This is a genomic window from Sellimonas catena (assembly GCF_027924685.1).
Classification (GTDB): domain Bacteria; phylum Bacillota; class Clostridia; order Lachnospirales; family Lachnospiraceae; genus Sellimonas; species Sellimonas catena.
In genome coordinates this window covers 1-57,671 of sequence record NZ_BSBO01000026.1, presented here as the reverse complement: position 1 = coordinate 57,671, position 57,671 = coordinate 1, and the positions used below count along the sequence as shown (strand labels likewise).

Annotated in this window: 54 protein-coding genes, 8 tRNA genes and 1 pseudogene (1 of these 63 running past the window's edge); 56 read left to right on the top strand and 7 right to left on the bottom strand. The window is 46.8% G+C overall.

Translation table 11 applies throughout. The features are described 5' to 3' along the window. The 19 genes from Selli1_RS12545 to Selli1_RS12455 all read left to right on the top strand — a co-directional run. Nucleotides 1-2,041, top strand: partial view of a glutamine synthetase III family protein gene (locus tag Selli1_RS12545; RefSeq protein WP_281873149.1) — the 3' portion only. The gene continues 80 nt to the left of window position 1, outside the view; 2,041 of the gene's 2,121 nt are visible here — the last part of the coding sequence; its start codon lies beyond the left edge, outside the window; the stop codon is at nt 2,039-2,041. A gap of 3 nt (nt 2,042-2,044) precedes the next feature. Further along, entirely contained in the window at nt 2,045-2,515 is a 471-nt protein-coding gene (locus tag Selli1_RS12540; RefSeq protein WP_087255316.1) for a DUF1700 domain-containing protein, read from the top strand. Between the two features lie 314 nt (nt 2,516-2,829). Further along, entirely contained in the window at nt 2,830-3,033 is a 204-nt protein-coding gene (locus Selli1_RS12535) for a hypothetical protein (protein ID WP_087255319.1), read from the top strand. Between the two features lie 171 nt (nt 3,034-3,204). Further along, a complete protein-coding gene (locus Selli1_RS12530) occupies nt 3,205-4,365 on the top strand; it encodes a THUMP domain-containing class I SAM-dependent RNA methyltransferase (RefSeq protein ID WP_281873147.1) in 1,161 nt (386 codons plus the stop codon). A 26-nt stretch (nt 4,366-4,391) separates the two neighbouring features. Beyond that, entirely contained in the window at nt 4,392-4,985 is a 594-nt protein-coding gene (gene rdgB, locus Selli1_RS12525) for an RdgB/HAM1 family non-canonical purine NTP pyrophosphatase (protein WP_087255322.1), read from the top strand. Between the two features lie 3 nt (nt 4,986-4,988). Continuing rightward, nucleotides 4,989-5,498 (top strand): metallophosphoesterase family protein, encoded by a 510-nt coding sequence (locus tag Selli1_RS12520; RefSeq protein WP_087167139.1) that lies wholly within the window; start codon nt 4,989-4,991, stop codon nt 5,496-5,498. A 64-nt stretch (nt 5,499-5,562) separates the two neighbouring features. Continuing rightward, nucleotides 5,563-5,637 (top strand) — tRNA-Pro (locus Selli1_RS12515). 34 nt (nt 5,638-5,671) lie between these two features. After that, nucleotides 5,672-5,742, top strand: a tRNA-Gly gene (locus Selli1_RS12510). Between the two features lie 36 nt (nt 5,743-5,778). Beyond that, nucleotides 5,779-5,852 (top strand) — tRNA-Arg (locus tag Selli1_RS12505). Between the two features lie 7 nt (nt 5,853-5,859). Next, nucleotides 5,860-5,933: transfer RNA gene (locus Selli1_RS12500), tRNA-His, on the top strand. 20 nt (nt 5,934-5,953) lie between these two features. Further along, nucleotides 5,954-6,025, top strand: a tRNA-Gln gene (locus Selli1_RS12495). 18 nt (nt 6,026-6,043) lie between these two features. Continuing rightward, a tRNA-Lys gene (locus tag Selli1_RS12490) sits at nt 6,044-6,116 on the top strand. A gap of 71 nt (nt 6,117-6,187) precedes the next feature. Further along, nucleotides 6,188-6,268, top strand: a tRNA-Leu gene (locus Selli1_RS12485). A 370-nt stretch (nt 6,269-6,638) separates the two neighbouring features. Then, the gene (locus tag Selli1_RS12480) at nt 6,639-7,667 is read left to right on the top strand and encodes a hypothetical protein (protein ID WP_138372579.1); all 1,029 of its coding nucleotides are present in this window, start codon (nt 6,639-6,641) and stop codon (nt 7,665-7,667) included. Further along, on the top strand, nt 7,657-7,938 hold the full coding sequence (locus Selli1_RS12475) for a CD3324 family protein (RefSeq protein WP_087167141.1): 282 nt from the start codon (nt 7,657-7,659) through the stop codon (nt 7,936-7,938). Before Selli1_RS12480 ends, Selli1_RS12475 begins: the two co-directional genes overlap by 11 nt. Nucleotides 7,939-8,357: 419 nt before the next feature. Continuing rightward, the gene (ppk1, locus tag Selli1_RS12470) at nt 8,358-10,391 is read left to right on the top strand and encodes a polyphosphate kinase 1 (protein WP_138372578.1); all 2,034 of its coding nucleotides are present in this window, start codon (nt 8,358-8,360) and stop codon (nt 10,389-10,391) included. Then, entirely contained in the window at nt 10,375-10,500 is a 126-nt protein-coding gene (locus Selli1_RS12465; RefSeq protein ID WP_281844446.1) for a hypothetical protein, read from the top strand. The genes ppk1 and Selli1_RS12465 overlap by 17 nt, the downstream gene beginning before the upstream one ends. Before the next feature lie 20 nt (nt 10,501-10,520). Next, nucleotides 10,521-11,441: a glutaminase A gene (gene glsA, locus Selli1_RS12460; protein WP_087167144.1), complete on the top strand. Its 921-nt coding sequence runs from the start codon at nt 10,521-10,523 to the stop codon at nt 11,439-11,441. Nucleotides 11,442-11,615: 174 nt separating this feature from the next. Next, nucleotides 11,616-12,704, top strand: a complete 1,089-nt coding sequence (locus Selli1_RS12455) for a hypothetical protein (protein ID WP_281873144.1) — start codon at nt 11,616-11,618, stop codon at nt 12,702-12,704. Between the two features lie 51 nt (nt 12,705-12,755). On the opposite strand, the gene glgD is transcribed toward Selli1_RS12455, so the two are convergent. Together glgD and Selli1_RS12445 are read right to left on the bottom strand one after the other, a co-directional pair. Further along, nucleotides 12,756-13,871: a glucose-1-phosphate adenylyltransferase subunit GlgD gene (gene glgD, locus Selli1_RS12450; RefSeq protein ID WP_281873142.1), complete on the bottom strand. Its 1,116-nt coding sequence runs from the start codon at nt 13,869-13,871 to the stop codon at nt 12,756-12,758. 1 nt (nt 13,872) lies between these two features. Further along, the gene (locus Selli1_RS12445; RefSeq protein ID WP_087255339.1) at nt 13,873-15,012 is read right to left on the bottom strand and encodes a glucose-1-phosphate adenylyltransferase; all 1,140 of its coding nucleotides are present in this window, start codon (nt 15,010-15,012) and stop codon (nt 13,873-13,875) included. A 244-nt stretch (nt 15,013-15,256) separates the two neighbouring features. On the opposite strand from Selli1_RS12445, the gene Selli1_RS12440 reads away from it, so the two are divergent. The 7 genes from Selli1_RS12440 (at nt 15,257) to Selli1_RS12410 (ending at nt 26,468) form a co-directional block, all read left to right on the top strand. Beyond that, nucleotides 15,257-18,919: a hypothetical protein gene (locus tag Selli1_RS12440; RefSeq protein ID WP_281844448.1), complete on the top strand. Its 3,663-nt coding sequence runs from the start codon at nt 15,257-15,259 to the stop codon at nt 18,917-18,919. A gap of 158 nt (nt 18,920-19,077) precedes the next feature. Continuing rightward, complete coding sequence (locus tag Selli1_RS12435; RefSeq protein ID WP_118635507.1) at nt 19,078-19,692, top strand: DedA family protein; 615 nt, start codon at nt 19,078-19,080, stop codon at nt 19,690-19,692. 128 nt (nt 19,693-19,820) lie between these two features. Beyond that, nucleotides 19,821-21,545 (top strand): ABC transporter ATP-binding protein, encoded by a 1,725-nt coding sequence (locus Selli1_RS12430; RefSeq protein WP_347563036.1) that lies wholly within the window; start codon nt 19,821-19,823, stop codon nt 21,543-21,545. Beyond that, entirely contained in the window at nt 21,545-23,398 is a 1,854-nt protein-coding gene (locus tag Selli1_RS12425) for an ABC transporter ATP-binding protein (protein WP_138372573.1), read from the top strand. The genes Selli1_RS12430 and Selli1_RS12425 overlap by 1 nt, the downstream gene beginning before the upstream one ends. Nucleotides 23,399-23,405: 7 nt before the next feature. Further along, entirely contained in the window at nt 23,406-23,843 is a 438-nt protein-coding gene (locus Selli1_RS12420) for a MarR family winged helix-turn-helix transcriptional regulator (protein WP_242960073.1), read from the top strand. Next, nucleotides 23,840-25,531 carry a glycoside hydrolase family 2 protein gene (locus Selli1_RS12415; RefSeq protein WP_087167153.1) on the top strand — a complete coding sequence of 564 codons (1,692 nt, stop codon included), beginning with the start codon at nt 23,840-23,842 and terminating at the stop codon, nt 25,529-25,531. The genes Selli1_RS12420 and Selli1_RS12415 overlap by 4 nt, the downstream gene beginning before the upstream one ends. 16 nt (nt 25,532-25,547) lie before the next feature. Further along, nucleotides 25,548-26,468 carry a ribokinase gene (locus Selli1_RS12410; protein WP_138372571.1) on the top strand — a complete coding sequence of 307 codons (921 nt, stop codon included), beginning with the start codon at nt 25,548-25,550 and terminating at the stop codon, nt 26,466-26,468. A gap of 76 nt (nt 26,469-26,544) precedes the next feature. On the opposite strand, the gene Selli1_RS12405 is transcribed toward Selli1_RS12410, so the two are convergent. Beyond that, nucleotides 26,545-27,216: a sugar O-acetyltransferase gene (locus tag Selli1_RS12405; RefSeq protein ID WP_207670219.1), complete on the bottom strand. Its 672-nt coding sequence runs from the start codon at nt 27,214-27,216 to the stop codon at nt 26,545-26,547. Nucleotides 27,217-27,379: 163 nt separating this feature from the next. On the opposite strand from Selli1_RS12405, the gene Selli1_RS12400 reads away from it, so the two are divergent. The 12 genes and pseudogenes from Selli1_RS12400 to Selli1_RS12345 all read left to right on the top strand — a co-directional run bounded on the left by Selli1_RS12400 (nt 27,380) and on the right by Selli1_RS12345 (nt 37,577). Then, the gene (locus tag Selli1_RS12400) at nt 27,380-28,336 is read left to right on the top strand and encodes an ABC transporter ATP-binding protein (RefSeq protein WP_138372570.1); all 957 of its coding nucleotides are present in this window, start codon (nt 27,380-27,382) and stop codon (nt 28,334-28,336) included. After that, on the top strand, nt 28,320-29,186 hold the full coding sequence (locus Selli1_RS12395) for an ABC transporter permease (RefSeq protein ID WP_138372569.1): 867 nt from the start codon (nt 28,320-28,322) through the stop codon (nt 29,184-29,186). Before Selli1_RS12400 ends, Selli1_RS12395 begins: the two co-directional genes overlap by 17 nt. Before the next feature lie 11 nt (nt 29,187-29,197). After that, entirely contained in the window at nt 29,198-30,580 is a 1,383-nt protein-coding gene (locus Selli1_RS12390; protein ID WP_281873138.1) for a GldG family protein, read from the top strand. An 11-nt stretch (nt 30,581-30,591) separates the two neighbouring features. Next, on the top strand, nt 30,592-31,230 hold the full coding sequence (locus Selli1_RS12385; protein WP_138372567.1) for a DUF4340 domain-containing protein: 639 nt from the start codon (nt 30,592-30,594) through the stop codon (nt 31,228-31,230). 120 nt (nt 31,231-31,350) lie between these two features. After that, nucleotides 31,351-31,671, top strand: coding sequence for a PadR family transcriptional regulator (locus Selli1_RS12380; RefSeq protein WP_087167159.1), 321 nt, complete (start codon nt 31,351-31,353; stop codon nt 31,669-31,671). Then, nucleotides 31,664-32,419: a DUF1700 domain-containing protein gene (locus Selli1_RS12375; RefSeq protein WP_087167160.1), complete on the top strand. Its 756-nt coding sequence runs from the start codon at nt 31,664-31,666 to the stop codon at nt 32,417-32,419. Before Selli1_RS12380 ends, Selli1_RS12375 begins: the two co-directional genes overlap by 8 nt. Then, nucleotides 32,420-32,926 carry a hypothetical protein gene (locus Selli1_RS12370; RefSeq protein WP_087167161.1) on the top strand — a complete coding sequence of 169 codons (507 nt, stop codon included), beginning with the start codon at nt 32,420-32,422 and terminating at the stop codon, nt 32,924-32,926. Between the two features lie 238 nt (nt 32,927-33,164). Further along, nucleotides 33,165-34,805: a Na/Pi cotransporter family protein gene (locus tag Selli1_RS12365; protein ID WP_087167162.1), complete on the top strand. Its 1,641-nt coding sequence runs from the start codon at nt 33,165-33,167 to the stop codon at nt 34,803-34,805. A 180-nt stretch (nt 34,806-34,985) separates the two neighbouring features. After that, entirely contained in the window at nt 34,986-35,609 is a 624-nt protein-coding gene (locus Selli1_RS12360) for a PRD domain-containing protein (protein WP_138372565.1), read from the top strand. Then, nucleotides 35,510-36,790 (top strand): annotated as a pseudogene (locus Selli1_RS12355) (6-phospho-beta-glucosidase); the annotation flags it as partial. The gene Selli1_RS12360 and the pseudogene Selli1_RS12355, both read left to right, overlap by 100 nt. A gap of 228 nt (nt 36,791-37,018) precedes the next feature. Then, nucleotides 37,019-37,282, top strand: a complete 264-nt coding sequence (locus tag Selli1_RS12350) for a type II toxin-antitoxin system prevent-host-death family antitoxin (protein WP_087167165.1) — start codon at nt 37,019-37,021, stop codon at nt 37,280-37,282. Continuing rightward, nucleotides 37,275-37,577: a type II toxin-antitoxin system RelE/ParE family toxin gene (locus Selli1_RS12345; RefSeq protein WP_087167166.1), complete on the top strand. Its 303-nt coding sequence runs from the start codon at nt 37,275-37,277 to the stop codon at nt 37,575-37,577. Before Selli1_RS12350 ends, Selli1_RS12345 begins: the two co-directional genes overlap by 8 nt. 110 nt (nt 37,578-37,687) lie before the next feature. On the opposite strand, the gene Selli1_RS12340 is transcribed toward Selli1_RS12345, so the two are convergent. Both Selli1_RS12340 and Selli1_RS12335 read right to left on the bottom strand, forming a co-directional pair. Beyond that, a tRNA-Leu gene (locus tag Selli1_RS12340) sits at nt 37,688-37,771 on the bottom strand. Between the two features lie 121 nt (nt 37,772-37,892). Further along, nucleotides 37,893-38,549 (bottom strand): TMEM164 family acyltransferase, encoded by a 657-nt coding sequence (locus Selli1_RS12335; protein ID WP_087167167.1) that lies wholly within the window; start codon nt 38,547-38,549, stop codon nt 37,893-37,895. A 415-nt stretch (nt 38,550-38,964) separates the two neighbouring features. Between Selli1_RS12335 and Selli1_RS12330 the strand changes: the two genes are divergently transcribed. From Selli1_RS12330 to Selli1_RS12265, 14 genes are all read left to right on the top strand, one after another. Continuing rightward, complete coding sequence (locus tag Selli1_RS12330; protein ID WP_171027862.1) at nt 38,965-39,108, top strand: hypothetical protein; 144 nt, start codon at nt 38,965-38,967, stop codon at nt 39,106-39,108. A 173-nt stretch (nt 39,109-39,281) separates the two neighbouring features. Further along, a complete protein-coding gene (locus Selli1_RS12325) occupies nt 39,282-40,259 on the top strand; it encodes a beta-ketoacyl-ACP synthase III (RefSeq protein ID WP_281873133.1) in 978 nt (325 codons plus the stop codon). 80 nt (nt 40,260-40,339) lie between these two features. Continuing rightward, on the top strand, nt 40,340-40,558 hold the full coding sequence (acpP, locus tag Selli1_RS12320) for an acyl carrier protein (RefSeq protein ID WP_087167169.1): 219 nt from the start codon (nt 40,340-40,342) through the stop codon (nt 40,556-40,558). Between the two features lie 97 nt (nt 40,559-40,655). Then, the gene (gene fabK / locus Selli1_RS12315) at nt 40,656-41,594 is read left to right on the top strand and encodes an enoyl-[acyl-carrier-protein] reductase FabK (protein ID WP_087167170.1); all 939 of its coding nucleotides are present in this window, start codon (nt 40,656-40,658) and stop codon (nt 41,592-41,594) included. Then, nucleotides 41,587-42,507: an ACP S-malonyltransferase gene (fabD, locus tag Selli1_RS12310; RefSeq protein ID WP_281873131.1), complete on the top strand. Its 921-nt coding sequence runs from the start codon at nt 41,587-41,589 to the stop codon at nt 42,505-42,507. The genes fabK and fabD overlap by 8 nt, the downstream gene beginning before the upstream one ends. Before the next feature lie 50 nt (nt 42,508-42,557). Further along, entirely contained in the window at nt 42,558-43,292 is a 735-nt protein-coding gene (gene fabG / locus Selli1_RS12305) for a 3-oxoacyl-[acyl-carrier-protein] reductase (protein ID WP_087255023.1), read from the top strand. A gap of 22 nt (nt 43,293-43,314) precedes the next feature. Further along, nucleotides 43,315-44,553, top strand: coding sequence for a beta-ketoacyl-ACP synthase II (gene fabF, locus Selli1_RS12300; RefSeq protein WP_281873129.1), 1,239 nt, complete (start codon nt 43,315-43,317; stop codon nt 44,551-44,553). A gap of 12 nt (nt 44,554-44,565) precedes the next feature. Beyond that, nucleotides 44,566-45,030: an acetyl-CoA carboxylase biotin carboxyl carrier protein gene (accB, locus tag Selli1_RS12295; protein ID WP_087255017.1), complete on the top strand. Its 465-nt coding sequence runs from the start codon at nt 44,566-44,568 to the stop codon at nt 45,028-45,030. Between the two features lie 15 nt (nt 45,031-45,045). Continuing rightward, complete coding sequence (gene fabZ / locus Selli1_RS12290; RefSeq protein ID WP_087167175.1) at nt 45,046-45,474, top strand: 3-hydroxyacyl-ACP dehydratase FabZ; 429 nt, start codon at nt 45,046-45,048, stop codon at nt 45,472-45,474. 35 nt (nt 45,475-45,509) lie between these two features. Beyond that, nucleotides 45,510-46,844: an acetyl-CoA carboxylase biotin carboxylase subunit gene (locus Selli1_RS12285; protein WP_087167176.1), complete on the top strand. Its 1,335-nt coding sequence runs from the start codon at nt 45,510-45,512 to the stop codon at nt 46,842-46,844. 12 nt (nt 46,845-46,856) lie between these two features. Continuing rightward, the gene (locus Selli1_RS12280; protein WP_281873126.1) at nt 46,857-48,569 is read left to right on the top strand and encodes an acetyl-CoA carboxylase carboxyltransferase subunit alpha; all 1,713 of its coding nucleotides are present in this window, start codon (nt 46,857-46,859) and stop codon (nt 48,567-48,569) included. Between the two features lie 14 nt (nt 48,570-48,583). After that, complete coding sequence (locus Selli1_RS12275) at nt 48,584-49,654, top strand: NAD(P)H-dependent flavin oxidoreductase (RefSeq protein WP_281873124.1); 1,071 nt, start codon at nt 48,584-48,586, stop codon at nt 49,652-49,654. Nucleotides 49,655-49,693: 39 nt separating this feature from the next. Next, entirely contained in the window at nt 49,694-50,140 is a 447-nt protein-coding gene (locus Selli1_RS12270) for a MarR family winged helix-turn-helix transcriptional regulator (RefSeq protein WP_087167178.1), read from the top strand. A 148-nt stretch (nt 50,141-50,288) separates the two neighbouring features. Beyond that, the gene (locus Selli1_RS12265) at nt 50,289-51,089 is read left to right on the top strand and encodes a DUF6612 family protein (protein WP_281873123.1); all 801 of its coding nucleotides are present in this window, start codon (nt 50,289-50,291) and stop codon (nt 51,087-51,089) included. Nucleotides 51,090-51,251: 162 nt separating this feature from the next. On the opposite strand, the gene Selli1_RS12260 is transcribed toward Selli1_RS12265, so the two are convergent. Beyond that, nucleotides 51,252-52,145, bottom strand: a complete 894-nt coding sequence (locus Selli1_RS12260; RefSeq protein WP_087167180.1) for a YitT family protein — start codon at nt 52,143-52,145, stop codon at nt 51,252-51,254. A gap of 166 nt (nt 52,146-52,311) precedes the next feature. On the opposite strand from Selli1_RS12260, the gene Selli1_RS12255 reads away from it, so the two are divergent. Together Selli1_RS12255 and asnB are read left to right on the top strand one after the other, a co-directional pair. Further along, nucleotides 52,312-53,040: an NAD-dependent protein deacylase gene (locus Selli1_RS12255; protein WP_087167181.1), complete on the top strand. Its 729-nt coding sequence runs from the start codon at nt 52,312-52,314 to the stop codon at nt 53,038-53,040. A gap of 65 nt (nt 53,041-53,105) precedes the next feature. After that, on the top strand, nt 53,106-54,980 hold the full coding sequence (gene asnB, locus Selli1_RS12250) for an asparagine synthase (glutamine-hydrolyzing) (RefSeq protein ID WP_191426372.1): 1,875 nt from the start codon (nt 53,106-53,108) through the stop codon (nt 54,978-54,980). A gap of 104 nt (nt 54,981-55,084) precedes the next feature. Here the strand turns inward: asnB and Selli1_RS12245 are convergent, their stop codons facing one another. Next, nucleotides 55,085-55,693 carry a putative ABC transporter permease gene (locus Selli1_RS12245; protein ID WP_191437294.1) on the bottom strand — a complete coding sequence of 203 codons (609 nt, stop codon included), beginning with the start codon at nt 55,691-55,693 and terminating at the stop codon, nt 55,085-55,087. A gap of 238 nt (nt 55,694-55,931) precedes the next feature. Between Selli1_RS12245 and sdaAB the strand changes: the two genes are divergently transcribed. Together sdaAB and sdaAA are read left to right on the top strand one after the other, a co-directional pair. Next, nucleotides 55,932-56,600, top strand: a complete 669-nt coding sequence (sdaAB, locus tag Selli1_RS12240) for an L-serine ammonia-lyase, iron-sulfur-dependent subunit beta (RefSeq protein WP_087254996.1) — start codon at nt 55,932-55,934, stop codon at nt 56,598-56,600. An 11-nt stretch (nt 56,601-56,611) separates the two neighbouring features. Further along, nucleotides 56,612-57,487, top strand: coding sequence for an L-serine ammonia-lyase, iron-sulfur-dependent, subunit alpha (sdaAA, locus tag Selli1_RS12235; protein ID WP_118635497.1), 876 nt, complete (start codon nt 56,612-56,614; stop codon nt 57,485-57,487). Nucleotides 57,488-57,671: the final 184 nt, after the last annotated feature.

Sequence of the window (57,671 nt, the reverse complement as noted above, 5' to 3'; positions counted from 1 at the left end):
TCTGCCGAAGAAGATTTACAAAGAGCTGAGACGGACGATCGAAGAGGGAAAAGAACTGGATATTGCTACAGCGGATGTGATTGCCCATGAGATGAAAGAATGGGCAATAGAAAAAGGAGCCACACATTATACGCACTGGTTTCAGCCTCTTACCGGGGTCACGGCGGAAAAGCACGATTCCTTTATTTCTGCACCGATGGCGAATGGAAAGGTGCTGATGAGCTTTTCGGGAAAAGAACTGATCAAAGGGGAACCGGATGCATCTTCTTTCCCGTCAGGAGGACTTCGGGCTACATTTGAAGCCCGCGGATATACTGCATGGGATCCTACGTCTCCTGCGTTTGTGAAGAAAGACGAAAATGGATGTATTCTCTATGTTCCGACTGCTTTCTGCTCTTATACCGGAGAAGCGCTGGATCAGAAGACACCGCTTCTCAGATCGATGGAAGCAATTAATAAACAGGCACTGCGCTTTCTGCGCCTGTTCGGAAATACGACGTCAAAGCGCGTAAAGCCGTCGGTCGGCATTGAGCAGGAATATTTCCTTGTAGACCGGCAAAAATATCTGAAAAGAAAAGATCTTGTATTTACAGGCCGTACACTTTTTGGAGCAATGCCTCCGAAAGGACAGGAGCTGGATGACCATTATTTCGGAAGCATCCGCGCCAGGATCGCGGCATTTATGAAAGAAGTCAATGAGGAGCTCTGGAGACTGGGCGTGACTGCAAAGACACAGCACAATGAAGTTGCTCCGGCCCAGCACGAGCTGGCTCCGATTTATGTAGAGTGCAACGTGGCGGTTGACCACAACCAGCTGATTATGGAGACGTTGAAAAAGGTAGCGGAACGGCAGGGACTTCACTGCCTGCTTCACGAGAAGCCGTTCGCAGGAGTGAATGGATCAGGAAAGCATGACAACTGGTCTCTGATAACCGATGACGGGAAAAATCTTCTGGATCCGGGAAAAACACCTCATGAGAATATTCAGTTCCTTCTGATGCTTCTCTGTGTGCTCAGAGCGGTAGACAGACATGCGGACCTTTTAAGAGAGTCTGCGGCAGATCCGGGAAATGACCACAGACTTGGATCCAGCGAGGCGCCGCCGGCAATCATCTCCGTCTTCCTTGGAGAACAGCTGGAGGATGTGCTGGAACAGCTTGTTATTTCTGGAAATGCGACACACAGTATTAAAGGCGGAAAGCTCCAGACAGGCGTTAAAGCGCTTCCGGGTCTGAATAAGGACGCGACAGACAGGAACAGAACTTCACCGTTTGCCTTTACAGGTAACAAGTTTGAATTTCGTATGCTCGGCTCCAGAGATTCTGCGGCTGCGCCGAATATCGTATTAAATACGATTGTGGCAGAGGCTCTCTGCGATGCCTGCGACATTCTGGAACAGTCGGAGGACTTTGAACAGGCTGTACATGATCTGATCAAGGAATATGCGACGGAGCATCAGAAGATTGTGTTCAACGGCAACGGTTATTCAGAAGAATGGGTAAAAGAGGCGGAAAGAAGAGGGCTTCCGAATCTTCCGTCCATGGTGGACGCGATTCCGGCGCTTGTAGCAGATAAAAACGTGGAAATGTTTGAAAAATTCCATGTATTTACAAGAGCGGAACTGGATTCCCGTGCGGAAATCAAATATGAAGCCTATGCAAAAGCGGTGAATATTGAAGCCCGTACGATGATTGATATTGCAAGCAAACACATTATTCCAGCGGTAATCCGCGGAACAAAGACGTTGGCTGAGACTGTCAACGCAGTGGTACAGGCAGGTGTAGACGCTGAGGTGCAAAGAGATCTTCTGGTTGAAACAAGCAGCCTCTTAAAAGAGGCAAAAGCAGCACTCACCACACTGGAGCAGGTGACACAGGAGGCATCCACCAAAGAAGAAGGGAAGGTACAGGCAGAATACTTCCACGAACAGGTAGTTCCGGCCATGGAAGCACTCAGAATTCCGGTTGACAGACTGGAAATGATTGTGGATAAGGAAATCTGGCCGATGCCGTCTTACGGGGATTTGATTTTTGAGGTATAAGAGATGAATCGAAGCGAATTTTTGAATAAACTGCGCGAAGCTCTCGAAAACGATCTGAATGCGCAGGCGGTTCAGGAGAATATCGAATACTATGATTCTTATATAAGAAGCGAGATAAAAAACGGCAGAACGGAGCAGGAGATACTGGATATGCTCGGCGATCCTTGGGTGATTGCCCGCACGATCATTAATTCCGCTGAAAATGAACGGGACTACTACGGCGGCACCTCCGGTGCCTACGGTTCCGGGCAGAGTATGTATACAGAAGAAGAGGAAGAAAAGGAGATCCGTCATCCGATTCTTCACCTGATGGGGATTGACACATGGTGGAAGCGACTCTTGTTTTTTGCCGGCGTCATCATTGTCTTTCTGATTATCGTATCGATTGTGACCGGCTTGATTGCTGCTGTGCTGCCATTTGCACTGCCGCTTTTGATTCTTATTCTCGTTCTCCGCATCATGGGAGGGCGATAACAAAAGAAAAGGAGGTACTGTCTGTGCGGCAGTACCTCCTTATTTCAGAAACTTAAAATAAAAGACCGATGGGGGAGCCACCGGTCTTTTGAGGGGAGTATAAATAATTAATAAGGGGTGTAGAAAGCCTGCTTTCTACAAAAGTTAGTATAATATAAGATAAAGAAAAAAGCAAGCAAAATGTTAAAAAATACTAAAGAATCGGAAGAAAATCTTATTTTTCCTGTCCACTTTTTGGAAAAACGCAAGTGTATAAACTAGTTTAAACCGAGCATACTAAAAGCGTACCATAATTCAATAAGGAGGACATGGAAATGGCAAAAAACTACAAAAACACAAATAATATGAACAAAAACAACAGCGAGAACAATTCTTACAGCTCTTCTTACGGAAATATGCACACTCAGAACAGCAAACAGACAGACCGTACGAAAAACGCTGCAAAAAACAAAAACACAAATAAGACAACAGACTGTCATACCAAGGACTACAGCGATTACAACAACAGCAACTATTAGGAATATGGTCTCAGGAAACAGAATTTCCCCGCTTTCATCACTAAGAAAGCGGGGAGGTTTTTTTGTGGGGAGTCCGGAACGGCAGCATCTGGTAAAAAAAAGACTTTATTGACAAGCGGGCGGACAGCACGTAAGATATAGTAAGAAGAAAATCGGAAATGGAGAAGCAATATGCAGATAGAATACGTTGTACCGTGCCACTTCGGCCTGGAGGCGGTACTCAAAAGAGAGATCCGGGATCTCGGTTATGAGATTTCACAGGTGGAGGACGGAAGGGTGTCCTTTTACGGGGATGAGCTGGCATTGTGCCGGGCAAATCTGTTCCTGCGTTCCGCAGAGCGGGTCCTTCTGAAGGCGGGCGAATTTTCGGCGGGTACATTTGAAGAGCTCTTTCAGGGGACGAAGCAGATCCCGTGGGAGCAGTACATACCGGAGAACGGAAAATTCTGGGTCGCAAAGGCAGCATCGGTCAAAAGCCGGCTGTTCAGTCCGTCTGATATCCAATCTATCATGAAGAAAGCTATGGTGGAGCGGATGAAGGAACATTATCATAAGAACTGGTTCCCGGAAGATGGAAGTGAATATCCGGTGCGTGTCTTTATCAAGAAAGATGTTGTGACAGTGGGGATTGATACGACGGGAGAATCTCTGCACAAGAGGGGATATCGTCCGCAGAGCGGAAAGGCTCCGATTTCAGAGACACTGGCGGCGGCATTGATTCTGCTTACTCCCTGGAAGAGGGACCGGATTCTGGTAGATCCGTTCTGCGGAAGCGGGACTTTCGTGATTGAGGCAGCCATGATGGCGGCAGACATTGCGCCGGGAATGAACCGGGAGTTTACTGCGGAGAACTGGGGCAATCTGATCCCGAAAAAGCATTGGTATGAGGCGTCTACGGAGGCGCAGGACAGGATCAGACAGGATGTGACCGCAGACATCCAGGGATATGACATTGATGCGGAAGTCATCCGTACCGCCCGGAAAAACGCGGTAAACGCAGGGGTAGACCATCTGATCCACTTCCAGCAGAGGGCGGTCAGGGATTTGAGACATCCAAAGCCGTACGGATTCATTATTACCAATCCGCCTTATGGAGAACGTCTGGAGGAAAAGGAGACACTCCCGCAGATCTATCAGGATTTTGGAAAGAGCTTCCGCGGGCTGAAAGACTGGTCGGCCTATATGATCACAAGCTATGAGGACACAGAGCGGTGGTTTGGAAGAAAGGCGGATAAGAACCGCAAGATTTACAATGGAATGATCAAGACCTATTTTTACCAGTTTATGGGGCCGAAGCCGCCAAGAAGGAAAAAAGAGGAGCAGGGTGTATAAAAACAGGAGAAAGAAGGAAGAGTAAGATGAGCAGAATTGTATTTGCCACAGGCAATGCCGATAAGATGGTGGAGATCAGGGAGATTTTAAAAGACCTTGGCATGGAGATACTTTCCATGAAAGAGGCAGGGGTGAACCCGGAAATCGTTGAGGATGGATCTACATTTGAGGAGAACGCGCTGATTAAGGCGAGAGCAGTTCATGCGCTTCTGCCGGACGATATTGTGATGGCGGACGATTCAGGGCTTGAAATCGACTATCTGAACAAGGAGCCGGGCATCTATTCTGCCAGATACATGGGGGAAGATACTTCCTATGATATCAAGAATGGTGAACTCCTAAGACGTATGGAGGGTGTGCCGGATGAAAAGAGGAGCGCACGGTTTGTATGTGCGATTGCAGCAGTCTTTCCGGATGGAGAGGAGAAGACAACACTTGGTATAATCGAGGGCAGAGTCGGCTATGAAATCAAAGGTGAACACGGATTCGGCTATGATCCGATCTTTTACCTGCCTGAGTACGGATGCACTACGGCAGAGCTTCCGCCGGAAAAGAAAAATGAAATCAGCCACAGGGGAAGAGGGCTCCGGCAGATGAAGAAGATGATAGAGGAGAGATAGTGGATGAAAAAAAAGAAAATCCTGGTAGTAAGTGATACTCATAAAATACATACGAATTTCGAGAAGGTTCTGGAACAGGAGAAACCGGTAGACTTTCTCTTTCATGCAGGTGATGTTGAAGGAAGAGAGTGGGAAATTCAGTATGGAAGCGGATGCCCGGCCTACGTGGTAGCCGGAAACAATGACTTCTTTGGTGAGCTTCCGCCGGAAGTGGAAATACAGATGGAGACGCACAAAATTTTTATGACACATGGACATCATTATTTTGTATCCATGACTCTGGATCATCTCAGAAGAGAGGCAAGAGCAAGAGGAGCGGACATTGTTATTTTCGGCCATACACACAAGCCTTGTCTGAAGTTTGAAAAAGACATGATTATCATGAATCCGGGCAGCCTTACCTACCCTCGGCAGGAGAACCGGCTGCCGAGTTATATTGTTCTGGAGATGGCAGAAGACGGCACTGTGACGGGTGAAATCAGATATGTAGAAAAAAATGAAAAAAGTTGTTGACAAATATCAGGAGTTCATATATAATAACTTTTGTCGTCAGGAAAAAACAGATGAGACGAAAAAACGGGGTGTGGCTCAGCTTGGCTAGAGCGCCTGGTTTGGGACCAGGAGGCCGCAGGTTCGAATCCTGTCACCCCGATTCCTGGTAGAGACAGGAATCAATATTGCGATCTGCGGGTGTAGTTCAATGGTAGAACACCAGCCTTCCAAGCTGGATACGTGGGTTCGATTCCCATCACCCGCTTTCTTAAAGCAGGATATGCTTTAAGAACTATACAATGTGTCTGTAGCTCAGCTGGATAGAGCAACGGCCTTCTAAGCCGTAGGTCCTGGGTTCGAATCCCCGCAGGCACGTTTCATGGTGGATATAGCGCAGTTGGTTAGCGCGCCAGATTGTGGCTCTGGAGGCCCAGGGTTCGAATCCCTGTATCCACCCTAGTCCCAATATGGGCTGTTGGGCTATCGCCAAGCGGTAAGGCACAGGACTTTGACTCCTGCACTCGTTGGTTCGAATCCAACTAGCCCAGGTTTGAATTATATTATACGGGCGTGTAGCTCAGTCGGTAGAGCACTTGACTTTTAATCAAGTTGTCCGGGGTTCGAATCCCCGCACGCTCACTTTAGACAAGCAGTACTGCTTGTCTATTCTTTTATCTGAGGCCTTGCAAAATAAGGCCGGATTAATGTACGCGGATGTGGCGGAACTGGCAGACGCGCCAGACTTAGGATCTGGTGTCCATGACGTGCAGGTTCGATTCCTGTCATCCGCAGTCGCAAAAGCCCGAAATAGCGGGCTTTTTTATTTTGTGTTCTATAGTATTTCATATATTTTTTCCCTTTGTTTAATTTAGTCATTTTCCAATTATTAGTGTGGTTCTTTTCTGCCAGATTAGAATTCGTATGAGATGTGTCATAGAAGTTTTTTACTGTGTTTTCTGTTTTTCAGCTATTTCATTGCAGCTTTATGACAGGGTGATTAAAAACTAGTAAAGTATAGTAAAGATATAATCAAGTTTCAGCATCAATTGCTATTCAGAGGAAAGAATTTCTACATTTATTTCTTATGTATCATTTGAATAATAGCATCTTGTATAATTACATTAACGGTTAACCGGAAAATAAGCAGGAGGTAAGAGGAATATGGAAAACAGAGAATTTGTGACACAATGGGTAATTGATGCGGTAAAGAATGAATATCCGGAAGATATAGCACTGGTTGTTTCTCATACGACACTAAGAATAGATGATCAGGTAAAGGCAGTCAGCTATTTTGTCCCGATTACAGAAAGAGGATATCGTTTTGGGCGTACCTTTATTCTGGAAGGGGTAGGGTTTGATATCTGGGGAATTGACTGGGCGAGATTGGAAAAATTTGCTGAGTTGGAAGAATATAATATAACTTGTCTTGCAGATGGAGAAATTCTGTATGCCAGAACAGAAGAAGATGCTGAACGTTTTAGACAATTAAAAAGACGTCAGGCAGAAAATCTTTCAAATCCGGAGAAAATGAGGCAGTGTGCTTTGAGTTCTTATGAAAAAGCAAAGAATATTTTTGCGGAAATGATGTTTGCTGCGATAAGCGATGCGAAAATGTGCGCAGGTTATGTATTGGATTATCTGGCTCAGGCGATAGCTTTTTCTAATCATCAATATTTTAGAAAATCTCAGACCGATCAGATCGAAGAACTTACCGATATGAAAAAAGTCCCAAAGAGATTTCTTGAGTTATATCGTAATGTAATTGATGAGTCTGATGTGGAAGTTCAAAGAAAGTTGTGCCATGAGGCAGTGTGCGTTGTACGGGAGTTTCTGGAAAAGGAAAGTACTGTCGATAAAGATAGTTTAAATTACAATACGGACTTTCAGATGCTGGCTGACTGGTATGCGGAATTATCCTATACATGGCTGCGTATTCGATATTATTCCAGAAGGAATGATCCGGTTAAGACCTATATGTGGGGAATTTTGCTTCAGCAAGAGTTGAACATTGTATGTGATGATTTTGGAATAAAGAGAATGGGGCTTATGGAACATTATAATGTGAATCGATTAAATGAATTTGCTGACTATGCAGATCATCTGGAAGAGAAAATGCGAACTATTATTACAGAAGGGGGAGGAAAAATACACGAGTATAAGAGCATGGAGGAATTTCTTCATGAGATATAGAAATGCTCGGGATATTATTCCGGATCATTTACTTGAAGAACTGCAAAAATATGTGTCGGGAGAAACAGTGTATATTCCCCGTTCGCAGGAAAAGAAAAGATGGGGAGCGGTATCAGGGGCCCGTACCTATTATCAGGAACGGAATGAAAGAATCCGGGATAAATTTCATAATGGAGATAGTATAGATTCGCTTGCGGATGAATTTAAATTATCTACCGATTCCATCAGAAAAATCGTATACAAAAGATGTGATGATCATTCCGGGGTATAAAGGGGAAAAGAGACATTAAATCAGTGGATTATAAAACAGACGTAGGAGATACAGTAGTATGGCCACGTCTGTTTTTTTACATTGATTTTACGTTGGATTTACGCAAGAGAAGCACAGTTTTACATGAATTTAATGTAGATTTGACACGGATTACAGGGGCAATATGTTATTCTTTTTTTGTTGTAAAGTTTATATACTCAAACAGAAACTATAAATTGATTTTTCAGGAAAAGGGGTATATGATGAAAAGAGAAAAGCGCAGTAGAAAACAGATAAAAAACGATATGGTGGTTCGTTATTATTGCATGGAGACAAAAGTGGATGGGAATGCGAAGAAGGTATTTCACAGCGTTCCATACAGGAACTGCCGATAAGGAAAAGTGTACTGCAGAAAAGGAATGAAGGAGCGTATAGAATATATGGGAAGCGAATATATGAATCGAGAGCTTTCGTGGCTGAAATTTAATGAAAGGGTACTGGAAGAGGCGGAGGATAAGTCCGTACCGCTCTGTGAGCGTTTCACTTTCGTATCGATTTATCAGACGAATCTGGACGAGTTTTTTATGGTCCGGGTTGGTTCCCTGTACGACCAGACGCTGCTGCCTCAGGATATCAGGGACAATAAGACACAGATGTCTTCACAGGAGCAGATTGACGCGATACTTGAAGAGGTCAGAAAGCTGAATAAAAGGAAAGAAAAGGTATATCAGAAGCTGATTGAAAAAGTTGCAAAGGAAGGCGTTCGTCTGTACCGCATGGATCAGATTGAAGATGAGAAGAAGATGGAAAGATTCTTCCAGTCGGAGATTCTTCCGCTGATTTCCCCGACCGTGGTCGGCAGGAGACAGCCGTTCCCGTTTTTGAAAAATAATGAAATTTATGCGGTTGTTTCTCTGACGACAAAGAGCAGCAAGAAGGTCCGTCTTGGAATTGTACCGTGTGCAAGCAATATTTTCCAGAGGATGATTGAGATTCCGGGAGAAAAGGGATCTTATGTTCTTGGTGAAGATCTGATTCTTCACTTTGTATCCAAGGTATTTCCGGGATACAAGATTCAGGGTAAAGCGCTGATCCGTGTGACGAGAAATGCCGATATTGATGCGGATGCACTTTATGATGAGGATCTGGACTACCGGGAATTTATGGCGGATCTGATGAAGCAGAGAAGAAAGCTTGCTCCGATCCGGCTTGAGATGTCCGGAGATCTGGATATCGGAAGCATGCTGATGCTGGATAATTATCTGGGACTGGAGGAGAAGTATGTGTTCCATTCCGAAGTCCCGCTGGATTTCTCTTTTGTATTCCAGATTCAGGATATGCTGAGAAAAAATGAAAGTCTGTTTTACGAAAAACGTACTCCGCAGAAGTCGCTGATGTTTCAGGATGGAAGAAGCATTATTGAGCAGATTAAAGAGGGAGATAAGCTCCTTTCTTATCCATATGAGTCAATCAGGCCGTTTTTGCGTCTCCTGACCGAGGCTGCGGAGGATGAGAACGTGGTTTCCATCAAGATGACACTGTACCGTCTTGCAAAGCAGAGTAAGGTGATTGAGGCGCTCATTGAGGCTGCGGAGAATGGAAAGGAAGTCGTCGTGCTTGTGGAACTCCGCGCCCGCTTTGATGAGGAAAATAATATCGAGTGGTCCCGCCGTCTGGAGAATGCCGGATGCCAGGTTATTTACGGCCTGGACGGCTATAAGGTACATTCCAAGCTTTGCCTGATCACAAGAAAGACAGATAAGCAGTTTGAGTGCATTACACAGATCGGAACCGGAAACTATAATGAAAAGACGTCCAGACTGTATACAGACCTTTCCCTGATGACGGCAAATACCGATATCGGTATTGAGGCGGCAAAGGTATTCCGCGCCCTTGCAAAAGGGGAAGTGGTGGAAGACATGCAGCATCTGCTTGTGGCGCCGCACTGTCTGCAGAACCGGGTACTGGATATGATGGACGAGGAGATCGAACACGCAAAGAAGGGGGAACCGGCATACATCGGCATCAAGATGAACTCCCTGACAGACAAGAAGATCATCGACAAGCTGATTGAGGCTTCCTGCGCGGGCGTGAAGATCGAGATGATTATCCGTGGAATCTGCTGTCTGGTGGCAGGTGTGAAAGGAAAGACCGAGAACATTCGTATTATCAGCATTGTAGGACGTTTCCTGGAACATTCCCGGATTTATATGTTCGGTACGAAGGAACGGAGAAAATATTACATAGCATCTGCGGACTTTATGACAAGAAATACAGTCAAACGTGTGGAAGTCGCATCTCCGGTTTATGATCCGGCCATTCAGGAAAAGCTGGAATACATTTTTGACACGATGAATCGTGACAATCAGAAAGCGCGTGAGATGCATGAGGACGGTATGTACTATAGAGTGCATAATGACGAAGAGCCTTTGAATTCTCAGGAACGTCTGTACGAAGATGCATACAATAGATAGCGGTTTATGGAAGCTGTACGGACAGAGTCCGGAAAAGCCGGTGAAGCGTTTCTTTCTTCTTGACATGGACGGAAAAATTATGGATAATTTTATCGAAATGACAGGATGAGAAAGGAAGGGAGAGGCGTGATGCTGACAGAAGAGCTTCTGAAGGATGCCCTGCAATATGGGAAAGCATTTACCAAACTGGGCATGACAGCGCAGTATATTCCGCAGCTGCGGGATGTGAATAAATATTATCTTGGGGTCTGCACAATGGATCTGGACGGCAATGTGCTGGAAGCGGGAGATACGAGAATTCCGTTTACGATCCAGAGTATTTCCAAGCTGGTATCGCTGATTCTTGCGATCCGGGACTGTGGAGCGGATCATCTTTTCCATGAGAAGGTTGGTGTGGAGCCGACCGGAGACCCGTTCAATTCCATTGTAAAGCTGGAGACAAAGACCCGCCCGTTTAATCCGTTTATTAATGCGGGAGCCATTACTGTGGCAAGCTGTATCAAGGGAAAGGATGCAGATGAGAAATTTGAGCGTTTTCTGGAGTTTACGAGGAAACTCTGCAACAACGAGGAAATCAGCCTGAATCAGGCCGTTTACGAGTCTGAGAGAGAGACTGGAGACCGGAACCGGGCTCTGGCTTATTATCTGAAAGCATCCGGGATTCTGGAAGGTGATGTGGAAGAGTGTCTGGACTTTTATTTCCGGATGTGCTCGGTCAATGTGACCGCTCACGATATTGCGTACATGAGTCTGGTGCTTGCCAATCATGGTGTGGATCCGCTGGATCAGGAAGAGCTGATCGAGCCGCAGTATGCGAAGGCGATCCGCGCGCTGATGCTGACATGCGGGATGTATGACGGCTCCGGCGAGTTTGCCATGACAGTCGGATTTCCGGCAAAGAGTGGTGTCGGTGGAGGAATTGCAGTTCCTCTTGTAGACCGGATGGGAATCGGCGTATTCGGCCCTGCCCTGGATGAAAAGGGAAACAGTGCCGGGGGCATTAAGATCCTGGAATACTTGTCCAACAAGATGGGGATCTCGCTGTTTTAGACAATCGAAGAAGTGAAAGAAAGAATGAGAGCGTGATGTGTGAAAAGCATGACGCTCTTTTTGTGTAAAACGCACAAAGATTCGCAAAACATGTAATAAGTAATAGAAAAAAATGAAAATATGATATAATTAAAACAATAGAAAGACTATTTTCTCTTGAAGGGAGGGAAAAGTATGAGGAGCAAAAGGAAATGGAGACTGATCTGGGCTCTCACGTTAATGATGGCAGTTCTTCTGGCTGGATGTCAGTCTGAGGAGAAGACGACGAAAGAGAAAGAGCCGGATCCAAAGAAGACCGAAGTAAAGGAAGAGGAAGTCAGCGCGGAAGCGAAAGCAGTGATTGAGGCCATGATGACAGGCCCAAATGCAGATCTTCTGTTCACGCCGTCCGCAGTGGGAGAAGGAGTAGACACTACACAGGCGCAGGAGAATACGGGAGAAACAGCAGGAGAGAATGCCTCTGTCATGGAAAACTGGGAAGACAAGATCGGGGACTATTTTACGGAAAACGGCATGCAGGATTTTCTCACTTCAGGCCCGGCTATGAAATTCCTTCTGATGGCAGAGGAAGAGGGAACCAAGCTCCAGGTAAAGGAGATAACGCTGGAAGACAGAAGTGAATATACAGAGACTGTCCATGTCCAGTATATGCAGGGCGGCAGAGAGGAAGAAGCGGGATTTACATTTACCCGCGATTCAGACGGGAAAATCACTCAGGTGACGGAAGATGAAAAGTTGGCGGCAACGCAGATGCGGATTTATGAACCAAGAGAAATCAGCCGGGAAGACTTTCTTTCTGCCTATGCAAAGCAGGAGAGTATTCCTGTGGAAGAAGCACCGGCCGAGGTAGAAAACCAGCGTAAGTTTTTACTGGCATACTACGGAATAAAGGCAGAAGACTGTAATATTGTATATGAAGAACGGACGAAAGATAAGAATGTCGGAGATGACCTGATTCTGACAGCTACGATTTACACAGAAATGCTGGTGGATAAAGAGAGCGGCGAGTATGTATCGTATGGTATGCCGGCATCCACAGAAACACAGCTTCGAGGTGATGTTGAAATATTAGGAGGAGAAGATAATTTGACATCATCGGCATGGATGATACAAAATGGGGCAGTTGAAGTTAATGTCAATGATACTGTATATTTCCAGACAGATGGAACAAGAGAATTTACGAAGAAGGATATAGAAAAGACAGCAGAGAACAGTTATCGGTACACCATTAACGATACAATTGTATTCACCTATCCTTTATAATTAAGAAATAAAAAAACGGGGATGCATGAAGCATCCCCGAAATTTTTGTAATTAGATGGTATCACCACGTTTGATATAACCAGGGTTCTCAGGTGTTCCAATCAGATTGGAAACGTGGCGGATACTGGAATTTTTGTCTACGACATAATTTTCTACCGTAATATCCTTACCGATGGATGCGCCAGGAAGGATCACGCTGTTTCTTACAACGGCGCCTTTCTTCACTACGCAGCCACGTCCGATTACGGAATTCTCAACGGTTCCTTCGATCAGACAGCCGTTGGAGACAACGGAATTCTTTACAGAAGCTGTCTCGAAGTACTGTGTCGGGCAGGAATCGTTTGTTCTTGTATAAATCGGCCAGTTCTTTTCAAAGAGATTCTGTGCCGCTTTGAAATCGATCAGATTGATATTTGCATTGTAGTAACTCTTGAAGTCTGTAATAGAAGCAAAAAATCCATGATGGGAAACTCCGCGTACATCCAGTTCGCCGCACTCAAAATTAACGATCTGAGACAAGGTGTAAATGGAGGAGAGCTTTTTCGCTTTTGCAATCAGTTCAAGGAAAAGCTCTTTCTTCATAACATAGGTATCCATGAAGATGTTGCGGTTTTTTGCGTTTCCGTTGTTCGGCTCGATAGAGAGCACACCTTTTTGTTTGTTCAGAGTCAGAATATCGCATTTTAAAAACTCGTCTTTTGCGGTATCTACTGTGTGATAGAGCAATGTAATATCGGCTCCGGAATCAATGTGATTCTGAAGCAGAGTGTCGAAATTCTGGGAATAAACCATGTAGCTTGGCGCAAGGATCACATATGGATACGGAGTGTTTTCGATACATTCCAGATTTTCACGATATGCTGCGATATCTGTGTTGTAAACATCATTTTCACCGTTGTATTCAGAGAACAGTGTGAGAAGTTTTCCTCTCTTGGAGTTCAGGTTGTAGTGACGGCCTGTTCCAAGATGTTCTACCAGTGAACGAGGTTTTCTTCTGATATATACATGAATGTGGTCAATTCCGCTGTTTGTCATGTTTGAAATCGGAAAATCAATGACGCGGTATCTTCCAAGGAAGGAGAATGCTCCGATCGGACGGTATACAGTCATTCCGTCAACCCCGATATGATTTCCGGCAAAATTTACAATTCCAAATGCTCTGCTCATATTATTCAGCCCCCTTTACGTTTTTCGCCACTAATTCGATGTGTTCGCTGTCAGCACTTCCGACAACAGCATCTTTTCCGATTTTAACACCGTCTGCTACAAGAGAGCGGACAACAGTCGCACCTTCTGCGACTTCTGCATCCGGCATGAGAACACTGTCGATCACTTTGGCACCGGCACCGATACGTGCACCTGTAAACAGAACAGAGTTTTTAACTGTTCCGTCGATTATACAACCCTGTGTAATGAATGCACGCTGAATATCTGCATCAGGACCTACATAATGAGGGAGAGTGGTTGCGTCTTCGGTATAGATCTTCCAGGAAGAATCGTTCAGATCAAGTTCATTGTGAGCGTCAAGAAGATCCATATTTGCTTCCCAAAGAGAATCGATAGTTCCGACATCTTTCCAGTAGCCCTTGAATTTATAAGCGTACAGACGCTTCTCGTCAGCAAGAAGCTGAGGAATAATATCCTTTCCGAAATCGTGGTTGGAATCCGGATCTTTCGCATCGGCGATCAGCATTTTGCGTAGAAGCTTCCAGTTAAAGATATAGATTCCCATGGAAGCAAGCGTGCTCTTCGGATGCTCCGGTTTCTCTTCAAATTCGTAGATACGTCCGGTCTCGTCTGTATTCATGATACCGAAACGGCTGGCTTCTTTTAATGGAACTTCGATTACGGCGATGGTCGCGTCGGCATTGCATTCTTTGTGGTAAGCCAGCATCTTTGCATAGTTCATCTTGTAGATGTGGTCTCCGGAAAGGATCAGGAGATACTCCGGAGAAAAAGAGTCGATAAAATCGATGTTCTGTGAAATCGCATCAGCGGTTCCCCTGTAAACATCCAGGTTCGCATCAGCTTTTTCACGAGGCGGCAGTACATAAACACCGCTGTTTTTTGCATCAAGTCCCCAGCGACGACCTGCTGCAACGTAGCTGTTCAGAAGAATGGATTCGTACTGAGTTAAAACTCCTACAGTATCAATGCCGCTGTTTGCACAGTTGCTTAAAGGGAAATCGATGATACGGTATTTTCCACCGTATGAAACGGCAGGTTTTGCTACTTTTGTGGTAAGCTCATGCAGACGGGTACCTCTCCCACCAGCTAAAATCATTGCTAACATACTGTTTTGCTTCATTGTGAGTCCTCCCTTTTCTTTTGCTCTGCAACTATTATACAATTTTATTGGAATTCTTTCCATAATTTTGTGCAAATAAATGGAAAAAATATAAAAGAGTTATGAAAAAATACTGTCCAAAAGGCTGTCCACTCCGATTATTTGTGCAGGTTTCCTTGTGGAAGGAAAATAGAGGAGATATAATGACTATGAATGGGACTTCGAGAGTTTTACTGGAAAGCAGAAAATGAGGAGGCAGAAAACCGTGAGAAAAAGAAAATTATGGGCAAGGAGAGCGGGGGCTCTTCTGACGGCGGCAGCAATTACCGCATCGTTGTGCGTTCCAAATGTTCTGGCAGAAGAACCGCAGCAGACTGCACAGGAACAGACCACACAGAGCACAGAGACGCAGACGGCGGAAGTGCAGAGCACGGAGACACAGCCGGAAGCTGAGACAGGCACAGAGACAAAACCGGAAGCAGACCCGGGTGCGGAGATAAAACCGGAGGCCGAGCCAGGCACTAAGGCACAGCCGGAAGAAATGCAGAACACGGAGACGCAGACGGACAGTGAAAAAGCACAGCAGACAAAGGAAAGTGCGGAAGTACAGAAAGAAGAAGCTGAGGCAGAGCCGGAGACTGCGGAAAAAGAAACAGAAGCGGATGCGGCAAAAGCGGCAGCAGATGCTGATGAGACAACAGAGACGACAGAGGAAGCAAAAGACGGACAGTACGACACGACAAAACCGGTGATTGAGAAAGTTGAGTTTCCGCAGCAGGGACAGACACTGACGACGAAAGATACGTTGAAGTTTTATGTATATGCGTATGATGCGGACAGCGGAATCCGACAGGTGGAAGCAGATGTGGTTCTGAAGACTGAGTCGGGAAGCGACTGGTATAGCATGGAGTTTACATACGATGAGACAAATAAACGGTATGTAGGAGAATATTCTCTGGAAAATGTTAATACAGACAGCGGATATATTACAGATATTCGTGTAATTGACAATTCCGACAATTATGTGACATGGGCATCGACAGAAGAGGGAACTGCCAATGAGAAGTATACATTTTCTTTCCAAAAAGATGATGTGAACTATACAGTGAAAAATTTTGTTCTGGATCAGCAGGGCAAGACTTTAAAAAGTGAGGATACGGTATCTGTATCCTTTGAGACAGATCCGGCTATTACAGAAGATCCGGGTAACGTAAATGTGATTTTTAAAAACGAAAATGGATATTCTACGATCAATATTTGGATGCAGTTGAATCCGGAGACTGGAAAGTATGAAGGAAACACGCAGATTTATAATCCGAGTGGCGGAAAATGGGTCCTGGATCAGGTTGGATTTTCCCGTTCAGGAGATATGGCGGAATTCAAGGTAGATCATCCTGAAAACTACTGGTTCAATACAGAAGAATCCGAAGAAGTTGTCAACGATAAAGAACAGCCGGTTATTACTTCGATCGAAGTAGATAAGAATGGCGAAGTTGTAAGAGCTGGCGATAAGGTAACAATCAAGATCAAGGCAACGGATAATGTAGGTCTGGATGAATATAACTGCTATGCTTATATGAGTGCAGATCAGGATATTGTGAATGACAGTACTTATGTTGACCTTCAGTATAATGAGGAAGCTGATGCATGGATTGGTGAATTTGTAATAGATGAGAACACATATCCTTGCGAGTGGTATCTCAGTACTGTAACGATGAGAGATCAGGCTGGAAATTCAGCTGATGTTACAAAGTACAGACCAGATTTCTATTCTGCGGATCCATATTATGTTCAGGTAATGAATCAGAATACGTTTGTAAATCAAACGTATGACGGGCGCATCTCTTTTATGGCTATAGGTGAGGATGGATATTGGAAAAACGTAAGTGAGGTCGAAAAGGATAATCTGGAAAAACGTGCTACTTTTAAGGAAGCAGGAATTGAAATTCCAGAAGCAAATAATACTTTCAATGGGGCTAAGCAGGTAACATGGGTAGATCGCTATGGGAATCCAGTAGATGAAAATACATTGGTAACAGAAGAAATTTCTTATATGACTGTCTATGCAAAGTATAATAAGACACCGGTTTACTTTTGGAAAGAATATATTGGACAGGATGGAACAGAGAAATCTTCCGAGCGTGAACTTGTGATGTTCCAGCAGGATTTGACATATGGTGAATTAAACGAATATATAGCAGGAATGCCAGGACCGCAGGATATTTATCAGGGGCTCACGTTCCAGAAATGGAATTCTTCTTTAAACAGTGAGGATGACAATGAAATAATTGAGCAGACAACCTCTGTAACTTTGAAAGCTGTTTACGACAAAAATGTATGTATGGTATCCTATGGTTATCTGAATGACAAGGAAAAGTGGGAAACAGCGACCCAGATTTTAACTTGTGAGCAGGGAGATACCTATGGTGATCTGTATAAAGCCGCTCAAAATTACAGTCCGTCCAATCTATCGGATCAGTTAAAGATGGAAAAATTTAGTCTCTCAGAGTGGTATTTAGAAAATTATCCTGAGGATCAGCAAATTTCAGTATCACCGGGTGAAATTCTGCATATCACAATGTACGCAGATTATGGAGAAAAAGCAGTTGTTCCAATCTTGGTTCAATATGTAGATGAAAAGGGGTTATACGTAAGAATAGAGGAGGACGCTGTTGTCGATAAGGGAACCAGTTATCAAGATGTTTTTAAGGAATATATACCGGAAAAACCAGAGTCTTATGAAGGTTTAAAATTTAAGGAATGGAATGTATATATTCCGGAAGGAACAGTACAGGGAAGTGATAAGGAAATAACCGGTTACGCTGATTACAGCAATTATCTGGTTCGGTTCCTCATTGACGATATTTTTGAAGGAGAAGAATATATTGACTGGAATTATGATGATGAAAGTCAAGATTATGATTATGTATACTGTATCGTAGCAGAGCCGGGAGAGACAATTACACTTCCGACAAAGTTTGAAGGATATGACAGCGTGACATGGATTGATCAGTATGCATGGCCGGAAGATAATAAGTTGACGGTAAACTTTGATATTACATATCGCGGATATGGAGAAAAGACAGCAACAGATCCATCCGACCCGGAAAAACCGGTAGATCCGGAAGAGCCGACTGATCCGGAAAAACCAGTAGATCCGGAAGAGCCATCTAATCCGGAAGAGCCTTCCAAACCGGAGGAACCGTCGAATCCGGGTACAGAAATTCCGGCAGATACCGTGGACTCTGTTGTGCAGGAAATTGAAGGAACTTCCGCTAGTTCAACAGTACAGGTAGATATGAAAGACGCAACTGTTCTTTCCAAGGAAATTCTGGAAGCCGCAAAGGGTAAAGATGTGAATATTCAGCTCAACATGGGATCCTATACATGGACAATCAACGGAAAAGACATTAAAGCTTCTGATCTGAAAGACATTGACATGAAGGTAACCATGAATACTGATGCAATTCCAAGCAGTGTCGTAAAGAAACTTGCAGGGGACAATCCGACCATGCAGCTTTCACTGGCGCATGAGGGAGACTTCGGATTCCAGGCAAAACTGACACTCAATGTAGGAAGCCAGTATGCAGGAAAATTCGGAAATCTTTACTATTATGACAGTGATGGAAAACTGGTATACATCAACAGTGGAAAAGTAGCAGAAAGCGGAAATGTATCTCTGACATTCAGTCATGCATCCGACTATGTGGTTGTGCTTGCTGATCAGCAGTACATCAGCAATGGTGACGGACAGACCGGAGCATCCAATACCTCCGGAAATGAAGGAACCACTCAGAGACAGTCAGGAGCAGACGTTGTCAAAACAGGAGACAGCGCTCCGACTGTAACACTTCTGATTGTGATGGGAGCAGCTGTTGTAGTCATTGCAGGCGCGGTGATCGTGAAAAAAAGAGGATCTGCAAAATAATATAAGGTAAATTGAAAAAACCGCCGCAAGGAGAAGGAAGCCCCCAATCCTGCGGCGGTCTTTTACGGTCTGAAATAACAAATCGAGCAGGACAACGCATAAAATAAAAGAAAAACCGATAAAGTGTCATATAGCCATGTGAACCGGGAGGAAGAAAAATGGAATTACACTTGCTTGAGCTTTTGTCGGAATACGGATATTTCGGAATGTTCCTGCTGATTATGATCGAAAACCTTTTTCCACCGATTCCGTCCGAAGCAGTGCTGTCGTTTGGCGGATTTCTGACGGAACATACAGAACTGAATCTACAGGGGATGCTCATCGCAGCGACGGCAGGATCACTGGCAGGGGCGGTGATTCTGTACTGGGCAGGGAGGATCATATCACTGGACCGGCTGGATCATGTTCTGTCAAACAGATTGATCAGGAAAGCAGGCTTCAAAGAAGGAGACATCAAAAAGACACTGAAATGGTTTGACAGGCACGAAAACAAAGCGGTCCTCCTTGGAAGATGCGTACCTGTCATACGAAGCCTCATCTCCATACCGGCAGGCATGACCAGAATGCCCTTTGCTCAATTTCTGTGCTACACAGCCATCGGAAGCGGAATCTGGAATCTGCTTCTTCTCGGTCTCGGGAAAAAGGCCGGAAGCTCCTGGTACAAAATCACACAGATCTTTGATCAATATCAGGCAGCTATCATCACACTGATTGCGGCTGCAGCCATCTACTTTATTGCATCCAAATTAAGCACAACAAAGAAAAAAGACTGATTTTTTTCATTGGGGACAGGTTCCGGTGCATCGGAACACGTCCCCAATGTTACGTTCCCGATATTGACATTGGTGAATGATGAGCATACAATAGTTGTATATACAAGTATTTGGAGGTGTGGGATGTGCTGAGGAGAATTTTTTCTTATATGGGGAAGTATAAGAAGTATGCTCTGTTGGCGATTTTGTGCGTGACGGCGGAATCGTTGTTTGAACTCATTGTGCCGCTGATTATGGCGGACCTGATTGATGTCGGTGTGGTGAACGGGGACAGGCATTATATTTATATGAAGGGGGGTCAGATGGTTATCTGCGCGTTGCTTGCATTGTTTCTGGGGATCGGAAGTTCGCGGTTTTCGGCTCTTGCCGGCCAGGGGCTTGGAGCGGAGCTGAGGAAAGCGGAATATGAGAGTCTTCAGGGATTTTCGTTTGCGAATATTGATCATTTCAGGGTGTCGTCGATCGTGACGAGGCTGACAAGTGATGTGACCAATATCCAGAATTCGGTATCTACGGGACTTCGGCCTTTCTGCCGTGGGCCTGTAATGCTTGTAGCTGCAACGGCGGTCGCATTTTCCATCAATGGGAAGCTTGCACTTGTGTTTCTTGTAGCGCTTCCGATTCTGGCGGTGCTTCTGTTTTCTATTGTGAGTCATGTTCAGCCGTTGTATACGAAGATGCAGACGGCTATTGATCTGGTAAACCGGATTATTCAGGAAAACCTGACGGCGATTCGGGTGGTGAAAGCGTACGTCAAAGGGGAATACGAGACGGAGAAGTTTGATGAGGTAAACAGGAATCTGAAAACCCAGTCGGAAAAAGCGTTCCGTCTGGCGGCGCTGAATATGCCGGCCATGCAGATTGTGATGTACGGCACGATTCTGAGCCTCATCTGGTTTGGTGGCAGGATGATTCAGGTCGGCGGAATGCAGGTCGGGGAGCTGACAGGTTTTCTAAGCTATGTTATGCAGATTTTGAATTCTCTGATGATGATTTCCAATGTGTTTCTGATGATGACCCGTTCCATGGCATCGGGAAGCCGTATTCTGGAGATCATTGATGAAAAAGTGGATATTACCGACCGGGAAGCGGAAGACCACGAGGTAGAGCGCGGCGAGGTTGAGTTTGACCATGTTTACTTTCAATATAGAAAGGACGCACCGGAATATATTCTGTCGGATGTGTCTTTGAAAATCCCGGCAGGCAGTACGTTTGGAATTATCGGTCAGACCGGTTCAGCGAAATCAACGCTGATTCAGCTGATTCCTCGTCTTTATGATGCGACAAAAGGGGAGGTCCGGATCGATGGAATTCCGGTGAAAAAATACAAGGTGGAGCATCTGCGGGACGCAATTGCCGTGGTGCTTCAGAAGAATACGCTTTTTTCCGGCACCTTGATAGAAAATCTGCGGTGGGGCAAGGAAGATGCCACGATGGAAGAGATTGAACAGGCCTGCCGTATTGCCTGTGCGGATGAGTTTATCGACCGGCTTGCAGACGGTTATGAGACGGAAATGGGGCAGGGCGGTGTCAATGTGTCAGGCGGACAGAAGCAGCGGCTTTGTATCGCACGGGCGATTCTGAAGCGGCCGAAAGTACTGATACTGGATGATTCAACGAGTGCTGTGGACACGGCAACCGAGGCGAAAATCCGGACGATGTTAAAAGAGGAACTTCCGGAGATGACGAAGATCATCATCGCCCAGAGGATTTCCTCTGTGCGTCATGCAGACCAGATCCTGATTCTGGATGACGGGAAGGTGTCGGATATCGGTACCCACGAAGAACTTCTGGAAAGAAATGAAATCTATCAGGAAATTTATGAATCTCAAAAGGAAGGAGCGGAGCTTTAATGGCAAGATATCTGGGATATAAAAGACCAAAAGATCTGAAGCGGACAATGGGGCATCTGATGCACTATCTTGGCGGACACAAGTGGATGTTCCTTCTGGTGGCGGTGCTTGTGCTGATCAGTACCGGAGCCAATATTCTGGGGACGTATCTGCTGAAACCGGTTATCAATGAATTTATTCTTCCGGGGGATGTGAAAGGACTTCTGGCGGCGGTAGCGGGTATGGCCGTCCTTTACCTGTGCGGTGTGACGGCAACATTTGGCTACAACCAGCTGATGGTCATCACGGCACAGAAGGTCATCAAGGAAATCCGGCAGGATCTTTTTGCCCACGTGCAGAAGCTTCCACTGAAATATTATGATGCCCATACTCACGGAGAGCTGATGAGCCGGTTCACCAATGACGTAGACACAGTGCAGGAGGCGATGAACAGCAGCTTCGCCATGCTGATTCAGAGTTTCCTTATGCTGGCGGGAACGATTACCATGATGCTGGTATTAAGTGTACGGCTGACGCTGATTGTCGTGGTTTTTCTGCTTTTGATGGCTGCCTTTATCAAGTTTAACGGCAGCAGAAGCCGGAAATACTTTACAAGGCAGCAGGAGGAGATCGGAAAGATCAATGGATTTGTAGAAGAGATGGCGGCGGGCCAGAAAGTGGAGAAAGTGTTCAACCACGAGAAGGCTGATTTCAAGAAGTTCTGTGAGATGAATGAAAATCTCCGGAGGGAATCGACGAATGCCCTGACTTTTGCCGGAATGATGGTGCCGACAATTGTAAGCCTTTCCTTCGTGAATTATGCGGTTTCGGCCTGTGTGGGCGGGCTCTTTGCCCTGTCCGGACTATTGGATATCGGCAGCCTTTCTTCCTATCTCGTCTATGTGCGCCAGAGCGCCATGCCGATGAACCAGTTTACACAGCAGGTGAATTTCCTGCTGGCGGCCCTTTCCGGTGCGGAGCGGATTTTCCAGATGATGGAGGAAGAACCGGAGATTGATGAAGGAACCATCACCCTCTGCAATGTAAGAAGAGAAGGGGATGTTCTGGTGGAATGTGAAGAGAAGACGGGAGAATACGCATGGCGGGAAGAGAAGGAAGATCAGGTGGTGCTCACACCGCTGAAAGGCGATGTGCGTTTTGACAATGTCGTATTTTCCTATGTGCCGAATAAACGGATTCTGAATGGAATTTCGCTCTATGCAAAACCGGGACAGAAGATTGCCTTTGTGGGATCGACCGGAGCGGGAAAGACGACGATTGTCAATCTGATCAACCGGTTTTATGAGATCGAGAGCGGAATGATCACGTATGACGGGATTGACATCCGCAAGATCCGGAAAGATGACCTGCGAAGATCTCTTGCAATGGTCATTCAGGATACCCACCTGTTTACTGGAACGATCGCAGACAATATCAGGTATGGAGATCAGGAAATCACGGATGAGGAAGTCCGGGACGCGGCAAGGATCGCCAATGCGGATTCTTTTATCCGGAAGCTCCCGAAAGGATATGACACGATGCTTTACGGGGACGGCAGCAACCTTTCCCAGGGCCAGAGGCAGCTCCTTTCCATTGCGCGTGCAGCGGCCGTCAAGCCGCCGGTTCTTGTACTGGATGAGGCAACCAGTTCCATCGATACGAGAACCGAGCGTCTGATTGAAAAGGGAATGGATGCCATCATGGAAGGGCGGACCGTGTTCGTCATCGCCCACCGCCTTTCTACGGTACGCAATTCCAAGGCGATTATGGTACTGGAAAAAGGAGAGATCATTGAGCGGGGAAATCACGAGGAACTTCTGGAACAGAAAGGCCGTTATTATCAGCTTTATACAGGACAGTTTGAACTGGAGTAGATGGAAAATGGAAAAAAGTAAGATCAGAGAACTATGGTTTCAGATAAATGCTGCCAGGAGGGCAGCGCTTCGGCCGTATTTTCAGGAAATCGGCCTGAAAGTAGGGCAGGGACAGCCAAGAATTTTGAATTCTCTCAGAAAATATGGTACTATGACACAAAGAGAACTTGCAGACCGGTGTTTTGTGGATGTCACGACGATTTCCAGAACGGTGGACCGGCTTGTAAAAGCGGGGCTTCTGAGAAAGGAGATCGATCCGTCCTGCCGCAGATCCTGTCTGATCAGTCTGACCGAAGAGGGCAGGGAAAAGGCGGAGCAGGTGAAGGAGATTTTTGAAAAAGGGGATGAGATCTGGTGGGAAGCGTTTGACGAGGAAGAGCTGGAAACTTTTTACCGTCAGCTTCAGAAGATGGAAGAAAGTCTGAAAGGAGAACAGACAAAATGAAAACGCTTTATACAAGATGGGGAAAAGACCTGGATACGGAGCATGTCCTTTCAGAGTATCCAAGACCTCTGATGCGCCGAAAAAGCTATATTAACCTGAACGGATACTGGGATTACCGGATCTGCCGGGAATCCGGGAAGCGTCCGCCTGCCTCCTTCGAAGGAAAGATTCTTGTCCCGTTTTCGCCGGAGAGTGTTCTGTCCGGTGTGAAGCGGAGACTCCGCCCGGAGGAAACACTCTGGTATCACCGGACGTTTGAAAATCCGGCGCAGTCGGGAGAACGGATTCTGCTGCATTTTGGCGCAGTCGATCAGATGTGTGTCGTGTATATAAATGGAAGGCGCGCCGGCTGTCATAAAGGAGGATATCTTCCCTTTACCGTTGATGTTACGCGGTATCTGAAAGAAGGGGAGAATGACCTCTGCGTCCGGGTACGCGATATATCGGACCAGAGCTGGCATGCGAAGGGCAAGCAGAAAATTCAAAAAGGCGGTATGTTCTATACGGCTCAGAGCGGAATCTGGCAGACAGTATGGATGGAGGCAGTGCCGCATAATTATATTGAAGAGATCAAGTGCCGGCCGTTTTATGACACCGGGGAAGTGGAGATTACCGTATTTGCCAATGTGGCAAAGAAGGCAAGGATTATTCTGGAGGGAAGAGTCTGTGAGGCCGGAACGAATGAACCTGTCCGGATCCGGTTAAGGGAAAAGCGGAGCTGGACACCGTGGGATCCATATCTGTATGAGTTTGAAGTACGGATGGGAAAAGACAAGGTGAAAAGCTACTTTGCGATGCGTTGCATCACGGTGGAAAAGGATCCGAAAGGCATTCCAAGGATCTGCCTGAACCACGAGATTCTGTTCCAGAGAGGACTTCTGGATCAGGGGTACTGGCCGGACGGGCTTTATACAGCGCCGTCCGATGAGGCGATGATTTTTGATATCAGTCAGGCGAAAAATCTCGGCTATAACATGCTCAGGAAGCACTGCAAAATCGAGCCACAGCGCTGGTACTATCACTGCGACCGTCTGGGAATGCTGGTGTGGCAGGATATGGTTAACGGAGGAGAAGCGTACCATCACTGGTATGTGACTTACGGGGCGACTGCCATGAGTATCTGGCACATTACGGTCACGGACAAGGTAAGACGGCTTCTGTCCAGAAAGAGTGAAAAAGGCCGGGCAGAGTTTGAACATGAGATGAGACAGACAGTACGCACACTCTATGGGCATCCGTCCATCGTCCTTTGGACGCTGTTTAACGAAGGATGGGGACAGTTTGATACAAAAAGGCTTACAAAGGAATTGAAACGTCTGGATCCGACCCGTCTGGTAGATGCGGCCAGCGGCTGGTTCGACCAGAGATGCGGGGATGTGCGGAGTACCCACAACTATTTCTTCCGGCTGAAAGTGAAGACGGAGAAAGAGCGGGCTTCCATTCTGTCGGAATTTGGAGGATTTTCCATGAGAGAAAAAGGGCACAGTGCGTGCCCGGCAATATACGGATACCGGATTTTCCCGGGGAAGAAGAGCCTGTGCCATGCCTATGAAAAAATCTGGAAAGAAGTCAGAAATCTGGAGCGAAAAGGGCTGTGCGCGGCTGTCTACACGCAGCTGTCGGATATTGAAGAAGAAGTAAACGGGCTGTGGACCTATGACAGGGAAGTATTAAAAATCAAGGATTAGAAGGAGGAACGGACCGATGAGAATCATCAACTTTGGATCGCTGAATCTGGATTATACCTACACGGTGGACCATATTGTGGAGCCGGGGGAGACACTGGATACAGCGGAGCGAAAGATTTTCTGCGGCGGTAAAGGGCTGAATCAGTCGATTGCCCTTGCAAGGGCAGGACTGGAAGTCCACCATGCCGGAATGATCGGAGAAGACGGAGAGATGCTGGTGGATCTTTGCAGGAAGGAAAATATTCATACGCATTATATATGGAAAGTTCCGGGACCATCGGGACATACGATCATTCAGGTGGATGAGAGCGGACAGAACTGCATTCTTCTGTATGGAGGAGCAAACCGGAAATTTACCAAAAATTATATCGATGAAGTGCTGGCGGATTTCAGCGAGGAGGATATCGTACTTGTGCAGAACGAGATCAATCTCGTAGATTATGTCATCGAAGCGGCCAGCAGAAAGAAGATGCGGATCATCCTGAATCCGTCCCCGTATAATGAGCAGCTTAAATTCTGTGATCTTGGCAAAGTAAACCTCTTCCTTGTCAATGAGATTGAAGGCGCGCAGATGACAGGAAAAGAAGAGCTGGGGGAAATTCTGGATACTTTGTCCGAACTGTATCCGAAGGCCGGGATTGTGATGACGCTTGGCGGAGACGGATGTGTGTATCAGGATGCATCGAGACGGTTTTTCCAGGACAGCTTCCATGTACCGGTGACCGATACGACCGGAGCAGGAGATACGTTTACCGGATATTTTATCGCCGGACTGGTATCCGGGATGGATGTAAGAGAATGCCTGATCGTGGCCTCCAGAGCGGCGGCCATTGCGGTCACAAGACCTGGAGCGGCTGCGTCGATCCCGACAAAACAGGAGGTCAGGGAAATTGATCTGGATTTTGAAAGACCACAGAAACATGAGACAGAAGAGTAGAAGAAAAGAGCTTTGCAACGCCCGGAGAAAGGGCCGCGCAAAGCTCTTTTTGTGCAATAGAAACAGTTTCTGAAGATCAGTCCTTGTCAGGTTTGGAAAGCACATCCGGGATCGGTACATCGATTTTCCGGTCACGGTAATAGTATTCCCGGTCGTGTTCTCCTACTTCACGCAGTACCCGGCATGGATTTCCTACAGCTACTACTCCGGCCGGGATGTCCTTTGTGACAATGCTGCCGGCTCCGATAACTGTATTGTCCCCGATGGTCACACCCGGAAGGATGACACATCCTGCGCCGATCCATACATTCTTTCCGATATGTACGTCCATGTTGTACTGCATCTCCAGATACCGGAGATTCGGTTCCACCGGATGACCTGCGGTCGCGATGGTGACATTCGGTCCGATCATGGTCTTGCTGCCGATATAAATATGTCCGTCGTCAACAAGAGTCAGATTGAAGTTGGCGTAGACATGATCTCCAAAATGGGTATGATATCCACCCCAGTTGGAACGAAGCGGAGGTTCGATATAGCATCCCTCGCCCAATTCGGCAAACATATCTTTGAGCATTCTGGCTCTCAGTTCCTGGTCGTGCGGTCTTGTCTGATTATAATCATACAGCTTTTCCAGACAGTCAAACTGTTTTTTCATAATTTCAGGGTCGGACGGAAGGTAAAGACGTCCTTCCTCCATTCTTTTTGCGGACTCCTGAGAGTCCATCTGTAAATCCTCTGCATATTCCATGCTGTGTTTCCTCCTCCTTTTTTCCGCTGCTATCCTCTACTATAGTATATTCCGGTGCCGGTGGCAAGGACGGTGTTTCTTTTTTTCATCACAGTTTTGGCACAGAATAGACACAATTTCCTGATAAGGTATTGCATAGACTAAAACAGAGGAGGGAAGCACATTGATCGAAGTCAACGGATTAGTGAAAAAATACGGCAGCCATACTGCTGTGGATCATCTGAACTTTCGAATAGAGAAGGGACATATCTATGGGCTGCTTGGGCCAAACGGAGCCGGAAAGTCCACAACCATGAATATCATGACCGGATATCTCGGAGCAACCGAAGGGGAAGTTCTGATCAACGGCCATGATATTTTAAAAGAGCCGGAACTGGCGAAAAAATCTGTCGGATATCTCCCGGAGATGCCGCCGCTTTATATGGACATGAAAGTGCAGGAGTATCTGATGTTCGCGGCGGAGCTGAAAAAGGTAAAAAAGGCGGACAGAAAGGCTGAAGTCAAAAAAATAATGAAGATGGTCAGGATTTATGATGTGAGAGAAAGGCTGATTAAGAATTTGTCCAAAGGATACCGCCAGAGAGTGGGTCTGGCGCAGGCAGTGCTTGGATTCCCTGAGACAATTATTCTGGATGAGCCGACAGTCGGTCTGGATCCGAAACAGATCATCGAAATCAGAGAGTTAATCAGGGAGCTTGCAAAAGATCATACGGTCATTTTAAGCTCCCATATTCTTGCGGAGATCCGGGAAGTGTGCGATTACATCATCATTATTTCCCAGGGGAAACTGGTGGCAAGTGATACGCCGGAAAACCTGGAAAAGAAATTTTCAGGGAATGCGCCGACCGAGATCGAGACAAGACTGCTTCCGGAAAAAACCGAAGAGATTCTCTCACGGATTCCGGGAATTCAGAAAGTCAGCTATCTGACGTCCGATCCTGGAATCACCAGGGCGGTCATTGAGACAAAAGAGGATGTTGACATCCGGGAGGAGATTTTCCGTGCCTTTGCAAGAGAAGACAGCGCGTTGATCTCCATGTACAGAAAACAGAACACACTGGAGGACATCTTCCTTCAGCTGACCCAGGAAGGAGGGCGTCCACATGCTGGCAATCTATAAGCGTGAGTTTAAATCGTATTTTTACTCCATGACGGGGAGTATTTTCATCGCCTTTCTGACCTTTATGACAGGCATCTACTTCATGGCATACAATTTAAACAGCGGATATCCGTATTTTTCCTATTCGCTGGAAGGGGTCATGTTTATTTTTCTTGTGGCGGTTCCGATTCTTACGATGCGAAGCTTTTCCGGGGAAAGGAGAAGCCGGACCGACCAGCTGCTGTTGACCTCCCCGGTAAGCGTGGGCAAGATGGTAATGGGAAAATATTTTGCCATGGTGACGGTATTTCTGATTCCTTGCGTACTGTTCTGTGCGTATCCGCTGATTATCAGTACACAGGGGACGGCATATTTTAAGAATGATTATACATCGATTCTTGTATTCTTCCTTCTTGGATGTGTATATATTGCCATCGGAAGTTTTATCTCAGCCATGACGGAGAGCCAGATTATTGCGGCCATCGGAACATTTGGTGTCCTGATGGTGATTTATCTGTGGGATGGACTGTTAAGCTTCCTTCCGTCTTCCGCATTTGGAGGGATGGCAGGAATCTGGATGATGCTGACCCTCTGCGTTTTGTTTGTTTACAATATGACCAAAAACGGTCTGCTGAGTGTCGGAATTGAAGGAATCGGTACGATTGTTCTTATTGTGATCTATGTTGTAGACTCTTCTTTATATGAAGGAATTCTTTCCACAATCTTTGAAAAGTTTGCGCTTGTTTCAACGTTTACGAGTGTCGCGGAAAATAATCTTCTGGACATCGGCGGGGTTGTGATGTATCTGACTCTGATCGGGGTGTTTTTATTCCTGACCGTTCAGTCAATACAGAAAAGAAGATTCAGTTAGGAGGGTAAGACATGAAGAAATTGCTGAAAAAATTCCGAAGTCTTCAGACCCGCTATGGATTTTACAGTGTGGGTATGATTGCGGTTGTCATCGTGATCGCAGTTGTCACCAATCTGATTGTCGGGCAGCTCCCTGAGAAATTCAGACAGGTTGATGTCAGCAATAAAAACATTTACGGAATTTCCAAGACATCCAGAAATCTTTTGAAAGATCTGGAATACGATATCAAGTTTACGGTATATGCAGACAAATCATCTACAGACGAGAGAATCAAAACATTCCTGGAACGATATACCGCACTGACTGACAAGATCAGTGTAGAATGGATCAATCCGGTGGATAATCCGCAGGCTCTTCAGGAGAATGAAGATGCACAGTCCAATTCCATTGTCGTTTCCTGCGAGGAGACCGGAAAATCCGCTACAGTTCTGTTTACGGATATTATTGTGCAGGACTACAGCTCCTACTATACGACAGGGTCTGCGTCTGATTCGGAGTTTGATGCGGACGGTCAGCTGACAAGTGCGATCAATCAGATTACAACGGATGTGTCGAAGAAAATCTACTATACAACCGGACACGGCGAGACGACATTATCCACTTCTCTGAGCGATGAACTGGAGAAATCCAGTGTGACAACGGAAGAACTGAATCTTCTGATGGTAGAAGAGATCCCTTCAGACTGCGACCTGATCCTGATCGATGCGCCGACGAGCGATATTTCCGAGCAGGAGGAAACGATGCTTCTGAATTATATGTCAGAAGGAGGAAAGGTCATCTATGTGATGGGTGATGCTTCCACGGAGACGCCGAATCTGAACGCGTTTATGGAACAGTACGGAATGACAAAAACGGACGGCTACATTGCGGATATGCAGCGGTGCTACCAGGGTAATTACTATTATATCTTCCCGGAAATCTCAGCATCGGGAGATCTGGGAGACGGTCTGGAAAGCGATATGGTACTGCTTGTAAATTCAGCCGGATTTACCGTACAGGAAGATTTAAGAGATACGCTTTCTGTGACACAGGTGATGACGACATCCTCAGAAGGATACGCAGTGACGGAAGAGGCACAGACACAGGGAGAATATACTCTCGCAGCTGTCGCGGAGGAAGATGACGCGAAGCTGACCGTGATTGCTTCGGAAAGCATGATCAATTCCCAGATTACGGAGTATTTTTCCAATCTGGATAATTCGAGACTCTTCCTCAATCTCGTTATGAACAATTTTGACGATGTTGAAAATCTTTCCATCAAGGCGAAGAGCCTGTCTGTAGAGTTGAACACCGTGCAGCATGCAGGTTCTATCAGTACAGCGCTGATCTTTGGTGTGCCGGCGGTTGTTCTGATCGGAGGATTTGTGATCTGGATGAAACGTAGAAAAGCATAGGGAGTGGACAGATGAAACAGAAAAAAGGACTTATCATACTTCTGGCAGTACTTCTTGTACTTTGTATTGTTTACTTTGCACTTAGAAGCTACAATCAGAGTCAGAAGGAAGCAGAACAGGCCAAAGCCGAAGCGGAGAAGATCCATGTGGTGGACATTGAAAATCCGGTGGAGATCACTTACTCTTCCGAAGACGGAAGCAGCGTATCTCTTGTAAAAGAAGACGATACCTGGCATCTGAAAGATGATACGGAGACGGCTCTTGTGCAGGATACCATTGAGAATATCGCGGATACAGTATCCGATGTACAGGCTGAGCGGCAGATTGAGGATCCGGATTCTCTGGAAAGCTATGGACTGGATTCCCCTGCTTATACCATTACCGTGACAGGAGAAGATGGCACAACAGAAACCATTTATATCGGAGACGGAGCAGACTCCGATTATTACATGACAACAGGGGACAAGGAAAATGTGTATACGGTATCCTCTTCCCTTCCGAATGTACTGGAGATGAACACGGATAATCTGAAAGAAGAAGAGGAGACAGAATCTACAGAGGATGATGCTTCTGCAGACGACAGTTCTTCGGATGACAGTACATCCGGAGAGGAAAGCACAGATACAGAGAGCGGTTCGGCCGCCGAATAGAAGACCGACCTTTGTCTAAGGTGAACAGCGGGCAGCAGCAGACTGCCCGCTATTAATTTTCATCCAGTACTTGACATAATCAAGTAGTGGGTATAGTATAATAACAGGAGGAGTGATGGAATGAATCCACAGTTTAAAAAAGGAGTTCTGGAGCTGATTGTTTTGGAATCAGTCCGGAACCGTGACATGTACGGATACGAACTGGTGACAGAAGTATCCAAGGTCATTGACGTAAATGAAGGGACCATTTACCCGCTCCTGAAACGATTGACAAACGAACATTATTTTGAAACCTATCTGCGTGAGTCCACAGAAGGACCGCCCAGAAAGTATTATCATTTGACTGCGGCAGGGATTCTCCACCGTGATCAGCTTGAGGCAGAATGGAATGAGTTTCAGGAACGGGTGTGCCGTTTCCTAAAGGAGGGAAAGCATGAATAAAGAAGGGTTTTTAAAAGAATTAAGAGATCATTTAAGAGTGCTGGATGAAAGGGAACAGGAAGATATTATTGATGAGTATGCGCAGCACATTGATCTGAAGATGAAAAGCGGGCTCAGCGAAGAAGAGGCGATCAGCGATTTTGGTAATATCGCAGAGCTGGCAGCCGAAATTCTGGAGGCATATCACGTGGATCCGAAATTTGAAGAAAAGACAAAGGGGATCGTGATCCGTACTCCGGACATGGAAAAAGTTTCTGAGGGGAGCAGAAAACTGGCGGGAAAGGCGGCTGCGTTTTTCGGGAAAATTCTGGAAAAGATCCGGAAAATGAAAGATACAATAGCTGGAAAATGGAGAGCTTTTTCCGGAAAATCCAAACAGAGGACGGAAGGCAGTGAAGAGAAAGAAGGCAGACAGGAGAAAAAGAGCCTGTGGAGGAAAAGTACGGAGATTCCGGTCTGGAGTACGTCCAGGCGTCTGCTTCACAATTGCTGCGTTCTGATCTGGAATCTGAGCTGGATACTTGTTACCTGCTTTCTGATGGGAATGGCGGCTGTCAGTCTGTTTGCTTTTGGAGCCCTGCTGACTCTGGTGTTTTCCGGATATCCGCTTCTTGGGGCGGAGATTTTCTGCTTTGGAGCAGCAGCTTCAGGGGCATCCCTCGGACTTCTGACATTCGGACTTCGAAAAAAGTACAGAAAAAAACCGGAGGGTGAGAGGAAGGCAGAACAGACAGGGGAGGTGTTATAGATGAAGCAGTATCGGAAATTACTTGCCGGAATATTTGCGGGCGGGGTACTGATCAGCGGAATCGGTGCAGGAATCGGATGCGTGGAATTCTTTTCTCTGGACTATGCAGGGGAGAGAACTGTCGGGGAGACGGAGATGACAGTGATGGAAGGAGAGATGAGCTTTACGCCGCCATCTGACGGAGGTACAGTGGATGTATATATGGATTACGGACAGCCGTATCTGAATCTTGTCTGGGATGACTCCGTACCGGAAAACACACTGCACTACAGTATTGAGTACAACAAAAAGCGGGTTGCGCCGGAAGCGTGGCAGGAGGATGCCGAAACACTCGGATTTTATTTCCCGTATATCAATTATGATGAAGTGCGGGATGTGATGGAGTTCAGGGACATCATTCTGGATGATCTGAAAGAACATAAGATTGGAAGCTACAGGCAGAAGGATATTGAGTCCATCGATCTGTACCTGAACCCGAAAGACCGGGAGGAAATTGAAATATGGTAAAACAAGGCCGGAAAGAGTTTTTCCGGTCTTTACTTTTTGAATTTTTTTCTCTGGAAGCAGGTTCATGGGAAAGAAAATGTAAAATTCAGGTAAAATCTACGTAAAATCATGTTAATTTTTCGTATAACCTATTGCGTATTTTCGCGGTTTCTAGTAAATATATAAATGGAATGTTAAAAATAAGTTAGCATTTTGTAAAATCGAGAGGAAAATTCAACTTTTATGGAGGAAAAGAGAAATGAAGTTGACAGACTTTTTTGGCCTGCTTGGAGGACTCGCTTTGTTCCTTTACGGAATGCAGATGATGAGTTCCGGGCTTGAAGCAGCCGCCGGAAACAAGATGAAACGAATCCTGGAAAGGCTGACAGCCAACCGCTTTCTGGGCGTCCTGGTAGGAGCGGGAGTGACAGCCGTGATCCAGTCGTCATCGGCAACCACGGTTATGGTAGTAGGATTTGTAAATTCGGGCATGATGACACTGAGACAGGCTGTATGGATCATCATGGGTGCAAATATCGGTACGACAATTACAGGACAGCTGATTGCGCTTGACATTGGGGCGATTGCTCCGCTGATCGCTTTTCTTGGAGTGGCTTTGATTCTTTTCATTAAAAGTCCGAAGGTACATAATTACGGTCTGATTGTAGCAGGACTTGGTGTACTCTTCCTTGGTATGGAGATGATGAGCTCATCCATGATGCCGCTTCGTGATTCGGAGGCTTTTGTAAGCCTTATGACAAAATTCTCAAATCCGGTGCTTGGTATTCTTGCCGGAGCGGTGTTTACGGCGATTATTCAGTCTTCTTCCGCGTCTGTTGGTATTCTGCAGGCATTGGCATCAAACGGTCTGATCGGACTTCCGAGCGCGGTGTTTGTTCTTTTTGGACAGAATATCGGTACCTGTATTACGGCGGTGCTTGCATCCATCGGGACAAGCCGGAACGCAAAGCGTACGACGATCATCCATCTGACATTCAACATCATCGGAACGATCATTTTTACAACTGTCTGTATTCTGACGCCGCTTACGTCTCTGGTGGAAAGCTGGACGCCGACCAATGTGGCGGGGCAGATTGCCAACATGCATACGTTGTTTAATATTGTCACCACCATTCTTCTGATTCCGTTTGGAAACTATCTGGCATCCTTTGCCGAGAAGGTTCTTCCGGATAAGAAAGAAGAGAAAGTGGAAGGGATGCATCTGGAATACATCCGCCCGGTTGATACGAAGAGGGAAAACCATATCGGTACTTCCGCAATCGCTTTGACAGGAGTTCAGAAAGAAGTAGAACGGATGCTTCAGATGACAAAGGAAAACGTGCACTTGAGTTTTGATGCGGTGCTGGATGGTTCCACCGCCCTCCTTGCGCAGGTAGATGAAAAAGAAGAGTACATCGACTTCCTCAATAAAGAGATCTGCAAATATATTTCCAAGACGATTGTCAATGAGACAAACCAGAAAGATGCCAGATACATGAGTGCTCTGTTCAAAGTATGCGGTAATCTGGAGAGAATTGGAGACCATGCGACAAATCTGTGTGAGTACACACAGATGATGGAAGAAAAGGGCATTGTATTTTCCAGTACCGAGATGGAGGAGATCCGCCAGATGAAGAAAGCAAGTCTTGATGCGCTTGAGATTTTAAGCGATGTCAAGAAGGGAGACACAGAGATCGTGAAGAGGATCGAAGAGGCGGAACAGAGGATAGACGACATGACAGAAAGCTTCCGCCAGGGACAGATCGACCGGATGCAGCAGGGAAAACAGGATGAAGAGGTCAGTATTCTGTATTCCGAGATGCTTACGGATTTTGAACGGATCGGAGATCATATTCTGAATATCGGACAGGAAATGGGACTTGGAAAAGTCGGGGCGTAAAAAGGTGCATAAAACTTTTATTCATAATTGACAAAAACAAGGTTGGATGCTATACTGGCCTTGTATAAAAGGATTGTTACTGGTAAAGCAGGCTATACCGATTGTACACATTTGAGTTAAAATGTGGGAGCGGTATAGCCTATTTTTTGTGCATTTTATGTAGGAGGGCGGATCGTAAGAATGCAGGTTGATAAAGTGATTAACAACAATCTGATCAGATCCCATGATGAAAAAGGACAGGAAGTCCTTGTAATGGGGTGCGGAATCGGCTTTAAGAAAAAGCCGGGAGAGTATATTGATGACGGGAAAGTGGAAAAAGTTTATGTGCTTCAGAAAGAGGAAAGACAGCACATGGAGGAACTGTTTTCTTCCATGCCCCTTGAATGTATCCAGGCAACCAACGAGATCGTGGAGTATGCGACGATTTCCCTTGGAAAGCAGCTCAGCAATTATCTGTATCTGAATCTCTGTGACCACATCCATTTCGCGATTCAGCGGTCGAAAGGCGGAATTCCGATTCAGAATGCCCTGCTTACGGAGATCAAACGGTTTTACAATCACGAATATCAGATCGGGATGGAATCGTTGAACATCATTGAGCGGAAAACAGGAGTACTTCTTCCGGAGGATGAGGCGGGATTTATCGCCATGCATCTGGTCAATGCGTCGATGGACTTTCACGATATGGGCCACACGCAGGAGATGATGAAGATTACCCGGCTCTGGAAGGAATTGATTTCTACCATCATTATAAAGAAGATATCGCCATGTTCGCGGAAATGGGATTTAAGACATTCCGTATGAGCATCGGATGGTCCAGAATTTTCCCAAAGGGAGATGAAGCGGAGGCGAACGAGGCGGGCCTTGCCTTTTACGAGGACGTATTCCGGGAATGTAAGAAATACGGAATTGAGCCTCTTGTGACGATCACCCATTTTGACTGTCCGATGCATCTGATCCGGGAGTACGGCGGATGGAAGAACAGACGGCTGATCGAGCTTTACAAAAAGCTTGTGACCGTGCTCTTTACCCGGTACAAGGGTCTCGTTAAATACTGGATCACCTTCAATGAAATCAATATGATTCTCCATCTTCCTTTTATGGGAGCGGGACTTCAGTTTGAGGAAGGGGAAGATCAGGAACAAGCGAAATATATCAGCGCCCATCATGAACTGGTGGCTAGTGCCTGGGCGACAAAGATTGCACATGAGATTGATCCGGAAAACAAGGTGGGCTGTATGATGGCGGCAGGAAACTATTACCCGTACAGCTGCAGGCCGGAAGATGTCTGGGCGGCTCTCGGAAAAGACCGGGAAAACATGCTCTTTATCGATGTGCAGGCCAGAGGATATTATCCGAACTACGCAAAGAAGCTCTTTGAGAAGAAGAACATCGACCTTGGCATGACAGCGGAAGATGAAGAGATTCTGCGGGAACATACGGTGGACTTCATCAGCTTCAGCTATTATTCTTCCAGGTGCATTACAACACAGGAAAACGTAGGCGAGACCATCGGAAATGCCTTCAAAGGGACAAAGAATCCGTATCTTCCATCCTCTCAGTGGGGCTGGCAGATCGACCCTCTTGGACTGCGTACGACGATGAATACACTTTACGACCGCTACCAGAAACCACTTTTTATCGTAGAAAACGGACTCGGCGCGAAGGATGAGCTGATTCCGGACGGCAAAGGGTCCTGGACGGTGGATGACGACTATCGGATCGAGTATCTGAAGGCCCACATCGAGGCATTCAAGGCGGCCGTGGAAGAAGACGGCGTGGAACTGCTTGGCTATACGACCTGGGGCTGTATCGATCTGGTCAGCGCATCAACCGGGGAGATGAGCAAGCGCTACGGCTTCATCTATGTAGACCGGAAAGATGATGGAAGCGGCACTCTTGCACGTTACCGGAAAAAGAGCTTTTACTGGTATAAACAGGTGATCGAGTCCAATGGAGAAAATCTGGAGCCGCTGAAAGCGTAAAAGAAAGTAAACAACATAGAACGAAACAACACCGGCCCGGAGACGGCAGTGTGGATATGCCCTGCGTCTTCGGGTCTTTTTTCCTGGAACGGGCGATGAGGGGAGAAGCGACCTGATTCCGCTGAGGGATTCTAATTTTATACGAATTCAGAAGCAGGCGAATAATTGAGTGTACCTTTCGACATAATTATGCTATAATCATGTTAAAGGAAGAAAGGAGCTGATATTATGCCAGTTATTATGCCAATTAAAGATCTCCGCAATACAAGTGAGATATCGGATATTGCTCATAAGATACAGGAACCGATTTTTATTACCAAAAACGGATACAGTGATCTGGTCGTAATGAGCAGTGAATTATATGATAAATTTGCAAAAAGCAACCGGATCGATCAGGCAATCTATGAATCCGAAAAAGAAATGGAAGAAGGCGGCGCTTCTATTGATCTCGATGAAGCATTTGAGAAACTGAATAGAAAATATTATGGATAAATATAAAGTCAGATTAAACCAACAGGCATTTCGAGAAATTGATGATATTTTTTCCTACATTGCTTTGGAAAAGTTATCACCGGAAAATGCGAAAGGACAGACAGACCGAATTTGGGCGGCATTAAAGAAATTAGAAACTTTCCCGCAGTCGCATCAAGAACGGAGCGAAGGAAGATACGCCGGAAAAGGATACCGGCAATTACTGATAGATAATTATATTGCCATCTTCAAAATTGATGAATCAAGTAAAACCGTCTATGTTGTGACCGTACAGTATCAGGGACGGAATGTATAAGGAAGAGCCAGAGTAATGAAAAGACTTTGGCTCTACTTCTGTATATAAACTTTTGTAAAGAATATAAAAAAGAGATAGCTGACAACCAACTATCTCTTCTTTGTTATCAATGCGGATAGCAGGACTTGAACCTGTACCCCCTCGCGAGGACTAGAACCTGAATCTAGCGCGTCTGCCCATTCCGCCATATCCGCCTGACAAAAGATACTATATCATATAATTGTTCTTTTTGCAAATACTTTTTGAAAAAATTTAAAAATTTTTTTGGTAGGCGGTTTTCTACTGCATTTTGGGCATCCTGGATGCCGCTGCCGGTTATTTTTTCCTGTTCCGCACAAGAAAGAGATGCTGCCAGAACAGATGCAGAAGAAACGCGCCGAAAACAATAACGGCAAGATAGCAGAGGATCCGGACCGGATTTGGAAATCCGCGGGTCAGATCCGAAATGATGACCTGGGACATCTGATAGTACGGACTAATATAGAACATATCGATGTCGTGCGTCCGTCCGATTGTAAGATTGATGACCGTGGCAGCACTACAGAGAACCGCAAACAGGATGACAGAGGAGGAAAAGCCATGCCAGGTATGATCGCTGATGGCGGAAAGACCGCAGAAGATCCCCACGGCAATCAGGAGCAGATGCCACAGATAGGAATGGCACGTGAGCGCAGGAAGCGGGTAGTGCATTCCGCTCGTATCGAGAAAGGCTCCGATTCCGCTAAGAAGAGAAAAGTCCATTAAAAAGGTAAGAAAGATCCGGCGGAGGCGGGAAGCATGGACAACAGGAAGAAGCAAAAGCAGATACATCGGAACGGAGCAGAGCTGAAATGGAAAGTACCACCAGTTGTAGCTTCCGCCGCCGAGAACGAAAGTCAGAGTCCACTGTTTCCAGATCTCGCTTGCCGCCATCACAAGCCCTGTATAAAAAAGAAAGCGTTCCGAACGGTCCAAAGACCGGAGACCTCTCATACAACATTCCTCCTCCCGTTTTCGTATGAATTCATACTGAAATAGTATAAGAATATTTTACCACAATATACAAAAAGAAGAGCAGGTGAAAAAATGGTTGACAGAAAAGATATAAGTATTATAATGAGGGTGCCTGATCAAAGAAGGATACGATAAAATAAAACAGGATCATCTGAGGATACGCGGCCGCAGCTGCGGGATCAGAGAAGATGTCGGGTGCGCCCGGTTATTTGTAAGAGATAACCGGGCGCACTTTTTTTATTTAACAGGAATCTTCGTTCCCTGTTAAATAAAAACGCTCCGCGGGATGCGCACTCGCGCAAAGCAGAAATTTGTTGCTAAAGCGACCGCGCTCGGCGCGAGAGTTCCGCAGGCGGAACTCTTTATTCTAACAGGAAAGTGAGGACGAAATCATATGGAACAGTTACATAAAATCAAATTGCTGGAAGACCGTCTTAACCGGCTGGAATCAAACGACAGGGACAATTTTTACATCTGCCGCAAGATCAAACGCAGAATTGCAAGACTTCGAGAGGAAATAAAAGGGGAAGGCGCTTAAAAGCAGCGGTTCTTTGATCAGGCACAGTCAGAAAAAAGCGGGCTGTCCGCAAAGGGAAAACAGAGGGCAGACAGGGGAGTAATGTAAAAACAGGGTTGACAACCGGGCATTTGTGTAATATAGTTTGATTATCAAAGTATTTTAAGTTCAAAATAAAAGTTTGGAGAAAACATATGATAGGAAAAATATGCGGGACGGGATCTTATATCCCGCCTAAAATTTTGAGCAATAATGACCTGTCTGAGATGGTTGAGACGAATGACGAGTGGATCCGTGAACGGACCGGCGTGAGAAACCGCCACATCGCAGAGCATGAGACCGCCTCTTTCATGGCGGCGGAGGCGGCAAAGAGGGCACTGGAAAACGCCGGGGTCTCTCCGGAGGAGATCGATCTGATTCTTGTCGCATCTTCTTCGCCGGACGTAATCTTCCCGAGCGTAGCCTGTGAGGTGCAAAAAGAGATCCGGGCGGTGAATGCGGCGGGATATGACATGCAGGCAGCCTGCACGGGATTTGTCTTCGCATACCAGAGCGCGCAGGCCTACATTGCGGCAGGATTTTACAAGACGATTCTGGCTATTGGAACTGAGACGCTGTCTTCTATGGTGGACTGGACTGACCGGGGTACCTGCATCCTGTTCGGTGACGGCGCAGGCGCGGCAGTGATCCGGGCAGCGGAAGGAACAGCATATCTTCCGGCAGCACATTCCGATGGATGCAGGGGAGACGCACTTGTCTGCAGGAGCAGATTTTCATCGGAGTTTGTGGAAGCGTTTAAGAAGACCGGAGAGACACCGAAGGATACTTACATCAGTATGGACGGAAGAGGCGTATTCCAGTTTGCAGTCAAGAGTGTTCCGCAGATTGTGACGGAGGTGCTTGACAAGGCAGGGCTTGGAACGGAGGATATCGACTGGTTCATCCTTCATCAGGCCAACAAAAGGATTGTGGAATCTGTTGCAAAACGCCTGAAGACAGACATCGGGAAATTTCCGATGAATCTGCAGGAGTACGGCAACACCTCATCCGCGAGCATTCCGATTCTCCTCGATGAGATGAACCGGGACGGACGGCTTGAAAAAGGGCAGAAAATCGTGATTGCAGGATTTGGAGCAGGACTCTCCTGGGGAGCATCCATTCTGGAATGGTAATACAGGTAATTACCGGCAAAGGCCGGATTACAATAGAAAACATGAAAAAAGAAAATGAAAAGTAAAAGGAGACTACCACTATGTTAGAAAAAGTAAAAGAAATCGTAGCAGAAAATCTTGGAGCAGACATCAATACACTGACAGAGGAGACATCTTTCAAAGATGATCTTGGAGCAGATTCTCTGGACCTGTTTGAAATGGTAATGGCACTGGAAGAAGAATACGGAAAAGAAATTCCTACAGAAGATCTGGAGCAGCTTACAACGATCGGTGAAGTAGTAGATTACTTAAGCAAATAATAACGCATCTTTACTGCCATCCGGTCAGGTGCCTTTTTGGCGAAGGCCGGGTGGCAGAAACATATTGCTGGAAAACAGATAAGGAAGGGATATTGGGATGAAGACAGAAATTACAGAGATCCTGGGTATTGAATATCCGATCATTCAGGGCGGAATGGCCTGGGTGGCAGAACATAAACTTGCAGCGGCTGTATCCAATGCAGGCGGACTTGGATTGATCGGTGCGGCAAGCGCTCCGGCAGACTGGGTAAGAGATCAGGTTAGAAAAGCAAAAGAGCTGACTGACAAACCGTTTGGAGTGAACATCATGCTGATGAGCCCGTATGCCGACGACGTGGCAAAAGTCATCGTGGAAGAGGGCGTCAAAGTCGTGACAACCGGTGCCGGAAGCCCGGAAAAATACATGAAAATGTGGAAGGAAGCAGGCGTAAAGGTCATCCCGGTTGTAGCAAGCGTGGCTCTGGCAAAGAGAATGGAGCGCTGCGGAGCAGATGCCATCGTGGCAGAGGGAACAGAAGCAGGCGGACACATCGGTGAAAATACAACGATGGTTCTCGTGCCGCAGGTGGTTGACGCAGTCAACATTCCGGTCATCGCAGCAGGAGGAATTGCAGACGGACGCGGCATGGCAGCGGCATTTATGCTTGGCGCAAGAGGAATGCAGCTTGGAACCGGATTTGTTGTTACAAAAGAATCCCAGGTTCATGAAAATTATAAAAACAGCATTATCAAGGCAAAAGACATTGATTCCCGTGTAACCGGACGTTCCACAGGACACCCGGTACGTGTACTCAGAAACCAGATGGCAAAAGAATACATCAAAAAAGAACAGGAAGGCGCGACATTTGAGGAACTGGAACAGATGACGCTGGGCGGCTTGAGAAGAGCAGTCGTAGACGGAGACGTCGTAACAGGAAGCGTGATGGCAGGACAGAGCGCGGCGATGTTCAAAGAAGTGCTGACCTGTAAAGAGTTTATCGAGAAGCTGGTAAGCGAGACAGATGCACTTATCAAAGGAGCGGGATTCTATGAGTAAGATAGCATTTATCTACCCTGGACAGGGAGCCCAGAAAGCAGGAATGGGCAAGGATTTTTATGAAAACAGCGAAAGCGCAAGAGCCGTATTTGACAGAGCATCCGAAATTCTGGATCTCGACATGAAGGAACTGTGCTTCGAGGAGAACGACAGACTGGATCTGACAGAGTACACGCAGGCGGCGCTTGTGACAACCTGTCTTGCCATGACAAAAGTGGTAAGCGAACACGGCATCAGGCCGGACGTCACAGCGGGATTAAGCCTTGGCGAATACTGCGCCATTGCTGTTGCGGGCGGCATGTCCGGGGAGGACGCAATCCGCACAGTGCGTAAAAGAGGAATTTTGATGCAGAATACAGTGCCGGCAGGTGAGGGAGCCATGGCGGCAGTTCTTGGAATGGAAGCATCAGCCATCGAAGAAGTGATTGAGGACATCGAAGGCGTAACGATCGCAAACTACAACTGTCCGGGACAGATTGTAATTACCGGAGTGACTGCCGGTGTGGAAGACGCATCGGAAAAGCTGAAAGCGGCAGGGGCAAAACGTGTTGTAATGCTCAATGTCAGCGGACCGTTCCACTCACCGCTTCTGAAAAGTGCAGGAGAAGAGCTGTTAAAAGAACTGGAAAACGTAGAAATCCACAAGCTTGAGATTCCGTATGTGACCAATGTGACAGCGGAATATATACAAAACGAAGAAGAGATCAAAGGCCTTCTGGGACAGCAGGTATCCTCATCTGTAAGATGGGAGCAGAGCATCCGGAAGATGATCGAGGAAGGTGTAGACACTTTCGTGGAAATCGGACCGGGAAAAACACTGGCCGGATTTATGAGAAAGATCAGCCGTGACGTTGCCATGTACAATATCGGAACATGGGAAGACGTGGAAAAAGTAGCAGAAGCGCTGAAATAAGATCAGATCCGAAGCGGTCTGAAATTTGATATACGTAAGGAGTATAGAGTATGACAGAGCAGAAAGTAGCAGTAGTGACAGGAGCATCAAGAGGCATTGGAAAGGCGATCGCGATGGAGCTTGCAAGAAGAGGGGCACTTGTGATTGTCAACTACAACGGCTCCAGAGAAAAAGCGGAAGAGGTGAAGGCACAGATCGAGGCGGAGGGAAATAAAGCCGAGATCAGACAGTGCAACGTAGCCGATTTTAAAGCCTGCGAGGAAATGTTCCAGGAGATTATCAGCACCTACGGACGGGTGGACATCCTGGTAAACAATGCAGGAATCACAAGAGACGGACTTCTGATGAAGATGAGTGAAGAAGATTTTGATGCTGTTGTAGACACGAACTTAAAGGGAGCATTTAACTGTATCCGGTTTGCTTCCAGACAGATGCTCAAGCAGAGAAGCGGACGCATCATCAGCCTTTCCTCTGTCGTAGGGGTGTATGGAAATGCGGGACAGGCAAACTATGCTGCATCCAAGGCGGGAATCATCGGACTTACGAAAGCATGCGCAAAAGAGCTTGCTTCCCGCCACATCACGGTCAATGCCATCGCGCCGGGATTTATTGAGACAGAAATGACGGAAGTATTGTCGGAGAAAGTGAAAGAAACAGCGAAAGCGCAGATTCCGTTCGGTACATTCGGACAGCCGGAAGACATCGCAAAGACAGCGGCGTTTCTGGCATCGGATGACGCACGGTATATCACCGGACAGGTCATCTGTGTAGACGGCGGAATGTAAAAAGCGAAGAAGGAGACGAAATATGAAGAGAAGAGTAGTTGTAACAGGACTGGGAGCGATCACTCCGATCGGAAACAGCGTACCGGAATTCTGGGAAGGAGTCAAAGCGGGAAAAGTCGGAATCGGAGAGATTACGAAGTTTGACACTTCTGATTATAAAGTGAAGATTGCGGCCGAGGTTAAGAATTTCGAGCCGAAAAACTATATGGATTTTAAAGCGGCAAAGAGAATGGAAACATTTTCGCAGTATGCGGTGGCTGCTGCGCTGGAAGCATGTAAAGATGCGGCCATCGATATGGAACAGGAAGATCCGTTCCGTGTCGGAGTCATTGTAGGGTCCGGAATCGGAAGCCTGCAGACTGTAGAAAGAGAATATACAAAGATTGTGGAAAAAGGACCAAACAGGGTACATCCGCTGATGGTGCCTCTGATGATCTCCAACATGGCGGCAGGAAATGTCTCCATTCAGCTTGGTGCAAGAGGAAAATGTACAAACGTTGTGACAGCATGTGCATCCGGAACCCATTGTATCGGAGATGCATTCCGTGCCATTCAGTACGGGGATGCGGAAGTGATGTTCGCAGGCGGTACGGAAAGCGCCATCTGTCCGACAGGTGTGGCAGGATTTACTGCTCTGACCGCACTGACCACATCCAATGATCCGATGCGGGCATCCATTCCGTTTGACAAGGACAGAAGCGGATTCGTTCTCGGTGAGGGAGCCGGTATTGTTGTTCTGGAAGAGCTGGAGCACGCAAAAGCAAGGGGGGCAAAGATTTACGCAGAAGTGGTAGGATACGGTGCGACAGGCGATGCTTACCACATCACTTCCCCGATTGAAGACGGAAGCGGTGCGGCACGTGCCATGACAGATGCCATGAAAGAGGCAGGCGTAAAACCGGAGGATATAACTTATATCAACGCACACGGAACAAGTACACACCACAACGATCTGTTTGAGACAATCGCCATCAAATCCGCGCTCGGAGATGCGGCAAAAGATGTGGTTGTCAACTCTACCAAGTCCATGATCGGACATCTGCTCGGAGCAGCAGGCGGAGTGGAGTTCGTAACGATCGTAAAATCCGTGGAAGAAGGATTTATCCACCAGACAGTGGGAACAGAAAATGTCGATGAAGAATGTGACTTAAACTATGCAGTCGGTGCACCGGTTGAGAAGGAAATCCGCTATGCCATGAGTAATTCTCTTGGATTTGGCGGACACAATGCGACCCTTCTGATCAAAAAATACGAAGAATAGGAGAGTGTAGACATGGAGCTGGAACAGCTTTTAAAACTGATTAACACGGTTTCGGATTCAAAGCTTACAGAGTTCAAATATGAGACAGAGAGTGTCTGTATCAAAATGGGAAAAGAAAGCAGTGTCAAGGTTGTTGCGGCTGACGCGCAGACGACAGCCCCGGCTGCGGTACAGGGAGCAGTGATTACCGCACAGGAAACGAAAGCGGCGATCGAAGCTTCTGAAGAACCGGATGTGCAGAAAGGCAAGGTTGTAACATCCCCGCTTGTCGGAACTTTCTATGCGGCACCGTCCGAGGATGCAGATCCGTATGTGAAGGTGGGCGACACGGTGAAGAAAGGGCAGGTCCTTGCCATCGTGGAAGCTATGAAACTGATGAATGAAATCGAAAGTGAATATGACGGAACAGTGGAGGAAATTCTTGTGGAAAACGCACAGGGCGTAGAATATGGACAGCCTCTGTTCCGGATCAGATAATTGAGGTGAAACAGGATGAAACATCTGGGAATTAAAGAGATCGAAGCAATTCTGCCGCACCGCCACCCGTTTCTTCTGGTAGATTATATCGAAGATTACGAACCGGGTGAATTCGCGACAGGTTATAAATGTGTGACATTCCGGGAGGATTTCTTCCGGGGACATTTTCCGCAGGAACCGGTAATGCCGGGTGTTCTGACTGTAGAGGCTCTGGCGCAGGTCGGAGCGGTTGCGATCCTGAGCAAAGAAGAAAACAAAGGAAAGATCGCATACTTTGGCGGAATCAACAAATGTAAATTTAAAGGAAAAATTGTTCCGGGAGACAAAGTCAAACTGGAAACAAGGATCATCAAACAGAAAGGACCGGTTGGTGTCGGGGAAGCGATCGCAAGCGTGGACGGTAAAGTCGTTGTGAGCGCAGAACTGACCTTCATGGTCGGCTAGATGAGAAAAAGATAAAAACGAGGTCGGAGGCAGATATGATTAAGAAGGTTTTGATTGCAAACAGGGGTGAAATTGCGGTACGGATTATCCGTGCGTGCCGTGAGATGGGAATCGAAACGGTTGCGGTATATTCGGAAGCAGACAGGGAAGCACTGCACACACAGCTTGCGGACGAGGCGGTCTGCATCGGGCCGGCTCCTTCTTCGGAGAGTTATCTGAGCATGGACAAGATCTTAAGCGCGACGATGATTACCGGAGCGGACGCAATTCATCCGGGATTCGGATTTTTGTCCGAGAACAGCAGGTTTGCAGAGCTTTGTGAAAAATGCAATATTACATTTATCGGACCGAAAGCGGAAGTAATAGAGAAACTCGGAAACAAGGCCGAGGCAAGAAATACGATGATATCTGCCGGAGTTCCGGTCATTCCGGGAAGTACGGAGCCGGTCTTCGATGAAGAAAAAGGCGCCGAAGAGGCAGACCGGATCGGGTATCCGGTTATCGTGAAAGCGGCGCTTGGCGGAGGCGGAAAAGGCATGCGTGTAGCGAAGACTCCGGAGGAGTTTTCCAAGGCATTTACGACAGCCCAGAAAGAAGCAAAGGCAGCCTTCGGCGATGACATGATGTATATCGAGCATTTTGTGGAACATCCGCGTCATATTGAGTTCCAGATTCTGGCGGACCACTATGGCAATGTCATCCATCTGGGAGAGAGGGACTGCTCCATTCAGAGAAACCATCAGAAGATGATCGAAGAGTCTCCGTCTCTTGCATTGAGCGAGGAGCTTCGTCAGAAGATGGGAGAAGCAGCTGTAAAGGCAGCGAAAGCGGCCAATTATGAAAATGCCGGAACTATCGAGTTCTTGCTTGAAAAGAACGGCAGCTTCTATTTTATGGAGATGAATACAAGAATTCAGGTAGAACATCCGGTAACCGAGTGGGTAACCGGAATTGACCTGGTAAAAGAGCAGATCCGCATTGCTTCCGGGGAGCATTTAAAGATCAGCCAGGAGGACGTCAAACTGACCGGACATGCGATTGAGTGCCGTATCAATGCGGAAAACCCGGCAAAGAACTTCCGCCCGTCACCGGGAACCATCACGGATATCTACCTTCCGGGAGGAAAGGGAGTGCGGATCGATTCCGCAATCTACAGCGGCTATACAGTTCCGCCGTATTATGACTCCATGCTGGCAAAACTGATTGTCCATGCAAAGTCAAGACCGGAAGCGATCAGCAAAATGAGAAGTGCCCTCGGGGAGGTTATCATCGAAGGAATCGATACAAATATTGACTATCTGTACGAACTGATCAACCATCCGGATTATCAGAGCGGAAATATTGATATTGAGTTTATCGAGCGTTTGTAGGAGTGAAAAGACATGAAATTATCCAATATGTTTAAAAAAACAGAACGAAAAAACTACATAACGATTCATACTTCAGATAAAAAGGGAAAACCGGAGGTGCCGGAAGGTCTGCTGAAAAAGTGTAATGCGTGCAAGGCGGCGATTGTGACAGAGGATGTCAAGAACAATTATTATATCTGCCCGAAGTGCCACAATTACTTCCGGGTACATGCCAGAAGAAGAGTGGAGATGATCGCGGACGAAGGGACGTTTGAAGAGTGGGATCACGGCCTGAATGCGGGCAATCCGTTAAGCTTTCCGGGATATGAGGAGAAGGTGAAGGCTCTCCAGGAGAAGACAAATCTTGATGAGGCCGTCATGACCGGGAAAGCGCAGATCAATGGAAATGAAGTGGTACTTGGCATCTGTGACGGACGCTTCATGATGGCAAGTATGGGATGGGCAGTCGGAGAGAAGATCGCCCGTGCTGTAGAGCGGGCTACCGAAGAAAAACTTCCGGTGATCATTTTTGCCTGCTCAGGCGGAGCAAGAATGCAGGAAGGCATTGTCTCCCTGATGCAGATGGCAAAGACATCTGCGGCTCTGAAGAAGCACAGTGATGCCGGGCTTCTCTACATTTCGGTCCTGACTAATCCGACAACCGGCGGAGTAACGGCAAGTTTTGCCATGCTTGGTGATGTCATTCTGGCAGAGCCGAACGCATTGATCGGTTTTGCCGGACCGCGTGTCATTGAGCAGACGATCGGACAGAAGCTGCCGGAAGGATTCCAGAAATCGGAATTTCTGCTGGAGCACGGTTTCATCGACCGGATTGTAGAGCGGGAAGAGATGAAGGAAGTGCTTGCATCTATTCTCAGCATGCATAAAATCGAAGAGAACGGGGAAGACTGGCGGCAGGAATGCTGTCAGAACGAAGGAGAGGAAAAACGTGCTCCATATAAAGGGCTGACCTCCTGGGAGCGGGTTCAGATCTCCAGAAGAAAAGACCGCCCGGTAGGAAGTGACTATATTCACACCTTGTTTACCGACTTTATTGAATTGCACGGTGACAGGTATTTCAAAGATGACAAGGCGATTATCGGAGGAATCGCAAGATTCCACGGAATGCCGGTCACAGTCATTGCGCAGGAACGGGGCACAACGACAAAAGAAAATATTCTCCGGAATTTCGGAATGCCTTCCCCGGACGGATACCGGAAGGCGATGCGTCTGATGAAGCAGGCGGAGAAATTCCACCGCCCGGTCATCTGTTTTGTTGATACACCGGGAGCGTTCTGCGGAATTGAAGCAGAAGAAAGAGGACAGGGAGAGGCAATTGCGAGAAATATCTATGAGATGTCCGGCTTGAAAACACCGGTTGTATCCATCGTGATCGGAGAGGGAGAAAGCGGAGGAGCGCTTGCCATCGCGACCGCGGATGAAGTGTGGATGCTGGAAAATTCGATCTACTCGATCCTCTCTCCGGAAGGATTTGCATCCATTCTCTGGAAAGACAGCAAACGGGCAAAAGAGGCGGCGGGGGTCATGAAGCTGACGGCAAACCATTTAAAGAGCATGGAGATTGTCGAGCAGGTGATTCCGGAGCCGGATAATTTCACTTCCGCAAATCTGGAGGAAGTGGCAGACAGACTGGACAGAAGTCTGAAGAAATTTATTTGTGAGTACATGGAGATGGATGCAGATGCTCTGGTTGAAAAACGTTACCGGAGATTCCGTCGGATGTAGGAAAGGAACGAAAAGTGAACACAAAATGGCCGCCGATTTCGCTCGGCGATAAACAAATCAAAATTCCTCTCATTCAGGGGGGAATGGGAGTCGGTATCAGCATGGGAGGACTTGCAGGTGCTGTTGCAAAAGAGGGCGCGGCGGGGATCATTTCCAATGCGCAGATAGGATTCCGGGAAGCGGATTTTGAAAAAAATCCGTTTCAGGCCAACCTGCGGGCCATGGAAAGTGAATACCAAAAGGCCAGAAAGACCGCGCCGGACGGAGTGATCGGATTTAACATCATGGTAGCGCTGAAGCATTACGAGGAGTATGTAAGGCATGCGGCTGCCATCGGATGTGATCTGATTATTTCGGGAGCCGGGCTGCCTACAGAGCTCCCGCGCTATGTGGAGGGAACCGATACGAAGATCGCACCGATTGTTTCAACTGAAAAATCGGCGAGAGTCATTTTGAAATACTGGGACAGAAAGTACAACCGGGTGCCGGATCTGCTTGTGATTGAGGGACCGAAGGCAGGGGGACATCTTGGATTTACGAAAGAACAGCTTGAGATATTTGACGATAAGGCATACAATGAAGAAGTAAAGTCCATCTTAAAGGCCGTGCGGGAGTACGAAGAGAAGTATGAAAGAAAGATTCCGGTTGTCCTGGCCGGCGGCATTGACACAAAAGAGAAGGTGGAAGCGGCCATGGCGCTTGGCGTGGACGGTGTGCAGACGGCGAGCCTTTTTGTGACGACAGAAGAATGTGATGCGGATATCCATTATAAGGAAGCATACATAAACGCCGGAGAAGAGGACATCTGCATTGTGACAAGTCCGGTAGGAATGCCGGGGCGTGCAATCTTAAATCCATTTATGAAAAGAGTGATGGACGGGGAGAAATTTACTCCGAAGAAATGCCTTGGATGTCTTCATAAATGCAATCCGTCCGAAATTCCGTACTGCATTACAGAACGCCTCGTGGCAGCGGCCAGCGGGGATGTGGAGGAAGCACTTCTTTTCTGTGGAAAAGAGGCGTACAGACAGCAGAAGATCACGACTGTCAGGGAAGTGATAGGTTCACTGATGGGAGAAGAATAGGGACAAGACGAAAGATAGACAGGTAAAGGAGCAAAAAACGTGGACGCATACAGGGCAATCAACGAAATCCTGGTTCATTTGTTCAATGAAATCTGGGAGCTGGAAGGAAAAGCAGTGATCACAGAAGAATATAAGGACATTACGAACAACGATATGCATATTATTGAAGCGGTGGGCCTCGGAGAAGGAAACAATATGTCGGCAATCGCAAAAAAACTGAAAATCACTGTCGGATCTCTTACCACCTCCATGAACAGTCTTGTCAATAAAAAGTATGTGGTCCGGGAGAGGAGTTCCCAGGACCGAAGAGTGGTCAATATCCGCCTGACAAAAAAGGGGGAAAAGGCGTACCACCATCATGCAGATTTTCACAGGAAGATGACGGAAGCAGTCGTATCCGCCCTCTCAGAGGATGAGATTCCGGTTCTCGTCAAAACGCTGGACAGTCTGTCCGACTTTTTCAAATCCTATCGGGAACAGTATTGACATGTTTTTGTACCGGATGGTACACTGAATAAAACAGCCGCAGGGCAGCTTTTAAGAGCTGTTTTGCGGCTGCTTCCGTAACTGGAAGAAAATACGGACAGGATTTTGGAAAGGCCGGAAGGCCTGAAATCAGAAAGGGAGGGAAGAAATGGTGAAACGACGGACAGAAAACAAGATGGGAAAAAGGATTCTTGCAGGAATCTGCTGCATCGGTCTTCTGACGGCAGCAGGATGCAGTCAGAATCAGGAAGAACCGGATCCACAGGAACTTTACCAGGCTGCGGTGGAGAAAAACGGGGAACTGACAGATCTGGACATGACAATAGGAACGAAGATGACGCTGGAGCAGGCCGGAGAGACGGTGGATATCGATATGAATGTCGATATGCTGATGTCCGGATACAATACATCGGATCTACAGTATCAGATGGAGACGACGACCTCACTCCTCGGGCAGAATATCGAGATGACTGCATTTTACACAGACGGCTACTATTATATGGAGACATCAGGCCGGAAGCTCAAATATCCGTACGATCTGGAAGCGATTACGGAGCAGGTGGAAAACAGCATGGGCGGCACAGTATCCTCGGAAGCCATGACGGAGCTGACGGCGAAAAAAGAAGGTGAAAATACAAGGCTTACCTTTACCGGAGATCCGGAGAAGATGACCAACTATACAAAGGAGATTCTTTCCAATATGCAGACCGGAACAGAAACGGCGGATTTTACAATCGAGAAGGCAGGAGGATCCTATCTGATCAATCCGGACGGCTATTATATCGAAAGTAATGTTGATATGGATCTGCTGATGAATATCAGCGGAAGCGAAGTCAGCGTGAATACAAAGATGACAAGTACCCTGAAAGATCCGGGTAAAAAGGTGGAAATCACACTGCCGGAAGATCTGTCCTCCTACACAGAAGTATCACAGGATCTTCTGGGATAAAAAAAGCGAAAGAAGGGTATGGAAGACAGCCAAATTGCAAAGGAACTGGAACTTTCTGAAGAAAGCCTCCATAAACTGATGAAAGAGTAATATAAAAATCCGGAAAGTCTCATTCAAAGCGACTTCCGGATTTTGTATATTTGAGAATAGTTCAGAAAATTATTATTTTCCGGATACGGCGGCAGTCTTTTTGTTCCGGTAAATCTTACCGCTGGAGAAGCCGTGTCCTTTGACTTCGTTGACACGGGAGATAATCATGAAGGCTTCCGGATCAATTTTATTGACTTCCTGATTGAGCTTTGTCAGCTCGCGGTTGGAGATGACAGTCATAATTACCGGCTGATCGGTGTGAAGATATCCGGTTTCCCCGTACAGGATAGTGGAGCCCCGGTCCAGCTTCTGGACGATCATCTGATTGATCTCTTTGTGCTTTTTACTTACGATCTTGACCTGAGTCTGAACGTGTCCGGTGAGGAGTACTTTGTCCAGGACGACGGTGTAGATCAGGACAAGGAGGATTCCGTAGATGATCTGCTCTTTGTCGGAGAAGAGCATCTGGAGAATCAGGATCGTAAAGTCAAAGAGATAGAGCATGACAGACACCGGAAACCCGAACTTTTTATTCAGGACAAGAGGTGGAATATCCATTCCTCCCGTGGAGGCTCCTGCCCGGATCACGATTCCGATGGCAAATCCGATCATCAGTCCGCCGCAGACGGTTGCGAGCATCCGGTCGCTGGTGACATTAGCAAGCTGCGGAATTCTTTCAAATACACCGAGAATGATCGGGTAAAAGAAACTGCTGATCAGTGTTGTCAGTGCAAACATTTTTCCAAGGACAACTGCTCCAAGCACGAACATAACGGCGTTGAAACAGAAGACGAACATGGAAATGGGGATATTAAAATAATGCTCAAACGCAATTCCAAGACCAGTCGTTCCCCCGGTGATCAGGTCATTTGGAAGAATAAAGACGACAACACCGAGCGCATAGATGGCGTTGCCGATTAAGATTGTAATAATATTCAATACTTTTTTGGAAATGCTCTCATTCATACCTGTCAGTCCTTTCTATTTCAGATACGAATCAGTATACAGGAAGAAAAGAAGGGGAACAAGAGATTTCCGGAAAATCAGGAAATCTTATCAGTATGATGAAACTGTGCTATACTAAAGGAAAAACGAGGAAAAGCAGAGAAAGAAACGAAAGGAGAAGAAGGACATGGAAGAGATCAGGAAATTTCAGCAGATGATAGATGAGAGCAGGAATATCGTATTCTTCGGAGGAGCAGGAGTCTCCACCGAGAGCAACATTCCGGACTTCCGCAGTGAAGACGGTTTATACAATATGAAGTATAAATATCCACCGGAGACAATCATAAGCCACACCTTTTTTCTGAGAAATCCGGAGGAATTTTACCGGTTTTATAAGGACCGGATGCTCTGTCTGGACGCGGAGCCGAATCCGGCCCACAGGAAACTGGCCGAACTGGAGCAGGCAGGAAAGCTCTCCGCCGTTGTCACTCAGAATATTGACGGACTCCACCAGAAGGCGGGAAGCCGGACGGTCTATGAACTGCATGGAAGTATTCACAGAAATTACTGCATGGAGTGCGGTAAATTTTATGATGCAGAGTATGTGAAAAACAGTGAGGGCATTCCAAGATGCAGCTGCGGCGGGATGATCAAGCCGGATGTGGTGCTCTATGAAGAAGGGCTGGATACAAAGACAATCCAGAATTCCGTGGAGGCGATCGCTCATGCGGATATGCTGATTATCGGCGGGACTTCCCTTGTCGTTTACCCGGCGGCCGGTTTTATCGACTACTTCCGCGGAAAGTATCTTGTGCTGATCAACAAGGCGGAAACAGGGCGGTCTGTCCGGGCGGATCTTGTGATCCGGGAACCGATCGGAAAAGTGATGGAACAAATCTCTTGCAATCCACAGTGAAATTCGCTAAAATAATGAAGTTAGTATATTGATATCAGGAGACATTTATATAAAGGAGAAAAAGTATGTGTGGATTTGCAGGTTATGCAGGAATGAAAGAGTACGATGCTTCCGTGATCCGGAAGATGACAGATAAGATTCGCCACAGAGGGCCGGATTCACAGGATGCCTTCGTGGAAGGCGGAGTCGGACTGGGCTTTGTCAGACTTAGTATTATCGACCTGGAAGGCGGGTCTCAGCCGATGTTCAATGAAGACAAAAATCTGGTGCTGATCTTTAACGGCGAGCTTTACAACTATCAGGGGATCAGAGAAGAGCTGATTCAGGCCGGACATGTATTTACAACACATACCGATTCTGAGATCCTTCTCCACGGATACGAAGAGTGGGGCAAGGAAGGACTGCTTAAAAAACTGAGAGGAATGTTCGCGTTTGTCATCTTTGACAGAAAGAAAAAGACGCTGTTCGGCGCAAGAGACCATTTCGGGATCAAACCGTTTTATTATTACCATAAGGACGGCACGTTCCTGTTTGGATCCGAGATCAAGTCTTTCCTGGCTCACCCGGATTTCCAGAAAGAGTTGTTCGAGGAGAAGCTTCCGGACTTCATGACATTCGGATGTATTCCTGGAGAAGAGACTTTCTTCAGGAATGTATACAAACTGCTGCCGGGACATTACTTTACCTGTGAAAATGACAAGGTAAACGTGAAGATGTACTGGGAGCCGACCTTTGACATCAATGAAAATCAGACGATCGAGAGTGTAGCAGATAAGCTGGACGGTGTTCTGGAAGATTCCGTGAACAAACACATCATCGCAGACGTGCCGGTATGTTCCTTCCTTTCCAGCGGCGTGGATTCCAGCTACGTGGCATATGAACTGAAGGACAAGGTGGATCTGACGACATTTACGATCGACTTTGTAGAGCAGAAATACAGCGAAGCGCCTCACGCAAAGGAACTGGCAGACGAGCTTGGCATCCGTAATATCGGACGGAAGGTATCTGCTGAAGAATATTTCCACGATGCGGAGAAGATTCAGTATTACATGGACGAGCCGCTGGCCAACCCGAGCGCGAACCTTCTGTACTACATCTCCAACCGTTGTTCTCAGGACTTCAAGGTAGCACTTTCCGGAGAAGGTGCGGACGAGATGTTCGGCGGATACAATATCTACCATGAGAACATCTCTCTTGGCGGATATCAGAAGCTTCCGAAGTGGTTCAGAAAGGCAGTGGCAAAGGTTGTCACACCACTTCCGAAATTCAAGGGAAAAGGATTCCTGATCCGCGGAAGCAAGGATGTGGAAGAACGTTATATCGGCAACAGCAACGTCTTCAAATATGAAGAACGGGATGCGTTCCTCAAGAAAAAATACAAGAGCAGAAATCCGCTGGATATTGCTAAAGAATTTTATGACAAGGTGCCGGATCTGGACGATGTGTCCAAGATGCAGTATCTGGACTTCAATATGTGGCTGCGTCAGGAGATCCTTCTGAAAGCGGACAAGATGTCCATGGCAAACTCACTGGAGCTTCGTGTTCCGTTTATGGATATCGAAGTATTCAAGACTGCCCGGACGATTCCGGCAAAATGCAAGGTCAACGATTCCAACACGAAGCTTGCGTTCCGTGCCCTTGCGGACCGTAAATTCAGCAAGAAGAGCGCGGAGAGAAAGAAACTCATGTTCCCGAGCCCGCTTCCGAACTGGATGAGAGAAGATCAGTATTACAAAATGATCAAAAAAGAATTCAAGAGCGAGACAGCAGGAAAATTCTTTAACCGTAAGAAAATTCTGCAGCTTCTGGAAGAACATAAAGAAGGAAAGGTAACCCATTCCATTCAGATCTGGGTAGTCTATACGTTCCTGATGTGGTATAAAGCATACTTTATCAATAACGGAGATCTGGACAAGATCGAGGCAGACTGCGCGCACTAAAACACAGTGAAATAAAAAATGACCGCTTCACGGCTGCAAAGGAAGATGCAGCAGGTGAAGCGGTTTTCTTTGTGATAAAACTTTTTCTTTTTCCCGTACTGGTATTATGGCCTTGGAATTGTTATCCCGAATCCGGCATTTGGATGCATCAGCGAAAAGATGACATCGATGATGAAAATGCCAAGAAAACAGATACAAAGAACCGTCCGGAATGTATCCGGAAGTTTCCGGTACCGAACGTTTAATTTCGGCGCCGCGAAATAGAGGATCACAAGCCCTCCGGTTCCAAAGAGAAGCAGCCCTTCCAGACAGACAAACCCTTTGAGATTGATGAGGGAATCCCGGTAGTCCCACCAGCGCATCTGATAGACCTTCCACAGCACGGTTCCCGTGATGAATTCCATCGTCCCGGCTGTCAGCATGGTCATCAGGAAGACCTGAAGCGGTCTTTCGGCAAAGCGGCGGAGCAGGAGGAGAATCAAAACTCCTCCGAATCCGTAAATTGGAAGCCACGGACCATAGAGGACACCACGATTTACAACAGTATGATCGATAAATACATGCAGAAGGACTTCCCAGAGCCATCCTGCAAATGAAAAGGTAAAGAAAAACAGGATGTAGGAAGAGATGGAGTACCGATGCATACTCTGCTGAATGAGCCCCGCCTTTTCTGTTGTATAAAATTCTTTTGCCATCATATATTTCTGTAACATAACTTTTCCGCCTCTCTTTCCTTTCCTGTTTATGGTTCCATTGTAAAACATAAAACCGAAGAACAACAAAAGCCACTCTTAGGATATTCGAAAGATTTTCAGGGGAAAATTAAGAAATTATGAAGATCCGTGCGATCATTTTCACGATCTTCTATGCAGATTTTGTGAAATCCCTTTTGAGGAATCCGGAAATATGTTATATTAAGGAAAGCAAAGAAAGTAACCGGAGGATATGGGTATGAAGTTTTTGAGTATTTTTGATGTGATCGGTCCGAATATGATCGGGCCTTCCAGCTCGCATACAGCAGGGGCATGTTCCATGGCGCTTCTGGCGCGCAAAATGTGTCCGGAACCGATCAAAAAGGTCGTCTTTACACTTTATGGTTCGTTTTCCAAGACGTATCATGGGCACGGGACGGACCGGGCGCTTTTAGGCGGAGTTCTTGGATTTGACACTGATGACGCCAGAATCCGCGATGCCTTTGAATGGGCCAAAAAGATGGGGGTAGAATACGAGTTTGTCATTGATGAAGAGACAAGGACAGATCATCCGAACACAGCGGATATGGATATTACCGGAGTAAACGGGCACCGTCTGTTTGTCAGAGGAGAGTCCATCGGAGGCGGCAAGATTAAGATTGTCCAGATCAACGGCATTGATGTGGAATTTACAGGCGAGTACAGTACGCTGATTGTCCGACAGATTGACAAGCCGGGCGTAGTGGCACATATTACCCAGTGTCTGAGCAGGCATGAAGTGAATATCGCGTTTATGAGACTGTTCCGCGAGGATAAAGGAGCGACCGCCTTTACAATCGTGGAGTCGGACGAGCAGATTCCGGAAGAGATTCTGGATGAAATTCACAAAAACGAGAACGTACAGGATCTGATGCTTGTACAGATGTAGGAGGAGCCAGGATGGATTTTATTTCAGGACAGACACTTCTTGAAGTGTGTGAAAAGGAACAGCTTCCGATCTCGGAAGTGATGAAACAAAGAGAGATTACCTGCGGTGGAATGCAGGAAGAAACGATCAGGGAAAAGCTTTATGAAGCACTCGGAATTATGAAGAATGCGGTGGAAGAGCCGATCAAAAATCCGAAAAAGTCGATAGGTGGTCTGATCGGAGGGGAGGCAAAGCTTGTGGCGGACCACGAGGGAGCCGCTTCTTCCGTGTGCGGCACGCCGCTGTCAAGAGCGATTGCCTACAGTATGGCGGTACTGGAAGTCAACGCCTCCATGGGACTGATCGTGGCAGCGCCTACAGCAGGATCGGCCGGTGTTCTTCCGGGTGTTCTGCTTGCCATCCGTGATACAAAGGAGGCAGATGATGAGATGCTCTTAAAAGGACTTCTCAATGCATCAGCAGTCGGCTATATTCTGATGCGCAATGCATCCGTGTCCGGAGCAGAGGCGGGCTGTCAGGCTGAGGTCGGAGCAGCATCTGCCATGGCCGCGAGCGCAGTAGTGGAGATGATGGGAGGTACACCGCAGATGTGTCTGGATGCTGCATCCATTGCGATGGCAAATCTTCTCGGCATGGTGTGCGACCCGATTGCGGGACTTGTAGAGGCACCTTGCCAGAGCAGAAACGCCATCGGAGTGGCGAACGCGCTGACCTGCGCGGAACTTGCGCTCAGTGGAGTGAAAAGTGTGATTCCGTTTGATGAGATGGCGGAGGCCATGTATCATGTAGGAAAAAGTCTTCCATTTGAACTCAGGGAGACAGCCATGGGCGGCTGTGCGGGAACACCGACCGGATGTGCGCTTGGCTGTGAGATCTGCGGCAGATAAGGAAGAGCAGGGGGGATTTTGCAGGAGAAAAGAGCGGGGGAGCATCCTCCCCCGTTTTGATTATATGGCTTTAGCCAGTTAAGCGTGATGGAGTTTTTCGTGTTCCGAAAAATGTAGGCACGCTTAACAAAAAACCACCCGCTATGCGGGTGCGCGTCGATCGTTATACACCAAAAATCACCTT

Excerpts from the sequence above, each read along its gene's own strand:
- Selli1_RS12540 (WP_087255316.1), top strand. The coding sequence starts at position 2,045 with ATGAATCGAAGCGAATTTTTGAATAAACTGCGCGAAGCTCTCGAAAAC.
- Selli1_RS12535 (WP_087255319.1), top strand. The coding sequence starts at position 2,830 with ATGGCAAAAAACTACAAAAACACAAATAATATGAACAAAAACAACAGC.
- Selli1_RS12530 (WP_281873147.1), top strand. The coding sequence starts at position 3,205 with ATGCAGATAGAATACGTTGTACCGTGCCACTTCGGCCTGGAGGCGGTA.
- rdgB (WP_087255322.1), top strand. The coding sequence starts at position 4,392 with ATGAGCAGAATTGTATTTGCCACAGGCAATGCCGATAAGATGGTGGAG.
- Selli1_RS12520 (WP_087167139.1), top strand. The coding sequence starts at position 4,989 with ATGAAAAAAAAGAAAATCCTGGTAGTAAGTGATACTCATAAAATACAT.
- Selli1_RS12480 (WP_138372579.1), top strand. The coding sequence starts at position 6,639 with ATGGAAAACAGAGAATTTGTGACACAATGGGTAATTGATGCGGTAAAG.
- Selli1_RS12475 (WP_087167141.1), top strand. The coding sequence starts at position 7,657 with ATGAGATATAGAAATGCTCGGGATATTATTCCGGATCATTTACTTGAA.
- ppk1 (WP_138372578.1), top strand. The coding sequence starts at position 8,358 with ATGGGAAGCGAATATATGAATCGAGAGCTTTCGTGGCTGAAATTTAAT.
- Selli1_RS12465 (WP_281844446.1), top strand. The coding sequence starts at position 10,375 with ATGCATACAATAGATAGCGGTTTATGGAAGCTGTACGGACAGAGTCCG.
- glsA (WP_087167144.1), top strand. The coding sequence starts at position 10,521 with ATGCTGACAGAAGAGCTTCTGAAGGATGCCCTGCAATATGGGAAAGCA.
- Selli1_RS12455 (WP_281873144.1), top strand. The coding sequence starts at position 11,616 with ATGAGGAGCAAAAGGAAATGGAGACTGATCTGGGCTCTCACGTTAATG.
- glgD (WP_281873142.1), bottom strand. The coding sequence starts at position 13,871 with ATGAGCAGAGCATTTGGAATTGTAAATTTTGCCGGAAATCATATCGGG.
- Selli1_RS12445 (WP_087255339.1), bottom strand. The coding sequence starts at position 15,012 with ATGAAGCAAAACAGTATGTTAGCAATGATTTTAGCTGGTGGGAGAGGT.
- Selli1_RS12435 (WP_118635507.1), top strand. The coding sequence starts at position 19,078 with ATGGAATTACACTTGCTTGAGCTTTTGTCGGAATACGGATATTTCGGA.
- Selli1_RS12425 (WP_138372573.1), top strand. The coding sequence starts at position 21,545 with ATGGCAAGATATCTGGGATATAAAAGACCAAAAGATCTGAAGCGGACA.
- Selli1_RS12420 (WP_242960073.1), top strand. The coding sequence starts at position 23,406 with ATGGAAAAAAGTAAGATCAGAGAACTATGGTTTCAGATAAATGCTGCC.
- Selli1_RS12415 (WP_087167153.1), top strand. The coding sequence starts at position 23,840 with ATGAAAACGCTTTATACAAGATGGGGAAAAGACCTGGATACGGAGCAT.
- Selli1_RS12410 (WP_138372571.1), top strand. The coding sequence starts at position 25,548 with ATGAGAATCATCAACTTTGGATCGCTGAATCTGGATTATACCTACACG.
- Selli1_RS12405 (WP_207670219.1), bottom strand. The coding sequence starts at position 27,216 with ATGGAATATGCAGAGGATTTACAGATGGACTCTCAGGAGTCCGCAAAA.
- Selli1_RS12395 (WP_138372569.1), top strand. The coding sequence starts at position 28,320 with ATGCTGGCAATCTATAAGCGTGAGTTTAAATCGTATTTTTACTCCATG.
- Selli1_RS12390 (WP_281873138.1), top strand. The coding sequence starts at position 29,198 with ATGAAGAAATTGCTGAAAAAATTCCGAAGTCTTCAGACCCGCTATGGA.
- Selli1_RS12385 (WP_138372567.1), top strand. The coding sequence starts at position 30,592 with ATGAAACAGAAAAAAGGACTTATCATACTTCTGGCAGTACTTCTTGTA.
- Selli1_RS12380 (WP_087167159.1), top strand. The coding sequence starts at position 31,351 with ATGAATCCACAGTTTAAAAAAGGAGTTCTGGAGCTGATTGTTTTGGAA.
- Selli1_RS12375 (WP_087167160.1), top strand. The coding sequence starts at position 31,664 with ATGAATAAAGAAGGGTTTTTAAAAGAATTAAGAGATCATTTAAGAGTG.
- Selli1_RS12370 (WP_087167161.1), top strand. The coding sequence starts at position 32,420 with ATGAAGCAGTATCGGAAATTACTTGCCGGAATATTTGCGGGCGGGGTA.
- Selli1_RS12365 (WP_087167162.1), top strand. The coding sequence starts at position 33,165 with ATGAAGTTGACAGACTTTTTTGGCCTGCTTGGAGGACTCGCTTTGTTC.
- Selli1_RS12360 (WP_138372565.1), top strand. The coding sequence starts at position 34,986 with ATGCAGGTTGATAAAGTGATTAACAACAATCTGATCAGATCCCATGAT.
- Selli1_RS12350 (WP_087167165.1), top strand. The coding sequence starts at position 37,019 with ATGCCAGTTATTATGCCAATTAAAGATCTCCGCAATACAAGTGAGATA.
- Selli1_RS12345 (WP_087167166.1), top strand. The coding sequence starts at position 37,275 with ATGGATAAATATAAAGTCAGATTAAACCAACAGGCATTTCGAGAAATT.
- Selli1_RS12335 (WP_087167167.1), bottom strand. The coding sequence starts at position 38,549 with ATGAGAGGTCTCCGGTCTTTGGACCGTTCGGAACGCTTTCTTTTTTAT.
- Selli1_RS12330 (WP_171027862.1), top strand. The coding sequence starts at position 38,965 with ATGGAACAGTTACATAAAATCAAATTGCTGGAAGACCGTCTTAACCGG.
- Selli1_RS12325 (WP_281873133.1), top strand. The coding sequence starts at position 39,282 with ATGATAGGAAAAATATGCGGGACGGGATCTTATATCCCGCCTAAAATT.
- acpP (WP_087167169.1), top strand. The coding sequence starts at position 40,340 with ATGTTAGAAAAAGTAAAAGAAATCGTAGCAGAAAATCTTGGAGCAGAC.
- fabK (WP_087167170.1), top strand. The coding sequence starts at position 40,656 with ATGAAGACAGAAATTACAGAGATCCTGGGTATTGAATATCCGATCATT.
- fabD (WP_281873131.1), top strand. The coding sequence starts at position 41,587 with ATGAGTAAGATAGCATTTATCTACCCTGGACAGGGAGCCCAGAAAGCA.
- fabG (WP_087255023.1), top strand. The coding sequence starts at position 42,558 with ATGACAGAGCAGAAAGTAGCAGTAGTGACAGGAGCATCAAGAGGCATT.
- fabF (WP_281873129.1), top strand. The coding sequence starts at position 43,315 with ATGAAGAGAAGAGTAGTTGTAACAGGACTGGGAGCGATCACTCCGATC.
- accB (WP_087255017.1), top strand. The coding sequence starts at position 44,566 with ATGGAGCTGGAACAGCTTTTAAAACTGATTAACACGGTTTCGGATTCA.
- fabZ (WP_087167175.1), top strand. The coding sequence starts at position 45,046 with ATGAAACATCTGGGAATTAAAGAGATCGAAGCAATTCTGCCGCACCGC.
- Selli1_RS12285 (WP_087167176.1), top strand. The coding sequence starts at position 45,510 with ATGATTAAGAAGGTTTTGATTGCAAACAGGGGTGAAATTGCGGTACGG.
- Selli1_RS12280 (WP_281873126.1), top strand. The coding sequence starts at position 46,857 with ATGAAATTATCCAATATGTTTAAAAAAACAGAACGAAAAAACTACATA.
- Selli1_RS12265 (WP_281873123.1), top strand. The coding sequence starts at position 50,289 with ATGGTGAAACGACGGACAGAAAACAAGATGGGAAAAAGGATTCTTGCA.
- Selli1_RS12260 (WP_087167180.1), bottom strand. The coding sequence starts at position 52,145 with ATGAATGAGAGCATTTCCAAAAAAGTATTGAATATTATTACAATCTTA.
- Selli1_RS12255 (WP_087167181.1), top strand. The coding sequence starts at position 52,312 with ATGGAAGAGATCAGGAAATTTCAGCAGATGATAGATGAGAGCAGGAAT.
- asnB (WP_191426372.1), top strand. The coding sequence starts at position 53,106 with ATGTGTGGATTTGCAGGTTATGCAGGAATGAAAGAGTACGATGCTTCC.
- Selli1_RS12245 (WP_191437294.1), bottom strand. The coding sequence starts at position 55,693 with ATGTTACAGAAATATATGATGGCAAAAGAATTTTATACAACAGAAAAG.
- sdaAB (WP_087254996.1), top strand. The coding sequence starts at position 55,932 with ATGAAGTTTTTGAGTATTTTTGATGTGATCGGTCCGAATATGATCGGG.
- sdaAA (WP_118635497.1), top strand. The coding sequence starts at position 56,612 with ATGGATTTTATTTCAGGACAGACACTTCTTGAAGTGTGTGAAAAGGAA.